55 protein-coding genes, 1 tRNA gene and 1 other RNA gene (2 of these 57 running past the window's edge) are annotated in these 56,135 nt (G+C 73.1%); 20 read left to right on the forward strand and 37 right to left on the reverse strand.

Annotated elements, in window-relative coordinates:
* The 8 genes from D7193_RS06440 to D7193_RS06475 all read right to left on the reverse strand — a co-directional run.
* Positions 1-398: the beginning of a hypothetical protein gene (locus tag D7193_RS06440; protein ID WP_120778394.1), read on the reverse strand. Its footprint begins 703 nt before the window's first position; 398 of the gene's 1,101 nt are visible here — the first part of the coding sequence; the start codon lies at positions 396-398; the stop codon falls past the left edge of the window.
* A gap of 60 nt (positions 399-458) precedes the next feature.
* Positions 459-1,853, reverse strand: coding sequence for an MFS transporter (locus tag D7193_RS06445; protein WP_120778395.1), 1,395 nt, complete (start codon positions 1,851-1,853; stop codon positions 459-461).
* Between the two features lie 271 nt (positions 1,854-2,124).
* Complete coding sequence (locus D7193_RS06450) at positions 2,125-2,358, reverse strand: zinc-ribbon domain-containing protein (protein WP_120779297.1); 234 nt, start codon at positions 2,356-2,358, stop codon at positions 2,125-2,127.
* Between the two features lie 175 nt (positions 2,359-2,533).
* The gene (locus D7193_RS06455) at positions 2,534-3,340 is read right to left on the reverse strand and encodes a CHRD domain-containing protein (protein ID WP_158674778.1); all 807 of its coding nucleotides are present in this window, start codon (positions 3,338-3,340) and stop codon (positions 2,534-2,536) included.
* A gap of 498 nt (positions 3,341-3,838) precedes the next feature.
* Complete coding sequence (locus tag D7193_RS06460; protein WP_120778397.1) at positions 3,839-4,723, reverse strand: SRPBCC family protein; 885 nt, start codon at positions 4,721-4,723, stop codon at positions 3,839-3,841.
* Positions 4,716-5,273, reverse strand: coding sequence for a winged helix-turn-helix domain-containing protein (locus tag D7193_RS06465; protein ID WP_120778398.1), 558 nt, complete (start codon positions 5,271-5,273; stop codon positions 4,716-4,718). Before D7193_RS06465 ends, D7193_RS06460 begins: the two co-directional genes overlap by 8 nt.
* A 141-nt stretch (positions 5,274-5,414) precedes the next feature.
* Positions 5,415-6,758 (reverse strand): class I SAM-dependent methyltransferase, encoded by a 1,344-nt coding sequence (locus tag D7193_RS06470; RefSeq protein ID WP_120778399.1) that lies wholly within the window; start codon positions 6,756-6,758, stop codon positions 5,415-5,417.
* Positions 6,755-8,155, reverse strand: a complete 1,401-nt coding sequence (locus tag D7193_RS06475) for an FAD-binding oxidoreductase (protein ID WP_120778400.1) — start codon at positions 8,153-8,155, stop codon at positions 6,755-6,757. Before D7193_RS06475 ends, D7193_RS06470 begins: the two co-directional genes overlap by 4 nt.
* Before the next feature lie 96 nt (positions 8,156-8,251).
* On the opposite strand from D7193_RS06475, the gene D7193_RS06480 reads away from it, so the two are divergent.
* Together D7193_RS06480 and D7193_RS06485 are read left to right on the forward strand one after the other, a co-directional pair.
* Positions 8,252-8,722, forward strand: a complete 471-nt coding sequence (locus D7193_RS06480) for an aminoacyl-tRNA deacylase (protein ID WP_120779298.1) — start codon at positions 8,252-8,254, stop codon at positions 8,720-8,722.
* 95 nt (positions 8,723-8,817) lie between these two features.
* Positions 8,818-9,102, forward strand: a complete 285-nt coding sequence (locus tag D7193_RS06485) for a DUF427 domain-containing protein (protein ID WP_120778401.1) — start codon at positions 8,818-8,820, stop codon at positions 9,100-9,102.
* Between the two features lie 25 nt (positions 9,103-9,127).
* On the opposite strand, the gene D7193_RS06490 is transcribed toward D7193_RS06485, so the two are convergent.
* Positions 9,128-10,435 carry an MFS transporter gene (locus D7193_RS06490; protein WP_120779299.1) on the reverse strand — a complete coding sequence of 436 codons (1,308 nt, stop codon included), beginning with the start codon at positions 10,433-10,435 and terminating at the stop codon, positions 9,128-9,130.
* Positions 10,436-10,487: 52 nt separating this feature from the next.
* Here D7193_RS06490 and D7193_RS06495 point away from each other — a divergent pair, with 52 nt between their 5' ends.
* Positions 10,488-11,477 carry a GlxA family transcriptional regulator gene (locus D7193_RS06495; RefSeq protein ID WP_120778402.1) on the forward strand — a complete coding sequence of 330 codons (990 nt, stop codon included), beginning with the start codon at positions 10,488-10,490 and terminating at the stop codon, positions 11,475-11,477.
* Between the two features lie 137 nt (positions 11,478-11,614).
* Here the strand turns inward: D7193_RS06495 and D7193_RS06500 are convergent, their stop codons facing one another.
* The 7 genes from D7193_RS06500 to D7193_RS06530 all read right to left on the reverse strand — a co-directional run bounded on the left by D7193_RS06500 (position 11,615) and on the right by D7193_RS06530 (position 19,332).
* Positions 11,615-12,076: a hypothetical protein gene (locus tag D7193_RS06500; protein ID WP_120778403.1), complete on the reverse strand. Its 462-nt coding sequence runs from the start codon at positions 12,074-12,076 to the stop codon at positions 11,615-11,617.
* Positions 12,077-12,182: 106 nt separating this feature from the next.
* Positions 12,183-14,132 (reverse strand): vWA domain-containing protein, encoded by a 1,950-nt coding sequence (locus D7193_RS06505; protein WP_120778404.1) that lies wholly within the window; start codon positions 14,130-14,132, stop codon positions 12,183-12,185.
* A gap of 2 nt (positions 14,133-14,134) precedes the next feature.
* Positions 14,135-15,604, reverse strand: coding sequence for a magnesium chelatase ATPase subunit I (locus tag D7193_RS06510; protein ID WP_120778405.1), 1,470 nt, complete (start codon positions 15,602-15,604; stop codon positions 14,135-14,137).
* Positions 15,605-15,664: 60 nt separating this feature from the next.
* The gene (locus tag D7193_RS06515; protein WP_120778406.1) at positions 15,665-16,738 is read right to left on the reverse strand and encodes a hypothetical protein; all 1,074 of its coding nucleotides are present in this window, start codon (positions 16,736-16,738) and stop codon (positions 15,665-15,667) included.
* A gap of 119 nt (positions 16,739-16,857) precedes the next feature.
* Positions 16,858-17,508 carry a response regulator transcription factor gene (locus D7193_RS06520; RefSeq protein WP_120778407.1) on the reverse strand — a complete coding sequence of 217 codons (651 nt, stop codon included), beginning with the start codon at positions 17,506-17,508 and terminating at the stop codon, positions 16,858-16,860.
* Positions 17,505-18,779: a sensor histidine kinase gene (locus tag D7193_RS06525; RefSeq protein ID WP_120778408.1), complete on the reverse strand. Its 1,275-nt coding sequence runs from the start codon at positions 18,777-18,779 to the stop codon at positions 17,505-17,507. Before D7193_RS06525 ends, D7193_RS06520 begins: the two co-directional genes overlap by 4 nt.
* Positions 18,780-18,834: 55 nt before the next feature.
* On the reverse strand, positions 18,835-19,332 hold the full coding sequence (locus D7193_RS06530) for a hemerythrin domain-containing protein (protein WP_120778409.1): 498 nt from the start codon (positions 19,330-19,332) through the stop codon (positions 18,835-18,837).
* A 96-nt stretch (positions 19,333-19,428) separates the two neighbouring features.
* Between D7193_RS06530 and mgrA the strand changes: the two genes are divergently transcribed.
* Positions 19,429-20,424, forward strand: a complete 996-nt coding sequence (gene mgrA / locus D7193_RS06535) for an L-glyceraldehyde 3-phosphate reductase (RefSeq protein ID WP_120779300.1) — start codon at positions 19,429-19,431, stop codon at positions 20,422-20,424.
* Between the two features lie 85 nt (positions 20,425-20,509).
* Positions 20,510-20,632 carry a 50S ribosomal protein L36 gene (locus tag D7193_RS06540; RefSeq protein ID WP_120778410.1) on the forward strand — a complete coding sequence of 41 codons (123 nt, stop codon included), beginning with the start codon at positions 20,510-20,512 and terminating at the stop codon, positions 20,630-20,632.
* Between the two features lie 159 nt (positions 20,633-20,791).
* Here D7193_RS06540 and D7193_RS06545 read toward each other — a convergent pair whose 3' ends face one another.
* On the reverse strand, positions 20,792-21,493 hold the full coding sequence (locus D7193_RS06545; protein WP_120778411.1) for an SDR family NAD(P)-dependent oxidoreductase: 702 nt from the start codon (positions 21,491-21,493) through the stop codon (positions 20,792-20,794).
* Positions 21,494-21,630: 137 nt separating this feature from the next.
* On the opposite strand from D7193_RS06545, the gene D7193_RS06550 reads away from it, so the two are divergent.
* Positions 21,631-22,509 (forward strand): helix-turn-helix domain-containing protein, encoded by an 879-nt coding sequence (locus D7193_RS06550; RefSeq protein WP_120778412.1) that lies wholly within the window; start codon positions 21,631-21,633, stop codon positions 22,507-22,509.
* A 61-nt stretch (positions 22,510-22,570) separates the two neighbouring features.
* Here D7193_RS06550 and D7193_RS06555 read toward each other — a convergent pair whose 3' ends face one another.
* Positions 22,571-23,707 (reverse strand): hypothetical protein, encoded by a 1,137-nt coding sequence (locus D7193_RS06555; protein WP_120778413.1) that lies wholly within the window; start codon positions 23,705-23,707, stop codon positions 22,571-22,573.
* A gap of 149 nt (positions 23,708-23,856) precedes the next feature.
* Complete coding sequence (locus tag D7193_RS06560) at positions 23,857-24,198, reverse strand: VOC family protein (RefSeq protein WP_120779301.1); 342 nt, start codon at positions 24,196-24,198, stop codon at positions 23,857-23,859.
* A 100-nt stretch (positions 24,199-24,298) separates the two neighbouring features.
* Here D7193_RS06560 and D7193_RS06565 point away from each other — a divergent pair, with 100 nt between their 5' ends.
* Positions 24,299-25,279, forward strand: a complete 981-nt coding sequence (locus D7193_RS06565; protein ID WP_120778414.1) for an SLAC1 family transporter — start codon at positions 24,299-24,301, stop codon at positions 25,277-25,279.
* A gap of 87 nt (positions 25,280-25,366) precedes the next feature.
* Positions 25,367-26,041, forward strand: coding sequence for a cytidylate kinase family protein (locus tag D7193_RS06570; protein ID WP_120778415.1), 675 nt, complete (start codon positions 25,367-25,369; stop codon positions 26,039-26,041).
* A 194-nt stretch (positions 26,042-26,235) separates the two neighbouring features.
* Here the strand turns inward: D7193_RS06570 and D7193_RS06575 are convergent.
* Both D7193_RS06575 and D7193_RS06580 read right to left on the reverse strand, forming a co-directional pair.
* Positions 26,236-26,308: transfer RNA gene (locus D7193_RS06575), tRNA-Ala, on the reverse strand.
* 99 nt (positions 26,309-26,407) lie between these two features.
* A complete protein-coding gene (locus D7193_RS06580) occupies positions 26,408-26,998 on the reverse strand; it encodes a YqgE/AlgH family protein (RefSeq protein ID WP_120779302.1) in 591 nt (196 codons plus the stop codon).
* A 161-nt stretch (positions 26,999-27,159) separates the two neighbouring features.
* Here D7193_RS06580 and D7193_RS06585 point away from each other — a divergent pair, with 161 nt between their 5' ends.
* Positions 27,160-27,963, forward strand: coding sequence for an S-methyl-5'-thioadenosine phosphorylase (locus D7193_RS06585; RefSeq protein ID WP_120778416.1), 804 nt, complete (start codon positions 27,160-27,162; stop codon positions 27,961-27,963).
* Between the two features lie 121 nt (positions 27,964-28,084).
* Positions 28,085-29,680: a benzoylformate decarboxylase gene (gene mdlC, locus D7193_RS06590; RefSeq protein ID WP_206611849.1), complete on the forward strand. Its 1,596-nt coding sequence runs from the start codon at positions 28,085-28,087 to the stop codon at positions 29,678-29,680.
* 51 nt (positions 29,681-29,731) lie between these two features.
* Here the strand turns inward: mdlC and D7193_RS06595 are convergent, their stop codons facing one another.
* The 9 genes from D7193_RS06595 to pruA all read right to left on the reverse strand — a co-directional run bounded on the left by D7193_RS06595 (position 29,732) and on the right by pruA (position 37,793).
* Positions 29,732-30,706, reverse strand: a complete 975-nt coding sequence (locus D7193_RS06595; protein ID WP_120778418.1) for a hypothetical protein — start codon at positions 30,704-30,706, stop codon at positions 29,732-29,734.
* A gap of 53 nt (positions 30,707-30,759) precedes the next feature.
* A complete protein-coding gene (locus D7193_RS06600) occupies positions 30,760-31,233 on the reverse strand; it encodes a hemerythrin domain-containing protein (protein WP_120778419.1) in 474 nt (157 codons plus the stop codon).
* 204 nt (positions 31,234-31,437) lie between these two features.
* Positions 31,438-31,813: a transfer-messenger RNA gene (gene ssrA / locus D7193_RS06605) on the reverse strand.
* 104 nt (positions 31,814-31,917) lie between these two features.
* Entirely contained in the window at positions 31,918-32,397 is a 480-nt protein-coding gene (gene smpB, locus D7193_RS06610) for an SsrA-binding protein SmpB (protein ID WP_120779303.1), read from the reverse strand.
* A gap of 150 nt (positions 32,398-32,547) precedes the next feature.
* Positions 32,548-33,423, reverse strand: coding sequence for a permease-like cell division protein FtsX (ftsX, locus tag D7193_RS06615; RefSeq protein WP_120778420.1), 876 nt, complete (start codon positions 33,421-33,423; stop codon positions 32,548-32,550).
* A gap of 71 nt (positions 33,424-33,494) precedes the next feature.
* Entirely contained in the window at positions 33,495-34,175 is a 681-nt protein-coding gene (gene ftsE / locus D7193_RS06620) for a cell division ATP-binding protein FtsE (RefSeq protein ID WP_091083937.1), read from the reverse strand.
* A gap of 118 nt (positions 34,176-34,293) precedes the next feature.
* Positions 34,294-35,415: a peptide chain release factor 2 gene (prfB, locus tag D7193_RS06625; protein ID WP_120778421.1), complete on the reverse strand. Its 1,122-nt coding sequence runs from the start codon at positions 35,413-35,415 to the stop codon at positions 34,294-34,296.
* Between the two features lie 76 nt (positions 35,416-35,491).
* Positions 35,492-36,007, reverse strand: a complete 516-nt coding sequence (locus D7193_RS06630; RefSeq protein ID WP_120778422.1) for a PadR family transcriptional regulator — start codon at positions 36,005-36,007, stop codon at positions 35,492-35,494.
* Positions 36,008-36,164: 157 nt separating this feature from the next.
* Positions 36,165-37,793 carry an L-glutamate gamma-semialdehyde dehydrogenase gene (gene pruA, locus D7193_RS06635; RefSeq protein ID WP_120778423.1) on the reverse strand — a complete coding sequence of 543 codons (1,629 nt, stop codon included), beginning with the start codon at positions 37,791-37,793 and terminating at the stop codon, positions 36,165-36,167.
* Positions 37,794-38,151: 358 nt separating this feature from the next.
* On the opposite strand from pruA, the gene D7193_RS06640 reads away from it, so the two are divergent.
* Positions 38,152-39,360 (forward strand): hypothetical protein, encoded by a 1,209-nt coding sequence (locus tag D7193_RS06640; RefSeq protein ID WP_120778424.1) that lies wholly within the window; start codon positions 38,152-38,154, stop codon positions 39,358-39,360.
* A gap of 47 nt (positions 39,361-39,407) precedes the next feature.
* Here D7193_RS06640 and D7193_RS06645 read toward each other — a convergent pair whose 3' ends face one another.
* Positions 39,408-39,917: a DUF6912 family protein gene (locus tag D7193_RS06645; RefSeq protein ID WP_120778425.1), complete on the reverse strand. Its 510-nt coding sequence runs from the start codon at positions 39,915-39,917 to the stop codon at positions 39,408-39,410.
* 204 nt (positions 39,918-40,121) lie between these two features.
* On the opposite strand from D7193_RS06645, the gene D7193_RS06650 reads away from it, so the two are divergent.
* On the forward strand, positions 40,122-40,349 hold the full coding sequence (locus D7193_RS06650) for a helix-turn-helix domain-containing protein (protein ID WP_120778426.1): 228 nt from the start codon (positions 40,122-40,124) through the stop codon (positions 40,347-40,349).
* A 105-nt stretch (positions 40,350-40,454) separates the two neighbouring features.
* Entirely contained in the window at positions 40,455-41,084 is a 630-nt protein-coding gene (locus D7193_RS06655; protein WP_120778427.1) for an Rv3235 family protein, read from the forward strand.
* A gap of 197 nt (positions 41,085-41,281) precedes the next feature.
* Here D7193_RS06655 and secA read toward each other — a convergent pair whose 3' ends face one another.
* A complete protein-coding gene (gene secA, locus D7193_RS06660) occupies positions 41,282-44,203 on the reverse strand; it encodes a preprotein translocase subunit SecA (RefSeq protein WP_120778428.1) in 2,922 nt (973 codons plus the stop codon).
* Between the two features lie 168 nt (positions 44,204-44,371).
* Between secA and D7193_RS06665 the strand changes: the two genes are divergently transcribed.
* Together D7193_RS06665 and D7193_RS06670 are read left to right on the forward strand one after the other, a co-directional pair.
* Positions 44,372-45,517, forward strand: coding sequence for a GNAT family N-acetyltransferase (locus tag D7193_RS06665; protein WP_120778429.1), 1,146 nt, complete (start codon positions 44,372-44,374; stop codon positions 45,515-45,517).
* Positions 45,514-46,623, forward strand: a complete 1,110-nt coding sequence (locus D7193_RS06670; RefSeq protein WP_120778430.1) for a GNAT family N-acetyltransferase — start codon at positions 45,514-45,516, stop codon at positions 46,621-46,623. Before D7193_RS06665 ends, D7193_RS06670 begins: the two co-directional genes overlap by 4 nt.
* A 48-nt stretch (positions 46,624-46,671) precedes the next feature.
* Here the strand turns inward: D7193_RS06670 and hpf are convergent, their stop codons facing one another.
* On the reverse strand, positions 46,672-47,280 hold the full coding sequence (hpf, locus tag D7193_RS06675) for a ribosome hibernation-promoting factor, HPF/YfiA family (protein WP_241562908.1): 609 nt from the start codon (positions 47,278-47,280) through the stop codon (positions 46,672-46,674).
* Here hpf and D7193_RS34065 point away from each other — a divergent pair.
* On the forward strand, positions 47,185-47,400 hold the full coding sequence (locus tag D7193_RS34065) for a hypothetical protein (protein WP_241562930.1): 216 nt from the start codon (positions 47,185-47,187) through the stop codon (positions 47,398-47,400). The genes hpf and D7193_RS34065 overlap by 96 nt on opposite strands.
* 164 nt (positions 47,401-47,564) lie before the next feature.
* Here D7193_RS34065 and D7193_RS06680 read toward each other — a convergent pair whose 3' ends face one another.
* From D7193_RS06680 to mtrA, 4 genes are read right to left on the reverse strand one after another with little or no spacing between them, the layout of a single operon-like run.
* Positions 47,565-48,236 carry a ComF family protein gene (locus D7193_RS06680; RefSeq protein ID WP_120779304.1) on the reverse strand — a complete coding sequence of 224 codons (672 nt, stop codon included), beginning with the start codon at positions 48,234-48,236 and terminating at the stop codon, positions 47,565-47,567.
* A gap of 46 nt (positions 48,237-48,282) precedes the next feature.
* Entirely contained in the window at positions 48,283-50,100 is a 1,818-nt protein-coding gene (locus D7193_RS06685) for an LpqB family beta-propeller domain-containing protein (RefSeq protein ID WP_120778432.1), read from the reverse strand.
* Entirely contained in the window at positions 50,097-51,860 is a 1,764-nt protein-coding gene (gene mtrB, locus D7193_RS06690; protein WP_120778433.1) for an MtrAB system histidine kinase MtrB, read from the reverse strand. Before mtrB ends, D7193_RS06685 begins: the two co-directional genes overlap by 4 nt.
* A gap of 13 nt (positions 51,861-51,873) precedes the next feature.
* On the reverse strand, positions 51,874-52,563 hold the full coding sequence (mtrA, locus tag D7193_RS06695) for an MtrAB system response regulator MtrA (protein WP_120330083.1): 690 nt from the start codon (positions 52,561-52,563) through the stop codon (positions 51,874-51,876).
* A 211-nt stretch (positions 52,564-52,774) separates the two neighbouring features.
* On the opposite strand from mtrA, the gene D7193_RS06700 reads away from it, so the two are divergent.
* The 4 genes in view from D7193_RS06700 to D7193_RS06715 are tightly spaced (at most 32 nt apart) and all read left to right on the forward strand, a layout consistent with a single transcriptional unit that may run on beyond the window.
* Positions 52,775-53,617, forward strand: a complete 843-nt coding sequence (locus D7193_RS06700; protein WP_120778434.1) for a hypothetical protein — start codon at positions 52,775-52,777, stop codon at positions 53,615-53,617.
* The gene (locus tag D7193_RS06705) at positions 53,614-54,342 is read left to right on the forward strand and encodes a DUF4129 domain-containing protein (protein WP_241562831.1); all 729 of its coding nucleotides are present in this window, start codon (positions 53,614-53,616) and stop codon (positions 54,340-54,342) included. Before D7193_RS06700 ends, D7193_RS06705 begins: the two co-directional genes overlap by 4 nt.
* Positions 54,339-55,775, forward strand: a complete 1,437-nt coding sequence (locus tag D7193_RS06710; RefSeq protein ID WP_187356244.1) for a DUF4350 domain-containing protein — start codon at positions 54,339-54,341, stop codon at positions 55,773-55,775. Before D7193_RS06705 ends, D7193_RS06710 begins: the two co-directional genes overlap by 4 nt.
* A gap of 32 nt (positions 55,776-55,807) precedes the next feature.
* Positions 55,808-56,135: the 5' portion of an AAA family ATPase gene (locus D7193_RS06715; RefSeq protein ID WP_120779305.1), read on the forward strand. Its footprint extends 629 nt past the window's final position; only the first 328 of its 957 coding nucleotides appear in the window; it begins with the start codon at positions 55,808-55,810; its stop codon lies beyond the right edge, outside the window.

Consider the following 56,135-nt stretch of genomic DNA (forward strand, 5'->3'; position numbering starts at 1 on the left):
TGCTCCACGCCGGTCGGCGCGGCGGCGGTCAGCAGTTCCCGCGACCGGGCGTGTCGCTCGGGCAGGTCGTCGTCGGCGCCCAGGTCGGTCCAGTCGGCCCGGTCACCGGGCTCGACCCCGAGGCGCTCGGCGACCAGCCGGAGCAGCGCGACGCCGCCGTCGGCCTTGACCTGCGCCTCGAACGCGTTGCCCCGGCTGATGGCGAAACGGGACTGGCCGAACCGGGCGGGGAAGCCGATCCGCTCGGCCAGCTTCGGCTTGTCGACCCCGGCGCCGTCGAGCACCGCCCGCCGGGCGCAGCCGGGGTTTCCTGTCAACGCGGCGATCGTCCGGGCGTTGTGCCGCCGGGCCGGGACACCGCCACGGATGGCCGCCAGTCGCTCCTCGCTGCTCGTCATGATCCGCCAGGATATGCGCGTCGCGCCCGTCGGCGCGCGGACGACACCGCGGCGGCGCTGTCAGCCGACCGCCACCTCCTCGGCCCGCTGGCGGTCCGCGCCGCGACGGACGAGCAACGCCACCGTCGCCGCGGCCACCAGCGCCACCCCGGCCATCGTCCAGAGCACGGTGTGCAGACCGCCGGTGAACCCGGGGTCGGCGAGCCGGCCGCGGGTGGTGCTGGCCAGGACCGCGCCGACCACCGCGATGGCGACGGTCTCGCTGGCCAGCCGGGCCGTGTTGATCATCCCGGCGCCGGTCGCCGCCCGGCTCGCGGCCACGCTGCCGATCGCCATCTGGTCGAGCAGGCCGATGGAGAGCCCGACCCCGACACCGATGGTGAGCAGCGGCCCGGCCAGCACGCCGGTGCCGCTGGTCGGACCGAGCAGGGTGGCCCAGGCCGCGCCGACGGCGACCACGGCGACCGACACGACGACCACCAGCGTGGCCGGCACCAGCCGCGTGAGCGCCCCGCTCAGCAGCGGCAGGACCAGGGTGGGCGCGGTGAGCAGGATGAGCGTCGCCCCGGCCGCGCCGGGGCTCAACCCGACCACCGTGGTGAGGTACGAGGGCAGGTAGACCAGCAGCGGCACGAGCACCGCCACGATGGTGGCCGCCGCGAGGCAGATGCCGAGGAACCGGTGGCTGGCCAGCAACGCGAGGTCGAACATCGGGTCGGCGCGCCGGCGCTCGGCCCGGACGAAGAGCACCAGCAGCGCGAGCGTGGCGGCGAACGCGGCCACGATCCGCGGGTCGGTCCAGCCGAACTCCGGACCCTGCACGAACCCGAAGATCAGCAACAGCAGCGCCGAGGTGAACGTGACGGTGCCGGGCCAGTCGACGCGCCCCGCCTCGACGGCCCGGGACTCGGGCAGCAGCGGTACCAGGGCGAGCACCACGACCCCGGCCAGCGCCGGCACCGCGAACACCGCCCGCCAGCCCAGCGTGCCGATGAGCAGCCCGGCGATGGAGGGGCCGAAGGCGAGACCGACGCCGATCGTCGTACCGAAGAGGCCGAACACGCGGGCGCGCGCCGCCCCGTGGAACGCACCGGCGAGCAGCCCCGACCCGCTGGTCGCGGCGGCGGCCGCCCCCACACCGGCCAGCGCCCGGGCCGCGTCGAGCAGCACGATGTCGCCGGCCACGGCGGCCAGCAGCCCGGCACCCGCGAAGATCGACACGCCGGTGGCGAAGACGCGGCGTCGACCGAGCAGGTCGGCCAGCGCCCCGGTGGCCAGCATGAAGCTCGCGAAGGTGGCGTTGTAGCCGTTGACCACCCACTGCACGGCGGCGAGCCCGGCGTCGAGGTCCCGGCCGATGTCCGGCAGGGCTACCGAGGCGCCGGTGAGGGACACCGGCAGCGAGAGGGTGGACAGCAGGACGGCGACCAGCACGACGGCCGGGTGGTTGCGCACGATTCTCCCCGTTCGGACGGCCGCCCCAGCGTAGTTGCGGCCGGGGGGACCGACGCCCGATCGGGGTGGAAGATCACAGCGGGTAGCGAGCTACCGTCCGGCGGACCGGTTCCACGGCGAGCGGGGCACGCCGGTGCCCGCCAGGGGCCGGCGGCGCCGGCGCGGCCGGCGGCGGCCCGGTGTGCAGGGCGGCCGGGCGATCCGTGGCGCGGACGCGGCGGTGAGCGGTTGCCGGCCGGTCAGCCAGCGGAGGAAACGGGTCATCGCCGGCTCAGCCGACCGGAAGGCGCTGGGCCTCGGCCCTGGTGATCTGGTACTGCGCCCCGCAGTATGTGCACTGCTGCACGTAGCGGGTGCGGACCGGGATCAGCGGGATGAAGAACAGGGTGAATCTCGTGGACCGACGGCTGATCACCTGTGCGGCCCGGTTGCCGCAGTTGCGGCAGACCAGGTGCGCCACCCCGGTGCGGTCGACCCTGGTGCGGAGCCCGAAGATGAGGAACATCGCCCGGCAGTACCCCGCGCGCGCCTGTTCGTCACCCACGGGATCGGCGCGCGGGGTCGGGCTGACCCCGACCTGCCGGCCGAGGCCGGCGCACGGCGGGTGACCGTCGAGGCACGACCGAACGCCCGACCCGTCGTGCGGGTCGGGCGTTCGGCCGTCGGTGTGCGCGCGGGGATCACTCCTCGCCGTTCACCCACCCGTCCCAGTGGTCGTCACCCTTGTCGGACTTCCGGTCCTTGTCCGAGTGCTCGCCCTTGTCGGAGCCCCGGTCCTCGCCCTCGTCGGAGTTCCAGCCCTCGCTGTCGCTCGCGTCCCAGTTCCGGTCCTTGTCCTTGCCGTCGCGGTCCTTGTCGTCGCGGTCCTTGTCGACCTTGACCTGGCCGCGGATCTCACCGTCCGGGTACTTCTTGGTGTGCACGTTGACGTACGTGACACCGGCCTCGATCGCGTCGACCACCTCGTCGAACTCGCCGGGCTCGATGCCCTGGTCGGCAGGGCCGACGATGTCGTCCGGCTTGATGGTTCCCGTGACGGTGCCCTCCTCCTTGGGGCACTCGGGGACGTCCTTCGAGGGGCCGCCCTTGCCGTCCTTGATGTTCGAGCAGAGGAAGGCGATGATCCCGCCGCTCTGGTGCCGCCCACCGAAGTGGATGTGCGCCTGCTGGACGTCCTTCAGGTCCTCGTAGCTCAGCCGGTACCGGATCTCCTTGTTGCGCTCGTCGATCTGCGCCTCGAACCGGCCGCTGCCCGGCGTGGAGATCGTCTTCGGGTCCTCCTGGTAGCCGCTGAGGGTGGCTCGCGCCGTCTCCTTGCGCTCCTTCCTGTCCCACGAGTCCCGCCAGTCGCCGGAACCGCCGGATTCGCTCCACTCATCCGAGCGCTGGTCGTGCGACCGCTTGTCGCCCGAGTCGTCGCGGCCGTCGCCCATCGCGGCGGTGCCGACGGCGCCCACCGCCACCACGGCGCCCGCCGCGATCGTCACTGCCCAGAGTCGAGTACGTCCCATCATCGGTGCTGCTCCCTTCTCAGACGGAGCCCGAGCCGTACCAACGGCCGGCAGAGCCGGCGCTGAACCCGGGCACGCAGGCGCGCCGCGCGCCGGAGCGATCTCCTGCCGGGGACCTTCGGTACGCGGTTCGATTAGCGCCCTATGGTGAAATTGTCCCATGTTCATCTGATACGTGAGCCGTCTTCCCTGATCCGGCCGTCAGGATCTGGCCGCACCGCCCTGCGCCCTCTGGGGCGATGCGGGTCGGCTGGCCCAGCTCGGCCGCGATCGGCCCGGTTTCGGCGATCTCGGGAGGCGCAGCCGATGATCGATTCGGGATCCTGGAAGTCGCGGCATCAATCGCCCCCGGACACCGCGACATGCACGCAACCCGTGTCGATCAAGCCTCGGGATCCGGCCGGACGCAGACAGCGAGGCGCCCGACCACTGGGAGCAGCGGTCGGGCGCCTCGTGCAGAGGATCCCGGGCCGGTCAGCCGGCCGTGGTGGCCGCCTCGGGCTGCTCGGCACCGGGCATGTCCACGCCGAGCCAGATGGGCTGCCAGTCCTTCATCTCGTGGTAGCGGCGCAGCTCCGCCAGACCGGCCACCGAACCGGCCCACGCGGCGTACGGGGGGTTGGCCTCGTCGAAGCCGCTCTGCACGAAGGTGAGCTTGGTCTTCCCGTTGGACTCGGCCAGCTCCCACGTGGTCACGCCGGTCGGGCCCCAGTCGACCGACACCTTCCGGCCCGGGTCCAGGTCGACGACCTTCGCGGCGTAGCCGGCGTCGAAGCCGCCCATGGCGTAGCGGCCACCCACCCAGGGCTCGATGCCGATCGGGAAACCGAACCAGGCGCTGGCCTGCTCGGAGTCGGTCAGCGACTCGTACACCTTCGCCGCGGGCGCGTCGATGAGCATCTCGCCGCGGAGGTCGGCGGACGTGAAGTCGACCTTGGGCAGGAGCTCGCGGCCCTCCAGGTGCGCGGCCAGGTTGGCGATCGACAGGCTCCAGAACGTCTGGAGGACGCCGCGGATGCCGCCGGTGCCGGAGACCGCCTCCTCGAAGCTGAAGTGGCTCTGGCTGAGCGTGAGGACCGTGCTCTCGGGGCTCTCGGCCCGCAGCTGGAACTCGGTGGTGGTCTCCACTCCGTCGAGGACCCACGCGAAGCGCAGCGTGTCGTCGTCGACGTGCAGCGGACGCTGGTGCGGCACGTCCCCGTCGGGCGTGTGACGGCCCCAGAACTCGTACCGCCCGGGCAGCTCGACCTCGGCGTGCTCGGCCAGCCAGACGCGCAGCTCGGCCGCGTCGGTGAGGGCCCGGCGGACGGCGTCGACCGGCGCGGCGAGGCGGGCGTGCAGCTTCATGGGTTCACTCACGGTCTTTCCCCTTCGGGTAGCAGGCCACGGCGAGCTTGAAGGCGTCTCCCTCGGCGCCGCCGTAGCGGGTGAACAGGTCCTGCAGAGCGGTCTGCAGGTCGTGCAGGAACTGCTGGCGTTGCTCCGCCGGCACCCGGATCTCGCCGGACACCCCGATCGAGGGCAGCTCCGGCTGTGCGCGGTCGAGCGCGGCGATGTCGGCCTGGACCTCCTCCATGAGGTCGAGCAGGTAGCCCAGGCTGAGCTCGTCGCGGGCCCGACGCAGCCCGATCCGACCAACCAGGCCGGGGGACAGCCAGTAGGACCGGGCGGCGGCCTGGTAGATGCCCTCGGTGATGCCACGGACCTTGCGCTCGGCGACCAGGTCGACGAGGCCGGCCGCGACCAACTGCTTGACGTGGTAGTAGACGCGCTGCGGCGTCTGCTCCAGCCGGGCCGCCACCTCGCTGCAGGTGCGTGGCTCGGCGAGCTGCCGCAACACCTCCACGCGCTGCGGCTTGAGCAGGGCCTCGGCCTGCTCGATCTGCTCCAGGTACAGGACGTCTCTCATGGCAAAAATCAGTTTGTACGTACAAAACTTCTTTGTCAATGGGTTCGACGAAAGGCCGCGCGGACGGCGCGGCCTTTCGTCAGCGGGTCGGACGACGAACGGCCGCGCGGATCGCGCGGCCGTTCGTGGGATCGGTGCGGGTCAGGCCAGCCAGTCCGGACGCAGCGGGTAGCCGTTGCTGCCGTCCGGGTTGTTGCGCGTGGCCAACACCTGGTGCAGCTGGATGTCGTTGCGTTCGAACGCCAGCCGCGACCCGGCCATGTAGAGGCCCCACACCCGGGCCGTGCCCACGCCCACCTCGGAGACGCAGAAGTCCCAGTTCTCCACCAGGTTGCGGCACCAACCCGCCAGCGTCAGCGCGTAGTGCTGGCGGAGGTTCTCCTCGTGGTGCACCTCGAACCCGGCGTCGTGCACCTCGCTGATGAGCCGGCCCGGCCCGGCCAGCTCGCCGTCGGGGAAGACGTACCGGTCGATGAACGCGCCGGAGCGGTGCGGCGCCCGGTTGTCCGCCCGGGTGATGCAGTGGTTGAGCAGCCGGCCGCCCGGGCGCAGCCGCTCCCGCAGCGCCCCGAAGTAGGCCGGGTAGTTGCGCACCCCGATGTGCTCGGTCAGCCCGATCGACGAGATCGCGTCGAACTGCTCGCGCGGCGCGTCCCGGTAGTCCATGTGCCGCACCTCGGCGAGCTCGCTCAGCCCTTCCCGCTCGATCGCCGCCTGCGCCCACTCGGCCTGCGCCTTCGACAGGGTCACACCGAGCGCCTTCACGCCGTACTCCCGGGCCGCGTGCCGGACCATGCCGCCCCAGCCGCACCCCACGTCGAGCAGCCGCATCCCGGGCTTGAGCGCCAACTTGCCGGCCACCAGGTCGTACTTCGACGCCTGGGCCTGCTCGAGCGTGTCATCCGGCGAGCGGAACACCGCACAGGTGTACGTCATCGACGGGCCGAGCACCTTCTCGTAGAAGGCGTTCGAGACGTCGTAGTGGTGCGAGATCGCGGAGCTGTCCCGGGAACGGGAGTGCCGCAGCCCGCCCATCACACGCTTCCAGCGCGGTTGGGACTCCTGCGGCGGCGCCGGCGGCGGCCGCAGCCGCTCCCAGCCCAGCCCGCGCACCAGGGCCAGCGCCTCGCCCAGCGACGGCAGGCGCAGCTTCAGGTCGTCCTTGAGCACGCGGAACGCCTCGTACGGGTCGCCCGGGTGCACGCCCTCCAACGCCAGGTCGCCGCTCACGTAGGCGCGGGCCATGCCCAGGTCGCCCGGAGCGGTGAGCAGGTAGGACAGTCCCCGCTCGGAACGGACGGACAGGGTGATCCCCGCGTCGGCCGGGCCGACGGCGCTGCCGTCGTAGGCGGTGATCCGCACCGGCGGCTCACCGGTGGTCACCGCGCGGACCACGTCCGCCACGGTCGTACGCGGGTGCCGGCCCCCCGCCGGCGGTGTGCCGGGGACGCTCGACGCCCCCTGGTCTCGGTCGGTCAGGCTCATGCTCGTGCTACCGCCTTCTCGTACAGTCCGGTGAGCCGGTGCTCCGGGTCGTAGCGGTCCCGTACGACGCGCCACGTCGGCCCGCCGTACAGGCGCTCGAAAGAGTCCCGGTCGTAGTACGCGTCGGAGTAGAGCGACTTGTGCCCGCCCATCTCCGACACCACGCGTTCGATCAACCGGTTGACGTCACCGTCGGCGGCGCCCTCGGCGATCGGCACGCTCCCCCAAAAACCGATGTTGACGTAGTCCTGCCCCGGCCGCAGCGGATACAGCGGCCAGGACCGGGCAGAGCCGGGACCCGCCGGCTCGCGCAGTCGCAACGGACAGAGCCAGACCGGGGTCATCCCGACGTTGCCCGCGAACCAGCGCAGGAAGTCGGCCGTCCGCTCCAGTGGGATCTCCACGTCCTGCACCACCCGTTCCCGGGCGGGCCGGCCGCGCAGCCGCTCGATCCGGGCGGCGACGCCGTGCCGGTGCTCCAGCCGGACCAGCCGGTGGTAGACGTCGCTGCGCCGCAGGTGCGCCGGCCAGAGCCGGCGCACCACGGGGTGCTGCACCCCGAACGCCGACGAACACCAGAACCAGTCGGTGTCCCAGCGCCAGAGATAGTCGTACGTGGTGAGGGTGTCGCGGGTACGCCGGCGCAGGGACCGGTAGTAGATGTCCTGCCCGGTGTAGTCGCTGGGCCGCTCGCCGTCGTCGGTGAACGTGCCCAGCACCAGGTACGCCTCACCGGGGCTGAACATCACCCCGTCCATCGCGTCGACGTCGACGCCCGCCCAGGACCTGGTGGCGGTCACCTCCGCGACCGCCTCGGTGAGCGCCTCCAGCCCGGTGAACCGCACGTTGCGCGTCGCCACGTACCGCCGGATCGGCTGCAACTCGATACGCAGCCGCGTCGCGTAGCCGAGGCTGCCCATCGAGTTCGGGAAGGCCGCGTAGAGGTCGGCGTGCTCGCCGTCGGGCCGGGCGGTGACGATCTCGCCGGAGCCGGTGAGCACGTCCATCTCGGTCACCGACTCGTGCGGCAGCCCGTTGCGGAACGACGTCGACTCGATGCCCAGCCCGGTGACCGCGCCGCCCAGCGTGATGGTGCGCAGCTGCGGCACCACCAGCGGCATCAGCCCGTGCGGCAGGGTCGCGTCGACCAGGTCCTCATAGGTGCACATCCCCTGCACGTCGGCGGTCCGCGCCTCCGGGTCCACACCGATGACGCCGTTCAGGCCGCTGACGTCGAGACCCGGGCTGTGCACGGCGGTGCGGGGCCGGAACAGGTTGGAGGTGCGCTTCGCGAGCCGGACCGGCTCGCCCGGGGGAACCGCCGCGTACGAGCGTCGCAGCTGCTCCACCGCACTGTCGTGATCGACCGATTGATGATCCACACGGACGGCGCGCATGTGATCACTGTACGCCGCTCGTTGCCTGCGGCACCCGTTGTCCACGTTGGCCTTTTCACACTTCCGGCCTGCTCATGACGGGTTACGGTGCACGACATGCCATCGCCCGCACTCGCCGCCCTGGACGCCGCCGGACTCGCCTACCGGGTGATCCGTCACGGGCCGGTGACCAGCCTCGGCGAGGCCGCGGCGGTGCGCGGCGTCGAGGTGCCCGACGTGGTGAAGACGATCGTGGTGCGACGGGGCCCGGACGACCACCTCTTCGTCCTGACCCCGGGCGGCCGGGTCATCGCCTGGCCGAAGCTGCGCGCCCTGCTCGGCGTCAACCGGCTCTCCATGCCGGACGCCGCCACCGCGAAGGCCGTCACGGGTTACGAGCGCGGCACCATCACGCCGTTCGGGGCGACCACCGCCTGGCCGGTCATCGCCGACGAGCGCGTACGCGGCCGAACCATCACGCTCGGCGCGGGCGAGCACGGGGTGGCCGTGGCCGTGGAGGCCGACGCGGCGTTGGCCGCGCTCGGGGCCACGGTGGCCGACGTGACCGAGCCGGAACCGACGCGCTGACCCGTACGCGGGCGTTCGTGATCCAGCGCACGCGGCGGACCGCCCGACCCGGTCGTCGGTGGTCGCGGCCGGCCGCGCGGCATAGCGTGGGACGCATGCCGAAGGCCCTCTGGAACGACCTGATCCTCGCCGAGAGCGACGACACCGTCCTGGTCGAGGGGAACCACTACTTCCCCCGGTCCACCCTCCGCGACGATCTGATCCGCGAGTCCGACACCCACACGGTCTGCCCCTGGAAGGGCACGGCCTCGTACTACAGCCTGGAGCACGAGGGCCGGACCAGCGCCGACGCCGTCTGGTACTACCCGGACCCGAAGCCCGAGGCGGAGATGGTCCGCGACCGGGTCGCCTTCTGGAAGGACGTCCGGGTCGTCGACTGACCCCGGTGACCAGCCGCCGTCCCGGTCAGCCGCGGTAGCGCCAACCGCGTGACGCGGCCGGGGCGGCGGTGACCAGCACCGGCGCGGGCACGATCGCGGGGCCGCGGCGACGCAGCAGCAGCGACAGCCCGGCCGCGCCGATCGCGAGCGCCCCCGCCACGTACCAGGCCAGCGCGTAGTCGCCGAGCCGGTCCCGGACGAGCCCGGCCCCGGTGGCCGCGAGGGCTGCGCCGAGCTGGTGGGACGCGAACACCCAGCCGAACACGACCGCGCCGGCGCTGCCGAAGTACTCCCGGCAGAGCGCCACGGTCGGCGGCACGGTGGCCACCCAGTCCAGCCCGTAGAAGATGATGAAGACCAGCATGCTCGGCCCGGTGGCGCCGTCGAAGAGGCTGGGCAGCACCAGCAGCGACCCGCCCCGCAGCGCGTAGTACGCCCCGAGCAGCAGCCGGCTGTCCACCCGGTCGGTGAGCCAGCCGGAGGCGACGGTCCCCACGATGTCGAAGAGCCCGACGAGCGCCAGCAGGCCCGCCGCGGTGGTCTCCGGCATGCCGTGGTCGTGTGCGGCCGGCACGAAGTGCGTACCGACCAGGCCGTTGGTGGTGGCGCCGCAGATCGCGAAGCCGCCGGCGAGCAGCCAGAACGCCCGCGTACGGGCGGCCTGGGCGAGCGCGCCGAGCGCCCGGGCGGCGGCCCCGCCGGTGGCCGGCGGCGCCGGGGTCACCTCGGTCGCGCCGTAGGCGGGCAGGCCGAGATCCGCCGGGTGCTCACGCAGCAGCCAGACGACCAGGGGTACGACCGCGAGCGCGGCGCCCGCGACCACGAGCGCCGCCGTACGCCAGCCGTGGTCCTGGACCAGCACGGCGAGCAGCGGCAGGAAGACCAGCTGCCCGGCCGCCCCACCGGCCGTGAGCACCCCCGTAACGAGGCCGCGCCTCCGCACGAACCAGCGCCCGGTCACCGTGGCCACGAAGGCCAGCGCCATCGATCCGGTACCGAGCCCGACCAGGACGCCCCAGCACAGGACGAGCTGCCAGCTCGCGGTCATGAACACGGTGAGCCCGCTGCCGGCGGCCACGAGCAGCAGCGCCACGGCGACCACCCGGCGGATGCCGAAGCGGTCCATCAGCGCGGCGGCGAAGGGGGCGGTCAGCCCGTACAGCAGGAGGTTGACCGAGACGGCGGCGGAGATCGTGGCCAGCGGCCACCGGAACTCGGCGTGCAGCGGGTGCAGCAGCACCGACGGGGTGGCGCGAAAGCCGGCGGCGCCCACCAGCGCCACGAAGGCGACGGCGGCGACGATCCAGGCGGGATGCAGGCGGCGTGTGCTCACGGTACGAGTCTCGGAAGCCGGGCCGGCGACGGCGAGTGGCCGGAAAGCCATCATGCGCAATAATCGGGCCATGTCCGCTTCGCCGCACCGGATCGCGGTGCTCGCCCTCGACGGGGTCGTCGGGCTGGACCTCGGCACCCCGGCCCAGGTCTTCAGCACCGCCCGCGACGCCGCCGGGGTGTCCCGCTACACCGTCGAGGTCTGCACACCGGGCGGCCGGCCGGTCCGCAGCACCGCCGGCTACCAGGTGCTCCCCGAGCACGGCCTCGACCTGGTCGAGCGCGCCGACACGGTGGTCGTCCCCGGCGTCCACGAGAATCCCGCGCTCACCGACGGCACGCTCGACCCGCTGGTGTACGACGCGCTGCGCGGGGCGTACGACCGGGGCGCCCGGATCATGTCGATCTGCACGGGCGCCTTCGTGCTGGCGGCCGCCGGGCTGCTCGACGGCCGTCGGGCCACCACCCACTGGGCGTACGCCGCACGGTTCCGCCGCCTGCACCCGGACGTCGACCTCGACCCCGACGTGCTCTTCATCGACGACGGCCGGGTTCTCACCTCGGCCGGGGTGGCCGCCGGGATCGACCTCTGCCTGCACGTCATCCGCACCGACCACGGCACGGAGGTGGCCAACCGGGCGGCCCGGCGCTGCGTGGTGCCGCCGTGGCGGGAGGGCGGTCAGGCGCAGTACATCGAACGGCCGGTGCCCAAGGTGACCGACACGAGCACCGCGACGGCGCGGGAGTGGGCCCGGCAGCGGCTGCACGAGCCGGTGAGCCTGCGCGACATGGCCGAGCAGTCGCGGATGAGCGTGCGGACGTTCACCCGCCGGTTCCGCTCGGAGACCGGGCTCAGCCCCGCGCAGTGGCTGCTCCAGCAGCGCACCGACCACGCCCGGCTGCTGCTGGAGACCACCGACCTGAGCGTCGACCAGGTGGCCCGCCGCGCCGGCTTCGGCACCGCGGCAGCCCTACGCCAGCAACTCCACCAACGCCTGGGGGTGGCCCCGAGCACGTACCGCCGCACGTTCCGCCACCCGTAACACCGCGCCGTTATCCCCGCTCCCTTATCCCCCGCGATCTTGCACTTTCGGCCCTTGTTTTGTCCCGTTACGGGGGTTTCGCCGGGGCGGAAGGTGCAAGATCGCGGGGGTTTCACGGGCCCCGCGCGGCGCGGGGGTTAGGGGCGGAGGAGGCGGAGCTGGGACAGGTGTTTCGGGAGGTGGACCGTGGCGTGCAGGTCCAGGGTGCGGCCCCAGGGCAGCGGCTCGTCCACGTTCAGGTCGTAGCCCTCGCGCAGGTGCGTGTCGACCGGGGTCTCCGCGGCCAGGCCCAGCCGGTCGGTGAGAGTGCAGAGCTTCTGGCTGGTGGCCCGCAGCAGCGTGGCCAGCCCGTCGAGGCCGCCGCACTCGGCCACCAGCGCGTCCACCTGCGGGCGGTGGATGGTCTCCAGGTCGTAGTACGCGAACGGCGACCCGGCCAGCACGGCCTCGGTAGCCTCCACCATCAACTCGTCGTTGGCCGCCAGGTGGGCCACGATCTGCTCGGCGCTCAGCTGCCCGTCCGGCGGCGGCCCGAAGCCCCCCGCGTCGACCTCCGCGAGCACCTCCTCGTACGCGCGCCGCAGCTTCCCGCTCTCCATCACCCCAGTCAACCCCGCCCCGCCCCGCCGATCATGCAGGTGTGGTGCCCGGTTCACCCGGATGGGCGGCTTTCGTCCACCACCACAACTGCATGATCGACGGGGGTCAGCGGGACTGGCGCGAGCGCAGGTAGTCGGAGACGACGTACTCGCCCAGGTCGTCCGGGTCGGGCGTGAACATCCGGCCCTTCGAGCGGCGGGCCACCGCGTCGACGAACCGCCGCAGGCCCGGGTCGTCACCGAGCATGAACAGGTTCAGCGTGGCCCCGTACCGGGACAGCCGGTCGACCTCGCGGATGGTCGCCTCGATCGTCTCCGGCAGCGGCGGCCAGTGGAACAGCGCCTCCCCGTCGTCCGGGTCGAGGTGGGCGGTCGGCTCCCCGTCGGTGACCACCAGCACCACGGGCTCGGCGTCCGGGTGCCGGCGCAGGTGCCGGCCCGCCAGCCGCAGCGCGTGCTGGAGGTTGGTGCCCTGCTCCAGGTCCGGGTCGATCCCCGCCAGCTCCTGCTGGGTCAGCGGCATGGCCTGCCGGCCGAACCCGACGATCTGCAGCGCGTCCTGGGGGAACCGGGTCGCCATGAGATGCGACAGGGCCAGGGCCGTCTGCTTCATCGGCCCCCACCGCCCCTGCGAGATCATCGAGTACGACAGGTCGACGCAGAGCGCCACCGCGGCGGACGCCCGCCGCTCGGTCTCCAACACCTCGAAGTCCTCGACCGCGAGCTGCACCGGCACCCGCGGGCCGGCCCGGCGCACCGCCCGGGTGAGTGTACGGACCACGTCCAGCGGCTGCTCGTCGCCGTACTCCCAGGGCCGGGACGCCCCGCTCACCTCGCCGGCGGCACCCGCCGAACGCAGGTCGTGCTGGCCGCGCGGGCCGGCGGTCAGGTCGGCGAAGACCCGCCGCAGCGCGGTGCCGCCGAGCCGGCGCAGCGCCTTCGGGCTCAGCGTCAGCCCGTCGGCGTCCCGGCTCACCCACCCCTGCCGGCGCAGCTCCCGCTCCAGCTCCCGCAGCCGGCGTACGTCGTCGGCCGCGTCCCGCCCGAGGGTGCGGGCCACGGCGTCCACGTCGACGTCGTCCAGCGTCGCCCCGGCATGCTCCTGATCGAGCTGGTCGAGGAGGTCGTCCAGTTCGGCGATCTCGTCGAGGGCGCCGGTCGCCTCGCCGTAGCCGAGCGGCTGCTCGCCGCGTACCCGCTCCCCCCGGCCCCACCGCAGGTCGGGCCGGAGTGCCCGCAGGTGCTCGTCCAGCGTGGAGAGTTCCCCGGCCAGGCGGTCGCCCAGCGACTGCCGCATGAGCCCGGCCAGCTCCTCGCGCTGCCGGTCGGACAGGGAGCGCATCAGCCGCTCGCCGGCCGCGGCCCGGCGGGCCAGGACATCGACCAGCTCGTCGACGTCCTTCGGCTGCTCGGGGAAGAACTCGCCGTGCCGGCGCATGAACTCGGCGAACGCGTCGGTGGTGTCCTCCGACCTGGCGTGCCGGGCCAGCAGGTCGTTCAGGTCGTGCATCATCTCGGCCATGCGCTGCTGCGCCGCCGGGTCGGCCGAGGCACGCACCGCGTCGCGCAGCCCGGCGAAACGCTGGCCCAGCACGTCGTCGCGGAGCCCGTCGAGGATCTGCTGGTACGACCGGCGGGCCTCCTCGCTGGCCCAGTCGTAGCCGGACAGCTCCTGCACCGCCTTCGCCGTGGAACGGGGCAGGTTGTCGAGCACCGCCTCGGCGAACCGCGCGCCGTCGTCATCCCGCCCGCGCAGCTCGTCGCGCTCGGCGGCGAGGGCCTGGTCGAGCAGGGCCCGCGCACGGGTCACCGCGCCGTCCAGGTCGCCCCGGCGCAGCGCCTCCCGGCGCAGGCGGCGCGCCCGGGCGGCCAGCTCGTCCAGCCCGCCGCGCCCGTTCGGGCCACGGCGCAGCAGGTCGCGCAGCGACTCCCGCAGGCTGCCGCCGGCCAGCACCTCGGCGCCGACCGCGTCGACCGCCTCGCGCACGTCGTACGGGGGTGCGAGCGGGTCCGGCCCGCCGCGCCACTGCCCGTACCGGAACCGGTTGCCGGCCATGCTCAGCCCCGGCCGCCGTAGACGGTGCGGCCGGTGTCGGTCACGTCCTTGCCGAGCCGGCGGGTGAGGTGCAGCCCCTCCAGCACGAACTCGACGCCGGCGGCGGCCTCCTCGGGCGTGGGGGCGTCGCCCATCCCGAGCCGGTCGAGCACCTTCGCGAGCCCGGGCACCGTGCCCACCTGCCGCAGCAGGTCGGCGGAGCCGACCAGCTCACCGGTCTCGATCACGGTGCCCTCGGCGACCAGATCGGTGAAGCCGGAGAGGTCCAGCCCGGCCAGCCGGGCGCGGAACGTCTCGGCGGTGGCGGTACGCAGCAGGTGGGCCAGGATCTCGATCTCGCGCCCCTCCTCGCCGCTCTCGAACTCCACCTTCCCGCGCAGCGTCGAGGTCACCGACACCGCGTCGCCCACCCGGGCCACCGGGACCTCGGGGCGTACGGCCTCGTCACCGGAACCGGACGCGGCGCCGATCAGCGCGGCCCGGCGCAGCGCGGCGGCCGCGACGGTCTCGGCGGCGGCGATGGCGAACCGGGCGGAGACGCCGGAGCGCGGGTCGACCGACGGCGACTCGCGCACGGCCCGGGCGAACCGGGCGAGCACCTCCAGGACGTGCTCCGGCACCTCGGCCACCAGGTCGGACTCCTGCCGGATCAGGGCCAGCTCCAGCTCCAGGTCGACCGGGTAGTGGGTACGGATCTCCGCGCCGAACCGGTCCTTGAGCGGGGTGATGATCCGGCCGCGGTTCGTGTAGTCCTCCGGGTTCGCGCTGGCCACCAGGAGCAGGTCCAGCGGCAGGCGCAGCTGGTAGCCGCGGACCTGGATGTCGCGCTCCTCCAGCACGTTGAGCAGCGCCACCTGGATCCGCTCGGCCAGGTCGGGCAGCTCGTTGACGGCGAAGATGCCCCGGTTGGTACGCGGCACCAGGCCGAAGTGGATCGTCTCGGGGTCCCCGAGGGTCCGCCCCTCGGCGATGCGGATCGGGTCGACGTCGCCGATGAGGTCGCCCACGCTGGTGTCCGGCGTGGCGAGCTTCTCGCCGTAGCGCATCGAGCGGTGCAGCCACCCGACCGGCAGGTCGTCGCCGGCCTCGGCCACCTGGGCGCGGGAGGCGGGGGTGAGCGGGTGCAGGGGGTGCTCGTTGAGCACCGAGCCGGGGATGACCGGGGTCCACTCGTCCAGCAGCGCGGCCAGGGAGCGGATCAGCCGGGTCTTGCCCTGGCCCCGCTCGCCGAGCAGCACCACGTCGTGCCCGGCGAGCAGCGCCCGCTCGACCTCGGGCAGCACGGTGTCCTCGTAGCCGACGATCCCGGGGAACCGGTCGGCGCCGGCCCGCATCCGGGCGATCAGGTTGTCACGGAGTTCCTGCTTGACGGTGCGGTAGCGATGGCCGGCCGCCCGCAGCGCCCCGAGCGTGCGGGGCAGGTCGGCCGGTGGGACCGGGGTTACCGGGTTGGGCGCAGTCACCCGACCCACGCTAGCGCGGTGGGAGCGGGGGTGCCCGTACGTTGACGGGTACCGCCGCTCCCACCCACATCAGCCGCGACCGCAGCGCCGGCAGGCGCCGCGCCGGCGCAGGTGGTACGCGTACGTGGCCAGACCCAGCGCCGGCCCCCACGCCGGCCAGAGCAGCATCGGCCCGCTGGCCAGGTTGAACCCCTCGCCACCCAGCGTCCAGAACTGGGGATCCCCCATAAGTCCGAGCGTGGCGGCGGTGACCGCTACCGCGACCAGGGTGGCCGGGATCACGGCGAGCTTCACCGGCACCCGCCGGCCGGCCAGACCGACCATCCACCGGGGGAACCGCTCGCCCCAGCGCTGGACCAGGCCGAGGGTGAGCACCGCGCCGACGGTGGCGAACGCGCCCAGCCCGAGCCCGGCCCAGACCGCGCCGTTGTCCTGCATCTCGGTGAGGAACTCGCGGGAGATGCCGAGCGGGACGCCGACGGCCCAGGCGAAGCGGGTCACCGCGTACGCGAGCGGGATGGCCGCCGCGACCCCCACGGCCCACCGGCCCCAGCGTGCGGCGGCCGCCGGGGTCGTCCAGCCTCGTTCGCCGTCGCCCCGGCCGCACGCCACGCACGCCTCGGCGGTGCGCCGCTGCCAGACCAGCACGGCGCCGGCGAGCAGCAGGCCACCGATCACGGCGGCGAAGCGGGCGAAGAGCGCCCAGGTGAAGATCTCGGAGTAGTCGACCGGCGGCCAGCCGAACGGCGCCCCGATGATCAGCATCGGCGCGTAGCCGAGCATGACCAGCACCCGGCCGTCCGGGACGACCAGGGCCAGGAAGGCCGCGACCGCCCAGCCGTAGCCGGCGAGCAGCGTCCGCGACGGGCGGGACTGCCGGTTGGCCGGGCGGCTCATGGCCAGCGCGGCGACCGCGGCGGTGAGGAGGAGGGCGGCGAACAGCGGCGGTCCGAACCGGACAGGAACCAGCCGGAGCAGGTTCACGTCGCCGTACGGGTCGTTCGCGCCGAACGGGTAGCCGGCGCCGGTGATCGTGGCGAGCAGGGCGAGGACACCCCAGAGGCCGAGCCAGCCGGCCGCGAGCGGGGCGAGCCGGTCGGGCCAGCGGGTGGCCGGGCGAGGCGGTGCATCGGTGATCGTCATGCTCTCAGCCTCGGCCGGCGGGACTTGGAAACCCTCCCGGACGCCGGTGAACCCCCTCCCCCGCCGGGGGGAACCCGTTCGGCCCGCCGGGGGAGCCGTCGGCCTGCCGGGTGGAGCCGTCAGCCCGCCGGGGTGACGAAGCCCGACTCGTACGCGGCGATCACCGCCTGGGTACGGTCGCGCACACCCAGCTTCGCGAGCACGTTGCCCACATGGGTCTTCACCGTCTCCACACCGACCACCAGGTGCGCGGCGATCTCCGGGTTGGACAGTCCGGTGGCCATGAGCCGCAGCACCTCCGCCTCCCGCTCGGTGAGCCGGGCCGCGCGCAGCCGGTCCCCGCCCCGCCCGCCGTACGCACCGACGAGCCGGCGGATAGCCGCCGGGAAGAGCAGCGACTCGCCTGCCGCGACGACCCGTACCGCCTCCACCACCTCGGCCGGGCGGGCCCGCTTGAGCAGGAAACCGCTGGCGCCGGCGCGCAGCGCGTCGTACACGTACTCGTCGTTGGCGAAGGTGGTGACCACCAGCACCCGTGGCGGGTCGGCGGACGCGGCCAGCAGGCTCCGGGTGGCCTGGATGCCGTCGACGCCGGGCATGCGGACGTCCATGAGCACCACGGCGGGCCGGTGCCGGGCCACCAGCGGCAGCACCTCGGCGCCGTCGGCGGCCTCGGCGAGCACCCGCAGGTCGGGCTGGGCGTCGATGATCGCCCGCAGCCCGACCCGGATCAGCTCGTCGTCGTCGACGATCAGCACACCGATGGTCATGGCGCCTCCCGGTACGGCAGCCGCGCCCGGATGCGCCACCGGTCGCCGTCCGCCCCGGCAGTCAGCCGCCCGCCGAGCAGCAGCACCCGTTCCCGCATCCCGTCCAGACCCCGGCCGCCCCCGGTGTGGTGGGGCCGGCGCGGCGCGGGCACCAGCTCGTTGACCAGCTCCAGCTCCAGCGCCTCCGGCCCGACGTCGAGGCGTAGGAGGACCGGCCCCCGCCCGTAGCGGGCCGCGTTGGTCAGCCCCTCCTGGACGATCCGGTAACCCTCCCGGGAGACCGCCGCGGGCAGCGTCGCCGGGTCGCCCGCGCGGCGCGCGTCCACGGTGAGGCCCGCGGCGCGGGTGTCGGCCACGAGCCGGTCGAGGTCGGCGAGCGTACGCTGCGGCGCCCGCCCGGTGCGGTCGCCGTCGCGCTCCCGGAGCAGCCCGAGCACGTGGTCCAGCTCGTCCATGGCGGTACGGCCGGCCTCCTCGATGGCGCCCAGCGCCCGGCGGACGAACTCCGGGTCGCTGTCGAGCACCGCGCGGGCCGCCCCGGCCTGGAGGGTGGCCACCGTGAGCGCGTGACCGACGGAGTCGTGCAGCTCCCGGGCCAGCTGGTTGCGCTCGGCCAGGCGGGCGGCCCGGGCCTCCAGCGCGGCGATCCGCTCGGCCTGGGCCGGGCCGAGCAGCACGGGCGCCATCGACACGGCCAGCGCCCCGAGCCCGGCCACGGCGTACCCGAGCCCCGCCAGCAGCACCACGCCGGTCAGGGTGAGCCAGCCCGTGTCCTCCGCGTCGAGTGGCCCGAAACGTTCCTCACCCAGCGCCTCGACACCGATGCCGAACTGCTGGGCGATGAAGGCCAGGGCCATCGGCACGGCGCTGAGCAGCGCGAAGACCAGCAGCCCGCCCACGGCCAGGTGGGTGACGATCCATAAGGCGGCGCGGAGGCGGGTCTCCCGGTCGGCACGGTGCCCGGGCGTCGGGTCGGGCAGGTCGACGCCGAGCAGGGCCCGGGCCGCGGCGATCTCCAGCGCCCGGCTGCCGTCGAGCAACGGCGGCACCCCGGCGATCAGGACGGCGACGGCGAGCAGCACGAGCGCCAGCGGCCAGGGCACGCCCGGGGCCGTGAAGACCTGCGCGAACGCCACCGCGAGCAGCACGTACGGCAGCACCAGCACCCCGCCCAGCAGCAGGAACACGCCACGTCGCCAGGTGCTGACGGCGACCAGCGGGGCGAGGGCGCGCCGCCAGGCGACGCGGCCCGCCAGTGCGCGGGGGGTCATCGGCACATTCTCGCGCCGGCGTGGGGGTGGGCGACTCCCCCGCGCCGGGGAGATGTCAGCGGTGCTCGCGCACGTACCGCTGCGGGTCCTTGTCGTGGAACGTCAGGTTGCGGCCGTTCTTGTGCTCTCCGTAGAAGGTCAGCCAGCGGTGGCCCAGCTCGGCGCGCAGGTCGGCGCTCGCGTGGCGGCGGAAGTCCGGCAGCGCCTCGTCCTCCTCCTCGGCGAGGTGCTCGCTGTTCTCCCGGCGGGCCCGCCACACCGCGGCCCACCACTGGTCGGAGCCCACCGGGTGCTGCTTGGACTCCGCGATGGCATCGCGGATCTTGTTGTGGTCGCCGACCGCGTCGGTGGTCTCCGCCTCGCCGTCGTCACCGTGCCGCACCAGGTGCGGGTAGAGGATGGCCTCCTCGGCCTCCGCGTGGATGTCCAGGTGCAGGGCGAGCGCCTCCCAGACGGCGAGCAGCTCCTGCTCGTCCCTGGCGTCGTCGAGCCGGGCGAAGCCACGCCGGAACGCGGCGTGGTCGTCCATGATCATTGCGGTGATGTCGTCCATCGGTCCCCCGTTCGGATGCCGGCCGTGGTGGTCAACTCCCGGCCGACCGCCCGGGTGACGCGGGGCACGGCGACCGGACGGGCCGCGCGTACGCTCATGATCGTGACCTACCTCGCCGCGGAAGACCGCTACGACACCATGACCTACCGGCGCAGCGGGCGCAGTGGCCTACGGCTGCCCGCCATCTCCCTCGGCCTGTGGCACAACTTCGGGCCGGACCGTCCGTTCGAGCGGCAGCGGGCCATCGTCCGCCGCGCGTTCGACCTCGGTGTCACGCACTTCGACCTGGCCAACAACTACGGCCCGCCGCCGGGAGCGGCCGAGGAGAACTTCGGCCGGATGCTCGCCACCGACCTGAAGCCGTACCGGGACGAGCTGGTCATCTCCAGCAAGGCCGGCTACCTCATGTGGCCCGGCCCGTACGGCGAATGGGGCTCCCGCAAGTACCTGATCTCCTCGCTCGACCAGTCGCTGTCCCGCATGGGCCTGGACTACGTCGACATCTTCTACTCGCACCGGTTCGACCCGGACACCCCGCTGGAGGAGACGATGGGCGCGCTGGACGCCATCGTCCGCTCCGGCAAGGCGCTCTACGTGGGCGTCTCGAACTACAACTCCGAGCAGACCGCTCGGGCCGCGGCGATCCTGCGCGACCTGGGTACGCCGCTGCTCATCAACCAGCCCGCCTACTCGATGTTCAACCGGTGGACCGAGGCCGACGGCCTGCTGGCCACGCTGGAGCAGGCCGGCGCCGGCTGCATCGCGTACAGCCCGCTGGCCCAGGGGCTGCTCACCGACCGCTACCTCGGCGGCATCCCGGCCGACTCCCGCGTACGCACCAGCGTGTTCCTCAACGAGAGCGACCTCAGCCCGGAGCGGCTGGACACCATCCGCGGGCTGGCCGCGATCGCCGAGCGGCGCGGCCAGTCGCTGGCGCAGCTCGCCCTCGCCTGGGCGCTGCGTGACCCCCGGATGACCAGCCTGATCATCGGGGCGAGCAGCGTGGAGCAGTTGGAGGGGAACGTCGGGGCGCTGGACAATCTCGACTTCACGGGCGAGGAGCTGGCCGAGATCGACAGCCTGCTCGGCTGACGTCGGCGCGGGAATCCCGGGGCCCGGGCGGGCGTTGACCATGCCGTACGGCACGAGGCAGGTCCCGAGCCGAGGAGAGGCAGACATGAAGGTACGCAGCTCCCTGCGGTCGCTGAAGCAGAAGCCGGGTTCGGTGGTGGTACGCCGCCACGGCCGGGTGGTCGTGGTGAACCGCGCGAACCCGCACTGGAAGGGCCGCCAGGGCTGACACTGGCATGAAACGGCGCCGTCGCTACCGCGACGGCGCCGTTTCGCGTTCCCGCGCGTCCCCGCCCCCTATCCCCCGCGATCTTGCAGTTTCGGCCCTTGTTATGCCCCGGTCTGACCGTTATGTCGGGGCAGAAAGTGCAAGATCGCGGGGGAGGGGCTACCACGGCAGGGGGCCCTTGGCGTCGGTGAAGGTTCCGGTCGGGGTCTCGGGGGCTGCTGTGGCCGCCTGGACGATGGTTTTTGCTCCCTGCTCGACGGGCTGGATGCCGGGCCCGCTGAGGCCGTGCAGATCCGTCGCCGTGAGACCCGGCTCGACCGCGTTGACGCGGATGCCGGGCAGACCCTTCGCGTACTGCACGGTCAGCATGTTGAGCGCGGCCTTCGCCGAGCCGTACACGGGGAGCACGAAGGCAGACTCGTGACGTCCGGCGTCGGTGACCACGCCGAACGAGCCGAGCGTCGAGCTGACGTTGACGATCACCGGCGCCGCCGAGGCCCGCAGCAGCGGCAGGAACGCACGGGTGACCCGCACCGCGCCGAACACGTTCACCTCGAACACCCGCCGCAGCGTGGCCACGTCGGCCTCCTCCGCCCCGACCATGCCCTCGAAGATCCCCGCGTTGTTGATCAGTACGTCGAGCCGTCCCTCCGCCCGCCGCACCGCGTCCACGGCAGCGGCGACCGAGTCGTCGTCGGTGACGTCCAGCGGTACGAACCGCGCGCCGAGTTCGGCGGCAGCCTCCCGGCCGAGCGCCACGTCGCGGGCGCCCAGGTAGACGGTGTGGCCGAGGCCGGCGAGTTGCCGTACCGTCTCGCGGCCGAGACCCCGGTTACCGCCCGTGACCAGCGTGATGGTCATGCCGGACCTTCCTTCGTTTCGTCGTCCAGTCGTCGTCGTCGAGTCTTCGACGCCACCCGCCGATGTGACCGAGCCCCGGTCTTCCTGGGATCACGAGGACCAGTCACTCGCACGCGAGCGGAACTACCGTGGGTGACATGGACGGCAGCAACGCGCTCGGCGACTTCCTTCGCGCCCGGCGGGAACTGGTCCGACCGGAGGACGTCGGCCTGGGCTCCGGCGGCCTGCGGCGCGTCCCCGGGCTGCGCCGGGAGGAGGTGGCCCTTCTCGCCGGCATCAGCTCGGACTACTACCTGCGTCTGGAGCAGGGCCGCGACCGCAGCCCGTCGCTGCAGGTCCTGGAGGCGTTGGCCCGGGTCCTGCGCCTGGACGCCGACGCGACCGCGTACCTGATCGGCCTCGGCCGGGCCGCGGCGGGCGGCCGGGCGCGCGCGGCGCGGGCCCGCCGGCCGGCACCTGCGCGCGTGCCCGCGAGCATCCTCCAGCTCATCAACGGGTGGACGGACAACCCGGCGTACGTGCAGAACCGGTTCTTCGACGTTCTGGCCGTCAACCCGCTGGCGACGGCCCTGTCCCCGAACTACGCGGTCGGCGTGAACCTGCTGGAGACGACCTTCCTCGACCCCGCCGAGCGGGAGCTGCGGCGTGACTGGGAGGCGACCACCGAGGACGGCGTCGCCATCCTGCGCGGGCTCGCGGGACCCGACGTCAACGACCCGCGGTTGACCGAACTGGTCGGCGAGCTGTCCGTGCGCAGCGAGCGGTTCCGGCAGCTGTGGGCGCGCCACGACGTACGGCCACAGCGCGGTCACACCCTGCGGTTGACCCACCCGCAGGTGGGCGACATCGAACTCCAGTCGAACAAGCTCGCCGTCGGTGGCACGGACGGCCTCGTCCTCGTGGTGTTCCACGCCGAGCCGGGCAGCCGGAACGCGGAGCTGCTGCGGCTCCTCGGCAGCCTCAGCGCCCCCGCCCGACCCGCGGCCCGGGACGAGCACCGGTCGACGCCACCGTGAGCGGTGGGTCGGCTCCGACCCGCCGCGCGGCCACCGCGCGGCCTCCTCGTTGCCGGTGGCGTCACCGCGCCGCGGTGAGCAGCACCGGCCACCGCCGCCAGACGGCGACGTGCACGACCACCCCGAGCGACAGGTAGTTCAGCGCGGCGAGGGCCACCCAGCCGTCGGCGGTGGTGCGGGCCCAGTCGATCCCCTCGGCGTAGGCGGACAAGGCGAGGTACAGCACCACGGCCACGGCCGCGACCAGCGGCAGGACGCCGAGGCGCCCGGCCCGCCCGTGCAGCCGGGTCGCCGGCCAGTTGTCGAACAGCATCGACACCAGCAGCGCGGCCGCGATCAGCACGCCGCAGACGGCGTTGACGCGGTCGACGTCCCCACCGGTCGCCCACCACAGCAGCGGGAAGCTCGCCACGGTGCCGGCCAGGACCACCGCGTTGCGGGCGGCCAGCCGGACGCCGGGCCGGCGGATCAGCGTGAGGGGCCAGCCCCGCAGGGACACGAAGAGGAGCACCTGCCACACGCCGAGGAGGAGCAGCACGGCGCTGTACGTGGCGATGGGGACCGGCCCGCCCGGGTTGCGCAGCCGCTGGGCCGCGCGCAGCGCCGCCGGCACGTCGTCCAGGTTGACCAGGAGGAGGTACGCGACGACCGCGACGGCCACCGAGAAGGCCAGCGCCACGACGCCACCGCGGAACCACCCGAGCCGACGGACCGGCCAGCCCTCACAGACGAGGGTCAGCTGCAGGATGATCGTGAACGCCGCCGCGCCCAGGGCGAGCGTCACGGGGAAGGTCGGCGGATGTCCCGGCCCGGGGTCGGGGTCGAACATGCCGCGCAGGTCCACACGACTGGTCACCGCCTGACCGAGGATAGTCAGCACCACGGCGCCGACGCCGATGACGACCGTGTCGGTGAGGCCCGACCAGCCGGGCCGCAGGCGGCTGCCGGGCCAGTCCTGCCACCAGAACGCGACGGTGGCGATCATCGGCAGCGCGAACGTGGTCAGCGGGCCGAGCACGAGCAAGGACGGCTCCGCACCGCCGAGCGCGGACGCGAGCAGGAAGAAGAACGGTACGACGAACGTCAGCCCGGCCAGGCCGAGGAGCGGCTGGCTCCCCGCCGGCTGCGCGGGCAGGTGCGGGCCGGGGTGGCGCTGTCCGCCTCCGCCCGGATCGTCCGGCCGAGCCGATCGGTTCACCGCCGATCACCACCAGATCCTCGACTGCGCGCGACCGCACTGGCCGGCGAACGCCGTCGCGAGACCGACGGGCGGCGCCTCCGAAGCCACCTTATCCAGGCGAAACGGCGCGGGAGAGCGGATCCGGGGCGGGCGGGCCCCGTGCCGGGTCAGGCCGGCCCGCCGCCGAACCCGATCTCGTTGCCGTCCGGGTCGCGGTAGATGGCCTTGCGGACGCCGTTGGCGTACGTCTCCCGCTCGGCCGGCTCCAAGCCGCGCTCGGCGATCCCGGCGAGGCGGGCGTCGAAGTCGTCCACGAAGACGGTGTGCAGGGCGTGTCCGGCGTGCTCGGGGCGCACCTCGATGTACACGAACCGGTGGTCGGCCAGCTCCCACACCGCCTCGACGTCGTTCGGCAGGAACGCCGGTGGGGTGCCGAGAAGTTGCTCGTACCAGGCCGCCGCGGCGTGGTAGTCGCGCACGGGGATGCCCGCGAACAGATCTACGGTCATGGTGCCCATGCTAGTGAGCCGCCACGGCGATTGACCGAATCGATCGTGCGGCGGTCCGGGCACCGGTCAGGATGGAATCCCGAGCGCCGAGCCTCGGAGAATGAGGTGCCAGGTGGCCGCCGTCCGGATTCCGCCGAACTTCTTCGGCATCCCCTTCGGCCTCGCCGGCCTGGGCAACACCTGGATCGTGAGCGGACGCAACGGCACCGTGCCGACCTGGGTCGGCAACGGCCTGCTCGCGCTCGCGGCACTGACCTGGCTCGCCGTGCTGGTGGCCTACGCGGCGTACACCCTGCCGAAACCGAGAGCCCTCGTCGGCGACATGGTGGACCCGATCGCCGGCCCGTTCGTCTCACTCGCCGTGATCACCCCGACGCTGCTCGCCGCGCAGGGCGTCGTGCCGTACGCCCTCGGCGTCGGGCGGGTCCTCGTCGACGTGTTCCTGGTCCTCACCGTCGTCTACGGCGGTTGGATCACCGGGCAGTGGATCTACGGCCGGATCGACATCGACCAGATCAACCCCGGCTACTTCCTGCCCACGGTCGCCGGCGGGTTCATCGCCTCGATCGCCGCCTCCGCCGTCGGGCAGCGCACCCTGGCGGACATCATGCTCGGGCTCGGCCTCATCTGCTGGCTCGTCCTCGGCTCGCTGATCCTGAACCGCCTGTTCACCCGGCCGACGCTGCCGGCGACGCTCGTCCCGACCCTCGCGATCGAGGTGGCTCCCCCCGCCCTGGCCGGGCTCGCGCTCCTCGCCCGCAGCGGCGAGAGCATCGACGTCTGGGTGATGCTGGTCTTCGGGTACGGGCTGCTGCTGGTGCTCGCGCAGATCCGGCTGCTGCCGCTCTACCTGCGCCTCGGCTTCGGTCCGAGTTTCTGGTCGTTCACGTTCGCCTGGTCGGCGGTGGCCACGAGCGCGCTGCACTGGATCAGCGGCACCCAACCGCCCGGCCACCGCGTCTACACGTTCCTGGTGCTGGCGGCCATCTCGGCGCTGATCGGCGGCATCGCCGTACGGTCGGTCGTGGCCGTGACGCGCGGACGGTTCCTGCCACCGCCCGCCCCGCCAGCGGCGCCCTGACCCGAAGCCGGGGCGCGCGCGAAGAGCCCGGTGCGCATAAGGTCGGCTCGACATGGCGGCCTTCCGCGCAACGAGAACGGGTAGGACATGGACCACGGCACCCGCGACGAGCTGGTCGGCCGCCTGGCTGAGGCAGTCGGGTCCGTCACCGTGGCACATCCGACGCGGGTCGCCATCGACGGACCGCCGGCCGCAGGCAAGACGACGCTCGCCGACGAACTGGCCGTCGCCCTGCGCACCCGGGGCCGCGACGTCATCCGCGCGACGATCGACGACTTCCTGTTCCCACGGGCGCGGCGCTATCCGCGCGGCGAGTACTCGGCCGAAGGCTGCTACTTCGACGCCCACGACTACGACGCGCCGAACCGGGTCCTGCTCGATCCGCTCGGCCCGCGCGGAGATCGACGCTTCCAACACGCGGTGTACGACCGCACCGCGGATACGGTCCTGTCCCCGCCGGTCATCACCGCCCCCGCCGACGCCGTGCTGATCTTCGACGGCGTCTTCCTCATGCGCCCGGAACTGATTGAACGGTGGGATCTGCGCATCTTCGTGTCGACCGCGCTCGAGAAGACCGTGAATCGTGCCGTGATCCGGGAGCACCGGGTGTCATGTCGGGCCGACGTCGAGCGGCGCTGGCGGGAGCGTTACATCCCCTCCCAACAGCTCTACTTCACGACGGTCCGCCCGACCGATCACGCCGACATCGTCGTGCACAACGACGAGCCCCGGCAGCCGATCTGGGAGAGCCGGACACCCTGACCGCGTTCAGGTCGGCCGGGTTGATCGACTTCGGTTGCGTGTATGTCGCGGTGTCCGGGTGCGGTGGAGGCCGCGACTTCCAGGATGTCGAGTCGATCACCGGTCTCCCTGCGCCCGAGGGCTGCGGCCGGCGGGCGTGGCCGGGTATGACGAAGGGCGTCCGTCGTGTCCGACGAACGCCCTGATCGCAAAGGTGGAGCCGAGGGGACTCGAACCCCTGACCCCCACACTGCCAGTGTGGTGCGCTACCAGCTGCGCCACGGCCCCTTGCGGTTGTCCCGGTCGCCCGGGCACTGGCGAAACTATACACATGCCGGCCGGCGTGGTCACCTCGCGGGGTACCCCCGCGCCGCCCCCGAGCCGGCCTCAGTTGAGCGCCACGTCCGGCGGGAAGTGGGCCACGGCGGCCATCATGCCGCCCTGCCGGCGCAGCACCATCGGCCACAGGTCGTCGGGCCGGTCGACGAAGGCGTCACCGGGCAGCGCGTCGAGCACGAACCAGGACCCCTCCTCGATCTCCTGCTCCAGCTGCCCCGAGCCCCAGCCGGAGTAGCCGGCGAAGACCCGGATGCCGCCGATGCTCTCCCGCAGGCGCTCCGGGTCGACCGAGAGGTCGATGGTGCCGACGGCGCCGGACACCTGGTGGAAGCCCTTGAGCCGCTTCACGGGGTGGCGCATCCGGGCCAGGCAGATGGCCGAGTCGGGCTGCACCGGGCCGCCCTCGAAGAGCACGGCGGGGTGGCGGGCCAGGTCACTCCAGTCGCCGAGCACGTCGGCCACCGGCACCTCGGTGGCGCGGTTCAGCACCACGCCCAGCGCCCCGCCGGGCTCGTGCGCCACCAGCAGCACCACCGTACGGTCGAAGTTCGGGTCCTTCAGCGCCGGAGTCGCGACCAGCAACCGCCCCGTCATCGACTCCATGGCCCGCCCGCCGATCGCCTGGCCCTCTCCTTGCATCTCACCACCCGTCACCCGTGCACCGCGGTACCGGGACAGTCGCCCTCGGGATCGTCCGGTACCCGCGCCGTCAACGCCATGCCTGGCACCATAGCCTGCGGCTGCGGTCGTGGTTAAGGTCTGACCGGCGGTGATCGGGTGCGGAAGAGGGGGCGGCGGCGATGGGTCCGACGGCTGAACTCGCGGTGATCGGCGGCTCCGGTCTCTACGCCCTCCTCGACGGCGCCACCGAGCACGAGGTGGAGACCCCGTACGGGCCACCGTCGGACGTGGTGACGATCGCCGAGGTCGGCGGCCGGCGGGTGGCGTTCCTGCCCCGCCACGGTAGGGACCACCGGTACCCGCCGCACCTGATCCCGTACCGGGCCAACCTCTGGGCGCTGCGGTCGCTGGGCGTACGCCAGGTGCTGGCGCCGTGCGCCGTCGGCGGGCTGCGTCCGGACCTCGGCCCGGGCAGCGTCGTCGTGCCCGACCAGCTGATCGACCGCACGAGCGGCCGCGTGCAGACCTACTACGACCGGGGCGCGGTGCACGTGCCGTTCGCGGATCCCTACTGCCCTGACGGCCGCCGTACGCTGCTGGCCGCCGCGGCCGGTCGGGGGGTGCCGGCGGTCGACGGCGGCACGGTGGTGGTGGTCGAGGGTCCACGCTTCTCGACCCGCGCCGAGTCCCGCTGGTACGCCGCGGTCGGCGGCACTGTCGTCAACATGACCGGGCACCCGGAGGCCGTCCTCGCCCGCGAGTTGGCGCTCTGCTATTCCGCCGTGGCGCTCGTCACCGACCTGGACGCCGGCCTGACCGTCGGCGAGTCGGTCACCCAGGAGGAGGTGTTCCGGGTCTTCGCCGAGAACACCGACCGGCTGCGCGGCGTGCTGCTGGACGCGCTCGCCGCCCTGCCCACCGAACGGGACTGCGCCTGCGGTCACGCGCTGGACGGCATCCGGTTGCCGTTCACGCTGCCCTGAGGCGCTCGGCACACAGCAGCGAAACGCCCTAACTGCCCGGCCTGTCCCGATAGATTCGGGAGGTCGGGGGCCGCCACCTCCGGCGAGCCGCAGCACGCGCCGGACACGGAGGCAGGTGGCGATGGCAACGGTCCGGGACACGACGTACGACCTGCTGCGGGACCTCGGCATGACCACCGTCTTCGGCAACCCTGGCTCGACGGAGGAGCCGTTCCTCCAGGAGTTCCCGGCCGACTTCCACTACGTGCTGGCCCTGCACGAGGCGTCCGCGGTGGGGATCGCCGACGGGTACGCCCAGGCCACCGGCCGGCCCGCGCACGTGAACCTGCACACGGCCCCCGGCACCGGCAACGGCATGGGCAACCTGGTGACCGCCTGGCACAACAAGACCCCGCTCATCCTCACCGCCGGCCAGCAGAGCCGGGAGATGCTGCTGCTCGAACCCCGCCTGACCAGCCGCCGCGCCGCCGAACTCACCCAGCCGTACGTGAAGTGGGCGTACGAGCCGGTGCGCGCCCAGGACATCCCGGCCGCGCTGCTGCGGGCGTACGCCACCGCCGTGCAGCCGCCCTCCGGCCCGGTCTTCCTCTCGTTGCCGCTGGACGACTGGGCGCAGCCCGCCGACCCGCCACCACCCCTGCGCTCGGTGGCCACCCGGTACGCCCCCGACCCGGAGCAACTGGGCCACTTCGCGGCCGTACTGGCCGCCAGCCGCTCCCCCGCTCTGGTCTTCGGTGCGGCGGTGGACCGCGCCGACGGCTGGCCGCTCGCCGCGTCGCTGGCCGAGCGGTTGGCCGCACCCGCCTGGTCGGCCCCCGCACCGGAGCGCGCCGGGTTCCCCGAGGACCACCCGCACTTCCGTGGGGTGCTGCCGTTCGCCATCGGCCCGCTCGCCGAGGCCCTGCACGGGCACGACACGGTGCTCGTCGTCGGCGCTCCGGTCTTCCGCTACTACCCGTACGTCCCGGGCGCCTACCTGCCCGACGGCGCCCGGCTGCTGCACGTCACCGACGACCCGGACGAGGCCGCCCGGGCGCCCGTCGGCGACAGCCTGCTCGCCGACCCCGGGCTGGCCCTGGCGGCCCTCATCGACCTGCTGCCCGCCACGGACCGGACGCCGCCCGAGCCCCGCCCGGCGCCCACACCGCCGGAGATCACCCGGCCGCTCAGCGCCGACGCGCTCTTCGCCTCCCTGGCCCACCACTGGCCCGACGGCGGGGTGCTGGTCCAGGAAACCCCGTCCAATCTGCCCGCGCTGCGCCGCCAGCTGCGGATCACCCGGCCCTCGTCGTACTTCACGATGGCGAGCGGCGGCCTGGGGTACGGGCTGCCGGCCGCGGTGGGTGTCGCGCTGGCCGAGCGGGACACGGGGCGCGGCCGGCCGGTCGTCGCGGTGATCGGTGACGGCTCCTTCCACTACTCGGTGCAGGCACTCTGGACCGCCGCGCGGTTGCGGCTGCCGCTGGCCGTCGTGGTGCCCGTGAACCAGCAGTACGCGATCCTCAAGGCGTTCGCCGAGCTCAAGGAGACGCCCGGCGTGCCCGGGCTGGACCTGCCCGGCCTCGACATCACGGCGGTCGCCGCCGGGTACGGGTGCGCGACCGCCGTGGTGGAGACCCCGGAGGAACTCGGCGACGCGCTCGCCACCGCGCTGCGCCGGGACGGGCCGACCGTCCTACCGGTACCGATCACCACCGACCTGCCACGGATCATCTGACGCCGCGGATGCCACCCGGCGCACGCCCTCCGGCTCGCCGGCGCGCCGATTTCAGCGCGGAGCGATCCGCAGCGGCGTGCCGGTGAGCACGTCCAGCACCGGCCGGGCACCCAGTGGCGCCTTCAGCGTGACGGTGACCGGTTCGAGCTTCAGTTGCTCGGTGCAGACGTCCGCGCTCGTCGTGACCAGGCCGCCCACCACGACCGCGCCGTCGTGCTCCTGCACGATCGGCGTGATCTCCGTGTCGCAGGCGCCAACCCCCAGGCGGTACGTGAGGCGTACGCCGTCGACCGACTCGATGTCCTGCGCGCCGACGAACCCGGTGGGGGCCGGTCGGGAGGGCGCGCTGGGCTCGGGCACGGCGCCGACCGCCTCGGGGGCGACCGCCAGTCGGGCAACCGGGCTCCGCAGCTCGTCCACCGTGAACAGCCACGCGGGCACCTGCGCCTCGCCCCGGCTCGTGAGCACGGACGCGGTGCCGAGCCGCACGCCGGTGACCGTGAGCGGCGTACAGGTGGACTGCGGCGCGCTGGTCGCCCACCCGTCCGGTCCCGGCTCGATGGTGGGCCCGTCCTTCGGCAGCGGCGGCACCTGCGGCCGCCCCTCGCACACCGGCGGGTCGCCCTGGTCCAGTTGCCGGTACGCCTCGGCGGCGCTGACCAGCGGGACCGTCAGCGTGCCGTCCGGGAAGCGGATGGCGCCGTCGGCCGGCCGCTCGCCGGGAAGGGCGATCTGGTCCCGGTACCAGCCGGCCCGGAAGGCGGTCTCGGTGTCCGGGGTGAAACCCGGGTCGCCGGTGAGCAGGGTCGGCCCCTCCAGCGGCACGTACCCGCCGGTCCACGCGGGCCCCGGCCGCCACGCCTCGGCCACCTCCGCGGCCCGCTGGTGGAACGCCTCCGAACGGTGGTCCACGCTGGTGCTGCCCACGGGGCCGGTCGGGGCGACGGCGGGCTCGGAGCCGGCGGGTGCGCACCCGGCGGCCAGCATCAGCAGGGGCAGACCCAGCAGGACGGCTGATCGACGCATGCCCGGTTCGACGGGCCGCCCGGCCGGCCGGTTCCCGGTGCGGCCCGTCCTCGTCAGGTCTCGCCGCCGAGGTCCGTCTGGTACGCCTGCCAGAGCAGGTCGGCGCCGCGCTGCCGGTGCCGGGAGAACGTCCGCAGCAGATGCTCGGCCAGGCCGCGCAGTTCGTCCGCCGACACGCCGGGCACCTCCGCGGCGTGCTGGAGGGCGGTGAGCACCCCGGCGATCGCCGCGTGTTCCCGGGTGAGCAGGCGCACCCCGCGGTCCAGCCGGGGTGCCTGCGCGAGGAGTTCGGCGTAGAGGCCGCCGGGTCCCTCGGTGACCCGCACATGGTCGGCGAAGTCCTCGCGGACCGGCACCAGGCGGGTCAGCACCTGCTCCCGCCAGCGCGGCGCGCCGGGCGGTACGGCCAGTGCCCGGGCGAGGCCGTGCAGGTCGCCGAGGAGGGTGGCGTGGTGCGGCCGGCGACCGGCGGGCGGCCGGGGCGCCCAGGTGACGGCTGACGGTTGCCGGATCGGTTGGGTGACCATCGGGCACCTCCCGCGCTGCGTCTGAGGCGTACGCCGATGGTGAACCTGTCGTGGCCGCCTGTCCAGAGGCCCGGGTCGCCTCATCCGTCCCGTGGGCACCATCGTTCTCGCAGGTCACATCGGTTACAGGGTACGGCCGGGGCCCGCGGGGCCCCGGAGACGACCGTGCGCCCCGGTCCGGGTGGACCGGGGCGCACAGCCTGGTGGTGGAGGTGCCGGGAATCGAACCCGGGTCCTTCGCCGCCTTGTCAGGGCTTCTCCGAGCGCAGCTCGCTGTGCCTCTACTCGGCCCCTCCGATCACGCGAGCGAGTCGGTGTGACGGGCCCAGTCGCTGATTGATCTCGCCGCACGGACCCCGCGACCGGGTCCGATTGGCCAGCCTCCTAGCTGATGCCGGCTAGCTGGGTCGAAGGCACTCCCAGGCCGACAGACTTGCTACTCGCCTCAGGCGGCGAGAGCGAAGTCAGCGCGATTGTTCTTGGCGCTTATTGGTTTCCGACGACCGATTCACGAGACGACGTCGGCTTCCTCGGCTCGCTTCCCCTGCCGCAACGCACGAAGTCGAAACCAGTCACCCCCTCGACAGGCTGCCGGTTCGGCAGCACCGTCTAGCCTAACGCCTGCCGCAACGGGTTTCATCCCGAGCCCCGGCCCGGCACGCCGACCCGGACGAAGCAGACAGATCAGTCATCCATGCCCTTGCCGCGCCGACCCGAGACCCGGGCGATCTCCCGGTCCGCGTCCCGCTTGGCGAGGTCCTGCCGCTTGTCGTACGACTTCTTACCCTTGGCCAGGCCGATCTCCACCTTGGCCCAGCCGTCGGAGAAGTAGACCTGCAACGGCACCAGGGTCAGACCGGCCTCGCGGGTCTTGCCGATCAGCCGGTCGATCTCCAGCCGCTTGAGCAGCAGCTTGCGCGTACGCCGCGGCTCGTGGTTGGTCCACGTGCCCTGCACGTACTCCGGGATGTGCATGCCGTGCAGGTAGAGCTCGCCGTTGCGCTCCTGCGCGAACGCGTCGACCAGTGAGGCACGCCCGGCCCGCAGCGACTTGACCTCGGTGCCGGTCAGCGCCATGCCCGCCTCGTACGTGTCGAGGATGGCGTAGTCGTGCCGCGCCTTGCGGTTGGAGGCGACGACCTTACGTCCCTTTTCCCGTGGCATCGGCGCCACCTCCCTTCGGTTCGTGCCGGCGGCCGGGCGACCCGGCCGGACGGCGGAGATCATGCTACCGGAATCACAAGGGCCCTCCCGCGCCGTTTATTCCGGCGCGGGAGGGCCCTGGCGACGATGCCCGGACGACCCGTACGGCGACTAGACCCGCAGGTAGAAGCGGAGCGTCACCCAGGCGGTGACGGCGCTGACCAGCCCGCCGACGACAGCCATGAACGGGAAGACGAAGAGGATGTCACCCCAGCTGACCGGCGAGAGCAGACCCTGCAGCGCCTCCAGTGATCCGTCGAAGAGCAGATACTTCGCCAGGATCAGGGCGACCAGGCCCAGCAACGCGCCGATCAGACCGGCGACCACCGCCTCCAGCACGAACGGCGCCTGGATGAACCAGTTGGACGCGCCGACCAGCTTCATGACCGCGACCTCACGCCGCTTGCTGTACGCGGCCACCTGGATGGTGTTCGCGACCAGCAACAGGGCGGCGATGGCCATCACGATCGCGGCCGCGAGCGCGATGTTCTGGATCGCCGTGAGGATGTCGAAGATCTTGTCGAGCAGACGACTCTGGTCAACGATCTCGTCGACCCCCTCGGTGTCCTTGTACTGGTCGTAGATGTCCTTGTACTGCTCCGGGTTGTTCAGCTTGATCCGGAACGACTCGGGCAGCTGGTCCGGCTTCACGGCGTTCACCAGGTCCGGCGCGTCCTGGTACATCTCCTTGAAGCGCTTGTACGCCTCGTCCTTGTTGACGTACAGGACCTCCTTCACCAGGGGGTCGCTCTTCAACTTGGCGTCCAGGTCGGTGCGCTGCTGCTCGGACACCTCCTGGGTCAGGAAGATCGACACCTGGATGTTCTTGTAGTAGAGGTCCTTCATGTCGTCGACCTGGCGGTACATGAGACCGCTGGCGCCGAGCATGGTCAGGGAGACCGCCATCGTGATGATCATCGCGATGGTCATGGTCACATTGCGCCACAGTCCGACCAGTACCTCGGACAGGACGTACTTCATCCGCATCGGGAATTCCTCCGGGTCTCCGGCATGAGGTGTTCGTCGTCAGGTCGTACGGCAGGGGTGGGAGGGTCGGCTCACCCGTAGACGCCGCGGGCCTGGTCACGCACGATGCGGCCGCTCTCGATCTCGATGACCCGGCGGCGCATCTGGTTCACGATGTTGGAGTCGTGCGTGACCATCACGACGGTCGTGCCGGTGCGGTTGATCCGGTCCAGCAGACGCATGATCTCGATCGAGGTGTCCGGGTCGAGGTTTCCGGTCGGCTCGTCGGCGAGCAGGATGAGCGGACGGTTCACGAACGCCCGCGCGACCGCGACCCGCTGCTGCTCACCACCGGAGAGCTCGTGCGGGTAACGGTGCTCCTTGCCGCCGAGGCCGACCAACTCGAGCACCTCGGGCACGACGCGGCGGGCGACCGCCTTCGTCTTGCCGATGACCTCGAGGGCGAACGCGACGTTCTCGTACGCGGTGCGGTTCGGCAGCAGCCGGAAGTCCTGGAACACGCAGCCGATGGAGCGCCGGAAGTGTGGTCGCTTCCAGGACCGCATCGACGTGACGTCCTTGCCGTTCACCACGACGCGGCCCTTGTTGGGGCTGACCTCGTGCAGCAGCATCTTGATGATGGTGGACTTGCCGGAGCCAGATGGACCGATGAAGAAGACGAACTCGCCCTTCTCGATCGAGACGGACACGTTGTCGAGCGAAGGCCGGGACGCCTTCGGGTACGTCTTCGTCACTTGCTCAAGCTGAATCACGGGTGGTGAGTCTACGCGGTGTAACCGGAGAGCCAAGCCCCACGCCCCGCCGATGCGGAGCGCGTCATCGATTTAGCCGGTTGTGCGGAGATCGACGACGCGCAGCGCCCACGGGCCGTCACGCATTGTCGCCGGCAAGCTCCCGCTGCTTACGCCAACGGATTCCGGCCTCGATGAAGTCGTCCAGATCGCCGTCGAAGACCGCGCTCGGATTGCCGGTCTCCTGCTCGGTTCGGAGATCCTTCACCATCTGATACGGGTGCAGGACGTACGAGCGCATCTGGTCGCCCCACGAGCCGGCCGCCTCGGTCTTGAGGCCCTGCAGCTTCGCCTGCTCCTCCTGGCGCTTGCGCTCCAGCAGCCGGGCCTGGAGCACCCGCAGCGCGGACGCCTTGTTCTGCAGCTGGGACTTCTCGTTCTGGCAGGTCACCACGATCCCGGTGGGAATGTGCGTGATCCGCACGGCCGAGTCGGTGGTGTTGACGCTCTGCCCACCGGGGCCCGAGGAGCGGTAGACGTCGATCCGCATCTCGTTCTCGGGGATGTCGATGTGGTCGGTCTGCTCCACGACCGGCAGCACCTCGACGCCCGCGAAGCTGGTCTGCCGACGACCCTGGTTGTCGAACGGGCTGATCCGGACCAGCCGGTGGGTGCCCGACTCGACACTGAGCGTGCCGTAGGCGTAGGGGACCTTGACCGTGAAGGTCGCCGACTTGAGGCCCGCCTCCTCGGCGTACGAGGTCTCGTAGACCTCGGTCGGGTAGCCGTGCCGCTCCGCCCAGCGCAGGTACATCCGCAGCAGCATCTCGGCGAAGTCCGCGGCGTCCACACCGCCGGCGCCGGCGCGGATCGCGACCAGGGCCTCCCGGGAGTCGTACTCGCCGGAGAGGAGGGTGCGCACCTCCATCTCCTGGATGGCCTTGGTCAGCCCGGTGATCTCGCCCTCCACCTCGGCGAGCACGCCGGGGTCGGACTCCGCCTCGGCCAGCTCCAGCAGCACCTGCGCGTCGTCGAGACGGGAGCGCAGGCTGGAGAGCTTGCTGATCTCGCCGTTGACGTACGACAGCCGGGAGGTCACCTCCTGCGCCTTGGCCTGGTCGTCCCAGAGATCCGGTGCGGAGGCCTCCTGCTCCAGCCGGGCCTTGTCCTCCCGCAGCCGGTCGAGATCGAGGACAGCCTCGATGTTGCGCAGGGTGGCGTCGAGTTCCTTGAGCTGTTCGGCGATGTCGGCAGCGGTCACGACAGACAAGCGTACTGCGACGGCGGACCCGTGGGCCTGCGAGCCCCGCGGTCCGGCGAAAAGATCCGGCCGGGGGTCACCCGACGGGGGCGGTCTTCAGCCAGGACAGCGCCGCCTTGTGGTAGGCGACGGCGAACTCCAGGGCGCTCGCGTCGTACGTCTCGCCGTCCCGCTTCGCGTTCTTGACCTGCTCGCGGACCTGGGCCAGCGCCTCGGTGTGGTACTCGTTGGCCTGGGCGTAGAGGTTCTTGAGCTGGCTCGCCGAGTGCAGGTTGCCGAAGGCCATCCGCAGGGCGATCGGGTTGCGGATCGTGTCGCGCCCGGGGTTTTCGGCCAACCACCTCGAGAATGTCCGTTTCCCGGCGGCAGTGATCGCGTACGGCTGACTCAACCGCGGCCCCGGCTTGCCGAGCCGCACCAGACCCCGTTCGGCCAGCACCGGCAACTCGCGGTAGACCTGGCTGCGGGTCATCGACCAGTACGGCGCCAGACGGCGCTCAGCGGCGGCCATCAGCTGACCGCCTGTCATCGGCCCCTCGTGCAGCAGCCCGAGGAGGGCCGCCGCAGTGGGGTTGACTCCGGAATCCGCCATGGGCATTACGCTGCCACTTTGCCGACGCGACGTCCAGGATTTGGCGGTTTGCCACCCGACAGGACTTCCAATGTGCACTGTCGGCGGACGACAGTCCGTTGAGGCGCCGACGTCGAGGGGCCTCCTGCCCGGCAGGAGGCCCCTCGACGGACGGCGGTCAGGCCATGTGCGGGTAGGTGTGGTCGGTCGGCGGGACGAACGTCTCCTTGATCGTCCGCGGCGACATCCAGCGGACCAGGTTGTGCCAGGAGCCCGCCTTGTCGTTCGTGCCGCTGGCCCGGGCGCCGCCGAACGGCTGCTGCCCGACCACGGCACCGGTCGGCTTGTCGTTGATGTAGAAGTTGCCGGCCGCGTACCGCATCGTCTCCGCCACCCGGTCGACCACCTGGCGGTCGGTCGCGAAGATCGACCCGGTGAGCGCGTACGGCGCGATCGCCTCGGCCTGCGCCACCACCTCGTCGAAGCGGGCGTCGTCGAAGACGTGCACGCCGAGGATCGGGCCGAAGTACTCGGTGGTGAACGTCTCGTGTGCGGCGTCCGTGCACTCGAAGAGGGTCGGCCGCACGAAGTAGCCGACCGAGTCGTCGGCGGTGCCGCCGGCGAGGATCCGGCAGGTGTCGTCGCCGGAGATCAGCTCCAGCGCGGCGGTGTGCCGGGCGAACGCCTTGTCGTCGATCACGGCGCCGCCGAAGTTGGCGAAGTCGGTGACGTCCCCGTACGCCAGGGAGTCGGCGGTGGCGGCCAGCCGGTCGCGCAGCCCGCCCTCCCAGATCGACCGCGGGATGTACGCCCGGGAGGCCGCCGAGCACTTCTGGCCCTGGTACTCGTACGCGCCCCGGATCAGCGCCGTGTGCAGCGCGTCCACGTCGGCGCTGGTGTGCGCCACCACGAAGTCCTTGCCGCCGGTCTCCCCGACCAGTCGCGGGTAGCCGCGGTAGCGGGCGATGTTCTCGCCCACCGTGCGCCACAGGTGCTGGAACACCTTCGTGGACCCGGTGAAGTGGATGCCGGCCAGGTCCGGGTCGCTCAGGGCCACGTCGGAGACCTCCTCGCCGCGCCCGGTGACCATGTTGATCACGCCGGGCGGGAGGCCGGCCGCCTCGAAGAGCCGCATGGTGAAGTGCGCGGCGAACTGCTGGGTCGGGCCCGGCTTCCAGACCACGGTGTTGCCGAGCAGGGCCGGCGCCGAGGGCAGGTTGCCGGCGATCGCCGTGAAGTTGAACGGGGTGACCGCGTAGACGAAGCCCTCCAGCGGCCGGTGGTCGAACCGGTTCCAGGTGCCGGCCGACGAGAGCGGCTGCTCGGCGAGGAGCTTGCGCGCGAAGTAGACGTTGTAGCGGAGGAAGTCGATGAACTCGCACGCCGCGTCGATCTCCGCCTGCACCACGGTCTTCGACTGGCCGAGCATGGTGGCCGCGTTCAGCGTGTCCCGCCACGGGCCGGAGAGCAGCTCGGCGGCACGCAGGAAGATCGCGGCCCGCTCCTCGAACGGCAGCGCCCGCCACATCGGGGCGGCGTCCTTCGCGGCCTTGACCGCCGCGCGGGCGTCGTCGTGGGTGGCGTGGCCCGTGACACCGAGCACGTGGGCGTGCTTGTGCGGCTGCACCACGTTGATCGGCTCGCCGCCGGCCATCCGCTGTTCGCCGGCGATGGTCATCGGCAGGTCGATCCGCTCGGCGGCCAGCTCGGTGAGCCGCCGCTGGAGCCGCTCCCGGTCGGCGCTACCCGGCTCGTAGGTGCGTACCGGCTCGTTGCGCGGCTCGGGTACGGAGAACACGGCGTCCATGAAGGCTCCTGGCGATCTCGACAGCGGTGGCGGAACCGGACCCGCGGGCACCGACCGGACGGCCGGACGCCGCACGCCACCCGGGATGACCGGCCACGGCGGCGGGACCTGGCGCGATTCTCCCACGCGCCGGTGATCGGCCGGCTCCCCCGTCGGTGCCCTGTGACGCGCGTCCGGTGCGCGTGCTCCCGGTGATCGACTCGCTCCCCGTAGCCGCGGCCGGCGACCGGCGCGTCGGCGTGGTGGGCGGGGTCCGCGACCGGCCCCTTCGACGCGCGCCCCGGCGGCGCGGAGCACCGGGAACGGTGGCGGCTACCCTGGGTGGTCGGTGACCTGCCGACCCCGCGAAGGGAAGACGATGACCAAGCAGCCCGGCGGCCCCGACGCCGCGGAGCCGGACCAGCCCGCGGGCGGCGACACCGCTACGACCACCGCCACCGAGCCCGCCGCAGCGGACGGCGTGGCCCCGGCCAGCGCTGGCGTGGCGGCCGGCTCGAAGGCCGAGGGCGTGATGGCCGAGGGTTCGGCGGCCTCCGGCTCGGCTGCCGGCGGTCCGGTCGTCGACGACACGGCGGGAGACGCCGACGCGGGCGACGACGACGCGGACGGGCCCGACCCGTCCGACGTGCCGGCGGGTACGTCCGTGCCCGGCGTCACCGTGCTCGCACTGCTGTCCCTGGCCTGGCTCGCCGCGATGCTCTGGTCCACCCGGGAGGCGATCCACTCGGCCGAGGTGGGCATCACCGCGATCAGCCTCTCCGCCTTCGCGCTGCCCGGCGTGATCTCGGCGGCGCTGGTGGCCGGCACCGCGTTCGCGCTCTTCGGCGTCGACCTGCTGGGGTCCCGGGTCAGAGACCGCGCGACCCTGCGCTTCCTCGCAGCCACCGGCACCGGCCTGCTGATCGGGCTCGCCGCCGCCGTGGCCGTCAACCTCACCTACGCCGACACCGCCACCACCAACGTCATCGCCGGCACCACGGTCGCCGCCGCGATCATCGGAGGCGCGGTGGCCGGGGCACGCTCCGCGCCGGTGGTCGGTGCCGTGGTCGCCTCGGCGCTGGGCGTACTGATCTTCGTGGTCGCCTTCAGCCGGGCCCGCGACCCGCTCTTCGACCTCTTCGGCGCCGGCGACACGCAGGAGTCCCTGGTGAACGCCGCCAAGTGGGTGTCCCGCACCGAGTCGCTGCTCGCCGGGCTGGTGGCCGGCCTGCTGGCCTTCGCCTACCTGACCTGGGCCCGCCGCCGCGCCGCCCGCCGGAACCCGGCCGCGCCCGCGCTCCGGTGGCCCGCGTACCTGCTCGCCGGCGCCGGTCCCGGCCTGTTCCTGCTGCTCACCGAAGTGATCATCCGGGTCGGCGGGCACTCGCTGCTCGACCTGGCCGGCGCGCTCAGCGAGGCGGACTCGGTGGCCCAGACGATGCTCGGCACCTCGCGGGTGGACAACGGCATCTGGGTGCTCTTCGTGGGGGCGCTGAGCACGCTCATCGCGTTCGGCCGCACCCTCGGGCCGAGCGCCCAGGACGACGAGCCGGCCGACGAGGAGGTCTCGGCGGGCGTCGCCCGCTGAGCTGCCTCGGTGCGGGCGTTACCCGCTGAGCCGCCTCCGTGCGGGCGTCAGGAGACCGTGCGCAGCAGCACGTCCAGCTCGGTGACGTCGTACCACTCCAGTTCGTGGTCCTCGGCGCCGTCGACCGTGAACTGGGCGTCCGGGTCCCCGGCGAGGGCCTCGGCCACCACCTCGGCGGCGGCGGCCACGTCCTCGACCGCCTCGGCACCGTCCACGTGGATCGCCGCGACGGCGCTCATCGGCACCGGACCGGCCAGCGCGAGCACGCTGGACCCGAGTTCGCTGTCGGAGCGGCCGACGGCACGGGCGGGCAGGTCGGCGGAGACCACCACCCGGCGGCGGGGAGCGGCGGGATCCGCCCGGAGCAGCTGCAACGCGTCCTGGGCGGCGCGCGTGAAGGCGACGTACTCCAGTTCCTCCTCGTCGCCCTCGGCGTACCACTCGCGCAGCGCGGGAGTGACCGCGTGCGCCTGGGCGGCGGTGAGCCCGTGCTCGCGCAGCCGGGCCAGCATGGGAACGGTCGCCGGGACGTACACCCGGACAAGCTCGTCGGTCACCGGTCGTCTCCCCGCTCAGGTCCTCCACCGGCGGTCGCCGGCCCGGGCGCCGATCATGCCGTACGCCGTGACCGTCATACACCTCGCGTCCGGCCGGTGGAAGTTCCCTGCCGGTGTGTCCGGTCCGCCGGCCCGGCCGGGTGCTGGGGTCTGGCGGCCGCCGGTGGCAAACTGAGGCAACCGCACCCGACCGAGGGAGTTCCCGTGGAGCCGAGGTTCCTGCTCCTCTCCGACGTGGCCACCGAGCTGAACGTGTCGGATTCGCAGGTCTACCACATGGTCCGCAGCGGTGAACTGCCCGCGATCAAGATCGGTGGGCGCGGGCAGTGGCGCGTGGAGCGCGCCCGGCTGGAGGAGTACATCCAGCGCAAGTACGAGGAGACAGCCGACTGGGTGCGGGGCAACCCGTTGACGGATCGGGACGCGGAGTAGCCCGCCCCTTGCCGTGAGCCATTGACCGGCGGCTCTGTCATGCTCGAAAATCGGAGGTGGTCGAAGGCAAACGAAAGCAAACGCAGGGGTTCGGGGAGGAATCCGATGACCGATGTCCGCCGCCCGGGGCCGTCCCGGCCCCCCATCCGTCTCCGGCCCGCCCCGCCGCTCGACCCTCCGTACGCCGACGAGGGCGCCGACTGGCCGCCGCCGACGCACGGTCAACTGGCCCTCGACCTCTTCGGATCATCCCGCCCGGACGCGGGGCGCCCGCCCGACCGGCGAGCCGGGTTGCGGCCGGCGCCCACCCGCCCGGGGCGCGACCGGGGCGCACCGCTGCCAGCCGCCGCGCTGGTGACCGCCACCCCGGAGGCCGTGCGCGCCGCCCACCGGTTCGTCGGCACCTGCGTGGAGGTGCTCAACGGCTACCGCCCGCCGGGGCAGCTCCGGCCCCTGCTCGACCCCGGCCGGGCACACGAACTGCTGCCCGAACTGGCCCGGGCGCGCCTGCACCAGCAGCGCGACGACGGCCGGGGCGGGCCCCCGCGCCGCCGACCGGGGCGCACGGCCCGGGCGACCGTACGACTGCGGCGGTTGCGGGCCGGGGAGCCGCGGGCCGGCGCGGTCGAGGTGGCGGCGGTTCTCACCGGGGCGTCCGGGCGCAGCTGGGCGCTGGCCCTCCGCCTGGAACACCGCCGCGGGCGCTGGCTCTGCACCGCCCTGCACGTCCTCTGACGCAGGCCGCCGCTTGATCCACTCGACTTCCGGGAAGTCGCGGTGTTCCCGCCGGCCGAGCCCGCGAATCGGGCTGCACCCCCGCCAGAACGCCGATGTGGCGGTGTCCCGGGTCTCAGGACACCGCCACATCGGCGAAACGGAGTCGATCAGGCCAGGCCCGAGAGCGGGCCGGGTCGGATCGGGTCGGCGGACGGTCAGGCGCCGCCGTTGGGGGCGCCGTGGCACCGCTTGTACTTGCGGCCGGAGCCGCACGGGCAGGGCGCGTTGCGGGACGGGCCGTTGCTGCTCTCGGTCTGGCCGGTCGGCGCACGCCGGGCCGAGCTGCCCGCGACGGCCGGGCCGGTCATCCCGCTGGCCGGGCGCTGCGGCGCCGTGGGCGCGTGCGTGCCCGGCGCGGCCGGGGTGGCCTTCTGGGCCCGCCCGACGCCGAGTGCCGGAGCCTGCTGCTCGGCCTGCTCGACGGCGATCCCACCGGCGCCGGCCTCACCGTCGATGGTGGGCGCTGAGTACTGGAAGCCCTGCTGCTGCGGGGTCCGGTTGAGGCCCTTGGCACGCAGCTCGACCGGCTTGTCCAGCAGCTTGACCTCTTCGGCCTCCTCGGGCTCCGGCTCGGCGACCTGGACCTCCAGGTTGTAGAGGAAGCCGACCGTCTCCTCCTTGATGCCGTCCATCATGGTGGCGAACATGTCGAAGCCCTCGCGCTGGTACTCGACCACCGGGTCGCGCTGGGCGTACGCCCGGAGGCTGATGCCCTCCTGGAGGTAGTCCATCTCGTAGAGGTGCTCGCGCCACTTCCGGTCGATCACCTGGAGCAGGACCATCCGCTCGAGCTGCCGCACGGCCTCCTCGCCGAGCTGCTCCTCGCGCCGGTCGTACGCGGCGTGCGCGTCCTCCTTGAGGCGGGCGACCAGGAAGTCGGCGTCCATGCTGGCGCGCGAGCCGGTCTCCTCCTCCAGCTCCTCGATCGTGATCCCGACCGGGTAGAGCTGCTTGAGGCTGGACCACAGCTGCTCGAGGTCCCACTCCTCGCCGTAGCCCTCGGAGGTGGCGCCCCGCACGTACGCCTCGACCACGTCGTCGATCATGTTGCGGACCTGCTCGGAGAGGTCCTCGCCGTTGAGCACCCGCAGCCGCTCGGCGTAGATCACCTGGCGCTGCTTGTTGAGCACCTCGTCGTACTTGAGCACGTTCTTGCGGATCTCGGCGTTCTGGCCCTCGATCTGGGCCTGCGCGCTCTTGATCTGGCGGGTGACCATCTTCGACTCGATGGGCACGTCCTCCGGGATGTTGAACCGCTCCATGACCGCCTCGACGGCGCCCGCCCGGAAGCGGCGCATCAGCTCGTCCTGGAGGGAGAGGTAGAAGCGGGACTCGCCCGGGTCACCCTGCCGGCCGGCGCGACCGCGCAGCTGGTTGTCGATCCGGCGCGACTCGTGCCGCTCGGTGCCGAGCACGTACAGACCGCCGGCGGCGGCCACCTCCTCCGCCTCGGCGTCGCAGGCCTGCTTCCACTTGGGCAGGACCTCCTCCATCGCCTTGGCGTACTCCTCCTCGTTCTCCATCGGGTCGAGACCGCGCTGGCGCAGCTCGTTCGCGGCGAGGAACTCGGGGTTGCCGCCGAGCAGGATGTCCGTACCACGGCCGGCCATGTTGGTGGCCACGGTGACCGCGCCCTTGCGCCCGGCCTGGGCGACGATCTCCGCCTCACGGGCGTGGAACTTCGCGTTCAGCACCGAGTGCGGGATGCCGCGGCGGCGCAGCAGCTGGGACAGGATCTCCGAGTTCTCCACGGAGACGGTGCCGACCAGCACCGGCTGGCCCTGCTCGTGCCGCTCGGCGATGTCCTCCACCACGGCGTTGAACTTGGCCTTCTCGGTCTTGTAGATCACGTCGGGCCGGTCTTCCCGGACCATCGGCCGGTGGGTCGGGATGGTGACGACGCCGACCTTGTAGACCTTGTTGAACTCGCCCGCCTCGGTCTGGGCGGTACCGGTCATGCCCGCCAGCTTCTCGTAGAGGCGGAAGTAGTTCTGGAGGGTGATGGTGGCAAGCGTCTGGTTCTCCTGCTTGATCTCCACCCCCTCCTTGGCCTCGATCGCCTGGTGCATGCCCTCGTTGTAGCGGCGCCCGTGCAGGATGCGGCCCGTGAACTCGTCGACGATCAGGACCTCGCCCTCGTTGACGATGTAGTCCTTGTCGCGCTTGTAGAGCTCCTTGGCCTTGATCGCGTTGTTCAGGTAGCCGACCAGCGGAGTGTTCACCGACTCGTAGAGGTTGTCGATGCCGAGCCGGTCCTCGACCTTGGCCACGCCCCGCTCGGTGACGGCGATCGTCCGCTTGGCGTAGTCGACCTCGTAGTCACCCTCGCCGTCCTTGCCGGCCTGGAGCCGGGCGACCACGGCGGCGAACTCCTGGTACCAGCGGGCCGAGTGCTCGGCCGGGCCGGAGATGATCAGCGGCGTCCGGGCCTCGTCGATGAGGATCGAGTCGACCTCGTCGACCACCGCGAAGAAGTGACCGCGCTGGACCAGCTCCTCCTTCGACCACGCCATGTTGTCGCGCAGGTAGTCGAAGCCGAACTCGTTGTTGGTGCCGTAGGTGATGTCGCACTCGTACGCGGCCCGGTGCTCGTCGGCCGGCCGGTTGGGCAGCACCACGCCGACGGTGAGGCCGAGGAACTCGTGCACCCGGCCCATCCAGGCGGCGTCGCGCTGGGCCAGGTAGTCGTTGACCGTGACCACGTGCACGCCCTTGCCGGCGAGCGCGTTCAGGTAGACGGGCATGACCGAGGTCAGGGTCTTGCCCTCACCGGTCTTCATCTCGGCGATGTTGCCGAAGTGCAGCGCCGCGCCGCCCATCACCTGGACGTCGTACGGGCGCTGGCCGAGCACCCGGGCGGCCGCCTCACGGCACACCGCGAACGCCTCCGGCAGCAGGTCGTCGAGGGTCTCGCCGTCCTCCAGCCGTTCCCTGAACTGCTCGGTCATCGCGCGCAGTTCGGCGTCGGTGAGGTTGACGTAGTCGTCCTCGATCGAGTTGACGGCAGCCGCGATGGCCTTGAGCCGACGCACCATACGGCCCTCGCCTGCGCGGAGGACCCTTTCCAGAATCGACACGGATCTACGCTCCCCTAGACGGTCTCGAACCATCGTAGGCGCTCCATCGGGGCGATGGTCAGTGGTGGCGATGGACCGGACCGACAATTGCGACATAACGCGCAGGCGGTGCGAGGGACGCCGGATATCCGGTTACGCCGTGGGCGAACGATCCGGCACCATGCTCGGATGGAGCCAGTGGAGATCACCGAGGACGGCCTGCTGCTGCGCCCCTGGCGGGCCGACGACGCCGAAGCGGTCTACCGCGCCTGCCAGGATCCGGACATCCAGCGCTGGACCACCATACCCCGCCCGTACCTACCGGAACACGCCAGCGGGTTCGTCACCGGGTTCTCGGCCGGCGCGTGGGCGGAGGGCACCGGAGCGCCGTTCGCCGTCTGCGACGCCGCCACCGGGGACCTGCTCGGCTCCTGCGGGCTGGTGTCGATCAGCGCCGAGCGTGGCGCCGGCGAGATCGGCTACTGGACCGCCCCCTGGGCGCGGGGTCGTGGCGTCACCGTCCGGGCCGCGCGGGCCGTGGCCCGGTGGGCCTTCGAGGACCGGAAGCTGCGCCGGCTGACCTGGCGGGCCGGGGTGGGCAACCACGCCTCCCGGCTGGTCGCGCTCCGGACCGGGTTCCGGATGGAGGGGCGGCTGCGCGCCGTGGCCCCCGACGGGGGCGACGACTGGATCGGCTCGCTCCTGCCCGGCGAGGTACCCGCCCCGGGCACGCCCGGTCCCGCCGGCCCGGGCACCGTGGACGCGCGCCGGGCCGCCGTGTTCGGCCGGCCGCAGCCCGTCCTGTTCGCCACCGCGGGCGCCACCGAACTCCGGCTGCGCCCCATGGAGGAGGGCGATCTCGACGCGATCGTGGAGACCTGCCGCGACCCGGAAACCATCCGCTGGACCACCGTCCCCGACCCGTACGAGCGGGCGGACGCCGAATCCTTCCTCGCCTTCGTCCGCGACACCTGGGCGGCCGGCACGAGCGCCAACTTCGTGTTCGCCGGCCCCGACGACCGCTACGCGGGCTCGATCGACCTGCGGCTGCACCCGACCGACCCGCTGCTGGCCGACGTGGGCTTCATGACCGCCCCGGCCGCGCGGGGTCGCGGGCTCATGCCGGCCGCGCTGACCGCGCTGTGCACCTGGGGCTTCACCACCCTGGGTCTGGCCCGCATCGAGTGGCGCGCCAACGTCGGCAACACCGCCTCCCGCCGGGCCGCCGAGAAGGCCGGCTTCGTCGTCGAGGGCACCGCCCGCGGCGCGCTGGCCCACCGGGGCGAGCGGGTGGACACCTGGGTCGGCGCGCTGCTCGCCGGGGACCTGGCATGACGCCGGAGGTCGTGGAGGCGTACGGGGTGCGGCTGCGCCCGTTCCGCATCGACGACGCCGCCGACGTCGTCGAGGGCTGCGCCGACCCGATGACCGGCCGCTTCATCTCCGGACTGCCCTCGCCGTACACCGAGGCCGACGCCCGGGCGTGGATCACCCAGGGCGCCCCGGCCGCCTGGGCCGCCGGCGGTGCGGCGTACGCCGTGGCCGACCCGGCCACCGACCGGTTGCTCGGGGCCGTGGGGCTCGGCCAGGCCGTGGCCTACCGCGGCCAGGCGGAGATCGGCTACTGGGTGACGCCGGGGGCGCGTGGACGCGGGGTGGCCCGGGCGGCCACCCGGGCGCTCACCGAGCGCGCCTTCGCGACCGGCACCGCCCGGCTGGACCTGCTCACCCACGCGGAGAACGCGGCCAGCCAGCGGGTGGCGCTCGCCGTCGGCTTCCGGTTCGAGGGCGTACGCCGTGCCGCGAACCCGACGCGCGGCGGTGGGCGGCACGACCTGCTGGCCTGGGTACGCCTCGCCGACGACCCGTCCGGCCCGACCCCGCGGCAACTGCCCGACCTGCCCGAGGGTGGCCTCGGCGACGGGACCGTGACCCTGCGCCGGCTCGCCCCGGACGACGTGGACCTGATGTACGGATTGCACACCCGGCCGGAGGTGGTGGCCAACCAGGCGCCGCCCGTGCCTCCGGAGCGGGCCGCCGTCGAGCGGCGGTGCCGGCTCGCGGAGAGCCAGTGGCTGACCGGTGAGATCGCCCGGATGCTGATCCTGGACACGGCGAGCGGGGTACCGGCCGGCAGTTGCGGGCTGTCCGTGAGCGACCCGTACGCCGGCGAGGGCAGCCTCGGGTACGCCCTGCTCCCGGCGTGGCGGGGCCGCGGGTACGCGACCCGTGCCGTCCGGCTCCTCGCCGCCTGGGCCTTCGGGCCGGCCGGCCTCGCCCGGCTCGCGGCCGCCACCATGCCCGACAACGTCGGGTCGCAGCGGGTGCTGGAGAAGGTCGGCTTCCGCCGGGAGGGCCTGCTCCGGGGCCGGCTGCCCGGGCTGGCCGGCAGCCGGATCGACGACCTCGTCTTCGGCCTGCTTCCGGAGGAGTTCCGCTGACGATCGGGGAGCCGGTTGTCCGGCTCCCCGATCGGGGCGGACGGACGGTCAGGTGGCCAGCGAGATGATGCCGTAGTCGTAGGCGCGACGCCGGTAGACGACGCTGGGCCGGCCGGACTCCTTGTCCAGGAACAGGTAGAAGTCGTGCCCGACCAGCTCCATCTGGAACAGGGCGTCGTCGATGGTCATCGGCTCGGCGGCGTGCACCTTCTCCCGCGCGATGTGCCAGGGCTGGTCGTCGTACTCCTCCTCGACGTCGACCCGTTCCGCGACTGCGGTGGCGGTGCGGCCGTTGTCACTGAGCGCGCCCAGCGGGTCGGCGCCCAGGTCCGCGACTGGCAGCTCCGCGGTGGCGGCGGCGACGGAGAGCGGCGCGTGCCGGCCGCGGTGCACCCGGCGCCGGTCGGCCGCCCGGCGCAGCCGGGTGTCGAGCTTGGCGATGGCGGCGTCGAGTGCGCTGTAGAAGTCGTTCGTGCAGGCCTCGGCACGGATCACCGGGCCCCGTGAGACGCAGGTGATCTCCACCCGCTGGCAGTGGTCCGCCTGGCGCGGATTGCGCTCGTGGAACAGTTCGACGTCCACCCGAATGAGCTTGTGATCGTAGCGTTCGATCTTGGCGAGTTTCTCGGCTACGTGCACCCGGTAATGGTCCGGCACTTCGACGTTTCGGCCCTTGACCACGATGTCCACGTGACCTCCCTGGCTCGGACGGTCTTCGATCGGTATGACCGGTCGCTCGCCCCTAGGGATGAGGCCCCGCTCGGCGTCGACCGGTGAGTGCGGCTACGCCTCCTTTCACCGCCGGGGGCGGGTGGGAAGACCTCCTACCCCCGACACGATGACGCTAACTCCTGTTCTCCAGGCAGTCACCCCAGGTTCCCAAGACCCGCCGGTATTTTTCACAGCTCGTACACCATCGGGTGAAACGGAAACACGAAGGGTTACGACTGGTGCCGTTTCTCGGTCGCGGCGAGCACCGCGGCGACCGACGGTGCACGGCCCGTGGCGGTGAGCGCTCGGCTCACCGCGGCGAGGGTCGAGCCGGTCGTGAGGATGTCGTCGAGCACCACGACCGCGCCCGCACGGGCCTCGTCCCGGCCCGCCCGTCCGGCCCGCCGCAGCCGGAACGCCGCCTGCGCCGCCGCCGCACGCCCGGCGCTGTCCAGGGTCACCGAGTCCGGTCGCGGCAGCGCCCGCAGCGGCCGCAGGACCCGCACCGCCCACCCGGCGCGACGCAGGCGGTCGGCGCAGTGCCGGGCGAGCCGGTCCAGGTGGTCGCCGTAGCGGGCACGGGCGGCCGCCGCGGTGTCCGGCACCGGGACCAGCGTCACCGGGCGGGCCTGGCCCACGCCGGCAGCGACCACGCCGGCGAGCAGGGCACCGAGCGGCCGGGCCAGCCCGTGCCGCCCGTGTTCCTTGTACGCGAGCAGCGTCTCCCGCAGCGGTCCGGCGTACGGGCCGAGAGCGACGCAGGGCGGCAGCCCCTCCGGGGCCGGGCTGGGCCGCACCGGACGCGGGCGCAGCGCCTCGAGCGCGGTCACGCACTCCGGGCAGACCCCGTGCCGCAGCCCGGGGCGGCGCTGCCGGCAGCCCGCGCAGTCGGCGGGCAGCACCAGGTCGCCGAGGTCCGCCCAGAGCCCGCCGAGGCCGCGCACGGCGTCAGAAGAGGAAGAACGGAGCGGACGGGTTGCCGGGGCGGACGCCCGTCGGCGGCGGCGTCACGTCGAGCACCTGGTCCCGGGAGATCCGGTCGACCGGACCGCTGCGGTAGGACACCCCGTTGGCCTCGTACATGAAGGCGCCGGAGGGCAGCTTCGTGGTCGGGTTGGTGGGGTACGCGGCCAGGTGCGTCACCTTGGCGCCCGTGTCGTCCTCCAGCGGGGTCTGCAGCGCGCCGTCCACGCTGACCTCGTAGATCGCCGGCCGGCCGGCGGACCCGGCCACGATCAGCCGCTCCTCGTCGCCCCAGTCGACGGCCGTGGGGTTGGTCAGCGAGGTGGTCACCCGCCGGGGCGGCCCGATGGACACCGCGCCGCCGTCCAGGTTCACGGCGGCCACGTAGAGCACCCCGCCCGCGATCAGCGCGACCCGCTGCCCGTCCAGCGAGGCGGCGACCGCGGTCACCGCGCCGGAGGGCAGGTTGGGCACGATCTGGGACATGCGGGCGCTCTGGTCGAAGCGGTAGAGCCGCCCGTCGGCCACCACGAGGCCCTGCGGCTGGTGCGGATCGGTGGCCCGCAGCCATACCGGGCGGCCGATCGTCGTGTGCTCCGGCCCGTCGGCGAAGACGGTCACCGGGTCCTGCCCGGTGCCCACGGTCAGCCGCTGCCGCCCCTCGCCCGAGGTCACCACCAGCGCGGCGAGGATCTGGTTGCCGTCACCGGCCCGGGTCAGGCCCGCGGACACCACCTTCCGGTTCGCGTCGGCGGTCAGCGGCACGGTGCCGCTGGGCTCACCGGCGAAGTCGAGCGGGTGGATGCTGTCCTCGTACACGCAGTACCGGCGTGGCCCCTCCCGCAGGCGGTAGAGCGGCCATTCCGACCGCCGCTCGCCCAGGTCCTTCACCACTGCCGAGTTGTTGCGCACCTTCAGCTCGAGCTGCCCCTCCAGCTCCGGCAACGACCAGGCGATCTGCGTGACGAGCTGGTCGGCCCGGGCCCGGTCGTCGCCGGACATGTCGAGGTTGACCTCCCAGTGACCGCTGCCACCGGTGGCGTTGTTGATCAGCTCGGTGCGGTCGGGCAGGCCCACCACACCCGGCCGCAGCCAGTCGGACGGGCCGGCGACCAGCCACTTCACGACCTCGTTGAGGCGCCGCTCGTCGGGCACGGTGAGCGGGAGGTAGCGCTGGTCGGGCACCAGCCGCGTCCGGTCCGAGTTCCAGAAGTAGATCGACTGGCTCTCGTAGTAGTCCCGCAGCGCGGTGTCGGTGAGCAGCAGCGCGTTCGGCGGGTCGATCACGAAGAACCCCGCCCCGTCGTCCGTCGAGCCGGCCGGGGACGCGCTGCGCAGGCCGAACTCGTACTGCTTCTCCGTGGAGACCGGCGGGACGAGCTTCCCGTCGGCGCGGAGGACGCCGACCTGCTCGACCTTGATGGTGACCTTGGTGCTGTCGATGTCGGGAGTGATCACCGGCTTGTCGGTCAACCGGACGACGGTGAGTTCGACCTCGCTGCCCTGCTTCTCCTGGAGGCGGTGCTTGTCCTCCTGGGCGATGAACTGCTTCACGCGGTAGTACGCCCGGTCCGGTTCGCCGGCCGCCGCGGAGAGGAAGTTGCGGACGAACTCCGCCGGGTCCGCGCCGCTCATCGTGCGGGTGGGCGGCTCCTTCCGCCACGCGTTGACCGCGCCGGACTCGGTCGCCGGCTCCCGGCGTCCGTCGACGCGCACCTCCGAGCGCTCCGGGATGCCACATCCGGAGAAGCCGCCGACCGCGAGGGCGCCGCAGAGCGCGCCGGCCACGAGACGGGACCTCACGACCGCACCTCCGCCCGTGTCGTCTCCGGATCCCCGACCGGCGCCGGCCTGATCGCCAACGCCCCGTCGGTGCCCGGGCCGATCGCCAGTTGGCTGCCGCCGCGGGGGCCGCCGAAGGGCAGCCGCGCGTCCTCGGGCACCAGGCGCAGCGGTGAGGTGGTCAGCCGGTCACCGGCCCGGGCCGGCAGCGTGAGCCGGAACTGGGCGCCCTGCCCCGGCGCGCCCCACGCCTCCAGCCAGCCGCCGTGCAGGCGCGCGTCCTCCAGGCTGATCGACAGGCCGAGCCCGGTGCCGCCGGTCTGCCGGGCCCGCGACGGGTCCGCCCGCCAGAACCGGTTGAACACCAGCTTCTCCTCGCCCGGCTTCAACCCCACCCCGTGGTCCCGTACGGTGATCGCCACGGCGGTCTCGTCGAGGCCGAGCCGGATCAGCACCGGCCGGCCCTCGCCGTGCTCGACGGCGTTGCCGACCAGGTTGCGCAGCACGCGCTCCACCCGGCGGGGATCCACCTCGGCGATCACCTCGGTCTCCGGCAGCTCCAGCTCGATCGGCACGCCGACCCGCTCGGCCAGGCCGGCCAGGCGCTCCACCACGCGGTGCACGATCGGCACCAGGTCGGTGGGCTCGGCGTCCAGCATCGCGAAGCCGGCGTCGAAGCGGCTGATCTCCAGCAGGTCGGTGAGGAGCTCCTCGAACCGGTCCAACTCGGCCTGGAGCAGCTCGGCGCTGCGGGCCACCGCCGGGTCGAACTCGTCGCGCTCGGCGAAGATCAGGTCGGCCGCCATCCGGACCGTGGTGAGCGGCGTGCGCAGCTCGTGCGAGACGTCCGAGGTGAACCGGCGTTGCAGCCGCGACATCTCCTCGAGCCGCAGGATCTGCCGTTGCAGGTTGGTGGCCATCTGGTTGAACGAGGCGGCGAGCAGCGCCAGGTCGTCCTCCCCGTTGACCACCATCCGCTGGTCGAGCAGGCCCGCGGAGAGCCGTTGGGCGGTGCGGGCCGCCACCCGTACCGGGTTGACGACCAGGCGGGTGACGAGCGCCGCGAGCAGCCCGAGCAGCACCACCAGCGCGGCCCCGGTGGCCACCACGGTGGCCCGGGCGTCGGCGGCGGTGGCGTCCTGGCGGGCCAACGGCACGAGGTAGTACAGCTCGATCTGGCCGAACCGGGTCGGCACCGGCGAGCCGTACACCAGGTACTTGGTCCGGTCGCCGGTGAGCACCCCGGTGCCGATCTGGCTGGCCACGTTGCCGTCGGCGACGGCGGCCCGCAGCTCCTTGCTGATGAGCGGCTGGACGTTGACGGCCGGTGCCGTACGCGTCTGGATCACGTCCGGGTAGCCGTCCGCGGTGATCGACACCACGACACCGCTGGTCTGCTGCGGGTCGCCGCCGGCCAGGTAGTTGACCGTGCCCTCGATGGTCTCCTGGAGCTGGGCCTCCTGCGGCTGGCCGTACAGGTAGACCTGCTTGGCCGCGTAGTCGGCGCCGCTGTCCAACCGCTGCCGGACGTCCGTCATGGCGTTCTCGAGCAGGATGTTGGTGATCTTGTCGGCGATCAGATAGGCGAACCCGCCCACCAGCAGGCTGGAGGCGACCAGCGTGATGGTGACCACCCGGACGTGCAGCGACCGCCGCCACGTCCGGTGCGCCCCGGCGACCACGCGGGCGGCCCGCCCGACCAGCCCACGCCACAGCTCCCCACCGGCGCCGGAACGGCGGGTGGTCGCTGGCTCGGGGGGAGGGAGCGCGGAGGAGGCCACAGTGCGCCCCAGGCTATCCGGTGCCCGCCTTGTAGCCCACGCCCCGAACCGTGAGGATGATTTCCGGCCGCTCCGGATCCGGCTCGATCTTGGCGCGCAGCCGCTGCACGTGCACGTTCACCAGCCGGGTGTCGGCCGCGTGCCGGTAGCCCCAGACCTGCTCCAGCAGCACCTCCCGGGTGAAGACCTGACGCGGCTTGCGGGCGAGCGCGACCAGCAGGTCGAACTCCAGCGGCGTCAGCTTCACCTCCTCGCCGTTGCGGCTGACGGTGTGCGCCGGCACGTCGATGCTGATCTGGTTGCCGGGCGGGCCGATGGTGAGCATCTCCGGCGCCACGTCCTCGCCCCGGCGCAGCCGGGCCCGCATCCGGGCGACGAGTTCCTTCGGCTTGAACGGCTTCACCACGTAGTCGTCGGCGCCGGACTCCAGACCGAGCACCACGTCGACCGTGTCGCTCTTGGCGGTCAGCATGACGATCGGCACGCCGGATTCCGCCCGGATCGCCCTGGCCACGTCGATGCCGCTCATTCCGGGCAGCATGAGGTCGAGCAGGACGATGTCGGGCCGGTTGTCGCGGAACGCGGCGAGCGCGCGTTCCCCGTCGGCGACGAAGGAAGGCAGGAAGCCTTCGCTGCGCAGCACGATGCCGAGCATCTCGGCGAGCGCGGGGTCGTCGTCGACCACCAGTACCCGGGCTCTCATGGGATTAATTTTCCATCCCCGTTCCAATGTCGGTGGGACCGGCGTCACCCGGCACGGTACCGCCGCCGGCAAGCTTGCCACAGGGGTGCGCGCAGCCGGGCGACCGCGCGCCGGCAGCGACCTGCGGGTCCACCCGTTCGGGCCGGGCGTGTCACCATGATCCCTGCGTGCGCCGTCGCGCGCCACCGTCGTCCGTCCCCCAGGAGTACGCGTGCCCGAGGCCGGCCCGACCGTCGTGCTCCCGCGCCGCCCCCTCACCGTGGGCGAGCTGCTGGATTCGGCGGTCCTGCTGCTGCGCGAGCAGGCCGTGGTGCTCGTGCCGTTCGGCGCCGTACTCGCCGTGGCCGAACAGCTCCTCCTGGCGCCACTGCGGGTCGCGGCCCACGTCGAGCCCCCGGTCTGGTGGTACGCAGAGGGGCATCTGGCCGCGTACTGGCTGCTGCTGGCCGTCGGGGCGGCGACCGAGGGGCTGATCATCGCGCTGCTCGGCAACCCGGCCGCCCGCGCCGCCCGGGCCGCGCTGCTCGGCCGCTCCGCCCGGGCCGGCGAGCTGCTCCGCCCCGCCGGCGCCCGGTGGCCGGCCACCCTGCTGCTGGCGCTCGTCGCGGGCGCCGTGATGTTCACGGCGGCCCTCTGCGGGCCGGCCTGGTTCGTGGGCTTCGCGCTGCTCGGCGCCGCCATACCGGCACTCGTCGTCGACGGGACGTCTCTGCCGCGCGTGCTGCCGCGCGCCGCGGCACTGGCCGCCCGGGGCGGGCTCCGGGCCGGCCTCGTCCGGCTGCTCGGCTACGTCGGCTGGTGGATCCTCCGGGTCGGCCTGGCCACCGGGCTGATCTTCGGGCTGTCGGGGCTCGATCTCGTCCCCGCCGGGTGGGCCGTACCGGTCGCGATGGTGTCGTGGGCCGCCGTGAACATGGTCGCGTACCCGGCCCTGGCCTGCCTGGACGCCGTATTGCACCTGGAGACCCGGATGCGCGGCGAGGGGCTGGACATCCTGCTCGCCCGGGCTCGGCCGAGCACGCCCGACGGAGTCCTGCTGGCGGCGGACCGATGAGCGTCAGCCGGTGGTGGACCGAGACGGTGGCCGCGCTCGGCGACCACGTCCCGCTGTCGCTGGTCGCGCTGCTGCTCGTCGCCGCCGCTCTGGTCGCCGGGCTGGCCTGGTACACGTTCCCGGCCTGGGTGCCCCGCCGCCTGCCCCGACTGCGGCTGACCCGACGGCGGCCGTTCCGGTGGCGACCGCTCCGCCTCCGCTGGCCCCGACTGCGGCTGCGCCTGCCCCGGCTGCGCCGCCGCCGGCGGTCCGACGACGGCGCTCCCGCGGCGGATCCGACGCCCGCGCCGGACGCGCCCGACCTGCCGGTCGCGCCGCTCGCCGGGCCGCTCACGCTCGCCGACCGGCTCGCGGCCGAGGGGCGCTACGCCGAGGCGATCCGGGAGCGGCTGCGCGACATGGTCGGTGAGCTGGTGGTTCGTCAGGTGGTCCCCCCGCAGCCGGGGCTGACCGTGCTCGAGGTCGGCGCGACGGTGGCCCGGAACCGGCCACCCGCCGGCCCGGCGATGGAGGCGGCCGGCGCGATCTTCTCCGAGGTCTGGTACGCGCAGCGACCCGCCTCGGCCGAGCAGGACCGGCGGATGCGGGACCTCGCCGGTGAGCTGCACCGTGTCCTCACCGCGCCGCCCGCCGTCGTGCCGCCCGCCGCCCTGCCGCCCGCCGCCCTGCCGGCGCCGGCCGGGCCGGGCGACCGGCCCGCCGCCGTACCGGAGGAGCGAGCGTGACCGCCGCCCCGCCCACCGCGCCCCCGACCACCGCGCGCCCGACCACGGTCCGGCCGGCCGCGTCCGTGCCCCGGCGGCGGCGACGCTGGCACCGCCTCGCCATCCCGCTCGGGCTGGCCGCCGCGCTCATCGCCACCACCCTGGTAGCCCGGGCCGTGGACCGGCCCGACCCCGCCGACGCCGGCTACCTCTCCCCCGTCGAGACCGACGCCCACGGCGGCAGCCGGCTCGCCGAGGCCCTGCGCGGCCGCGGCGTCACCGTGCAACGGGAGAGCGACCCGGCGGCCGCCCTGCGGGCCGCCCGCACCGGTTCCGCCGTCCTCTTCGTGCCGGCACCCGACCTGCTCCAGCCGGGCACTCTGGCCAGGTCGACCCGGCTGCCCACCGGGACCCGGCTGGTGCTGGTCGACCCGTCCCGGCGGGCGCTCGCCGGCGCCGGCCTGCCCCTGACCCGCGCCGACCGGCGGTGGGCCACGAAGGTGACAGCCCCCGGGTCCGACGGCCGTCCCTGCCCGTTGCCCGAACTCGGCGCGGTGCGCCAGGCCGCCGCGCGGCAGCAGCGGTACGAGTCGGATGTCCCGTCCGTCGACCTCTGCTTCGCGGCGGGGCTGGCCCGGCTGCCCGGCATGACCGAGACCGTGGTCCTGGGCGCGGACGACGCGTTCCGCAACGACCGGATCGACGAGTGGGACAACGAGGCGCTGGCCGTCGGCCTGCTGGGGGTGCACGGGCGGGTCGTCTGGCTCGACCTGGACCGCCCCGAACCACCCCCGCCGTCCCGCGAGAGCCGGCCGTCCGTGACGGGGCCCGGGTCCGACGAGCCTGGCGACGAATCGGGTGACCAGGGTGGCACCGGCGACGGCCGACCCGGCCGGCCCGGCGGCGACACGTCCGGCGGCGGGCGTCCGCAGGGCTCGGCCGACAACGGTGGCTCCGACACTCCCAACCCGCTGTGGGGCGCCTTCCCGGTCTGGTTCTGGGCCCTGCTCGTGCAGCTCGCGTTGGCGCTGCTGCTCGCCGCGCTGTGGCGGGCCCGCCGCCTCGGGCCGCCGGCGCCGGAGCCCCTGCCGGTGACCGTACGCTCCGCCGAGACCGCCCTCGGGCGGGCCCGGCTCTACCAGCGCGCCGGCGCCCGGGGCCCGGCCGGCCGGACCCTGCGGGCCGCCGCCCTCTCCCGCCTGCAGCCCTGGCTGAACCTGCCGTCCGACGCGCCGCCCGAGCGGGTGGCCGAGGCCGTCGCCGCCCGCACCGGCGACGACCCGGAGCAGGTGGAGGAGCTGCTGTACGGCGACGACCCGCCCACGGACGCGGCCCTGCTGGACCTCGCCCGGTCGCTGGACGCCGTCACGCGTACCGTCGCGGCGGCACCGCCCGAGCGCGCACGTCCCGACGGCGCACCCCGACCCGACCCCACCGAAGGAGGACCCCGGTGACCCGACCCGCCGGAACCGCCGAGCCGTCGACCATCGGCCCCGACGACGCCCGCGCCGCCCTGCACCGGCTGCGGGCCGAGGTCGCCAAGGCGGTCGTGGGCCAGGACTCGGTGGTCAGCGGCCTGGTGATCGCCCTGCTGTGCCGGGGCCACGTGCTGCTCGAGGGCGTACCGGGCGTCGCCAAGACGCTGCTGATCCGCACCGTGGCGACGGCGCTCGACCTCGACTCGAAGCGGGTGCAGTTCACGCCCGACCTGATGCCCGGCGACGTCACGGGCTCGCTGATCTTCGACCCGCACACCGCCGCGTTCACCTTCCGCGAGGGCCCGGTCTTCACCAACCTACTGCTCGCCGACGAGA

Source organism: Micromonospora costi (assembly GCF_003626655.1).
Taxonomy (GTDB): domain Bacteria; phylum Actinomycetota; class Actinomycetes; order Mycobacteriales; family Micromonosporaceae; genus Micromonospora; species Micromonospora costi.

Coding starts and splice junctions, on each gene's coding strand:
- D7193_RS06450 (WP_120779297.1), bottom strand. CDS start 2,358: ATGTTCCTCATCTTCGGGCTCCGCACCAGGGTCGACCGCACCGGGGTG.
- D7193_RS06465 (WP_120778398.1), bottom strand. CDS start 5,273: ATGAGAGACGTCCTGTACCTGGAGCAGATCGAGCAGGCCGAGGCCCTG.
- D7193_RS06470 (WP_120778399.1), bottom strand. CDS start 6,758: ATGAGCCTGACCGACCGAGACCAGGGGGCGTCGAGCGTCCCCGGCACA.
- D7193_RS06475 (WP_120778400.1), bottom strand. CDS start 8,155: ATGCGCGCCGTCCGTGTGGATCATCAATCGGTCGATCACGACAGTGCG.
- D7193_RS06480 (WP_120779298.1), top strand. CDS start 8,252: ATGCCATCGCCCGCACTCGCCGCCCTGGACGCCGCCGGACTCGCCTAC.
- D7193_RS06485 (WP_120778401.1), top strand. CDS start 8,818: ATGCCGAAGGCCCTCTGGAACGACCTGATCCTCGCCGAGAGCGACGAC.
- D7193_RS06495 (WP_120778402.1), top strand. CDS start 10,488: ATGCGCAATAATCGGGCCATGTCCGCTTCGCCGCACCGGATCGCGGTG.
- D7193_RS06500 (WP_120778403.1), bottom strand. CDS start 12,076: ATGGAGAGCGGGAAGCTGCGGCGCGCGTACGAGGAGGTGCTCGCGGAG.
- D7193_RS06505 (WP_120778404.1), bottom strand. CDS start 14,132: ATGGCCGGCAACCGGTTCCGGTACGGGCAGTGGCGCGGCGGGCCGGAC.
- D7193_RS06515 (WP_120778406.1), bottom strand. CDS start 16,738: ATGACGATCACCGATGCACCGCCTCGCCCGGCCACCCGCTGGCCCGAC.
- D7193_RS06520 (WP_120778407.1), bottom strand. CDS start 17,508: ATGACCATCGGTGTGCTGATCGTCGACGACGACGAGCTGATCCGGGTC.
- D7193_RS06525 (WP_120778408.1), bottom strand. CDS start 18,779: ATGACCCCCCGCGCACTGGCGGGCCGCGTCGCCTGGCGGCGCGCCCTC.
- D7193_RS06530 (WP_120778409.1), bottom strand. CDS start 19,332: ATGGACGACATCACCGCAATGATCATGGACGACCACGCCGCGTTCCGG.
- mgrA (WP_120779300.1), top strand. CDS start 19,429: ATGATCGTGACCTACCTCGCCGCGGAAGACCGCTACGACACCATGACC.
- D7193_RS06540 (WP_120778410.1), top strand. CDS start 20,510: ATGAAGGTACGCAGCTCCCTGCGGTCGCTGAAGCAGAAGCCGGGTTCG.
- D7193_RS06545 (WP_120778411.1), bottom strand. CDS start 21,493: ATGACCATCACGCTGGTCACGGGCGGTAACCGGGGTCTCGGCCGCGAG.
- D7193_RS06550 (WP_120778412.1), top strand. CDS start 21,631: ATGGACGGCAGCAACGCGCTCGGCGACTTCCTTCGCGCCCGGCGGGAA.
- D7193_RS06560 (WP_120779301.1), bottom strand. CDS start 24,198: ATGACCGTAGATCTGTTCGCGGGCATCCCCGTGCGCGACTACCACGCC.
- D7193_RS06565 (WP_120778414.1), top strand. CDS start 24,299: ATGAGGTGCCAGGTGGCCGCCGTCCGGATTCCGCCGAACTTCTTCGGC.
- D7193_RS06570 (WP_120778415.1), top strand. CDS start 25,367: ATGGACCACGGCACCCGCGACGAGCTGGTCGGCCGCCTGGCTGAGGCA.
- D7193_RS06580 (WP_120779302.1), bottom strand. CDS start 26,998: ATGCAAGGAGAGGGCCAGGCGATCGGCGGGCGGGCCATGGAGTCGATG.
- D7193_RS06585 (WP_120778416.1), top strand. CDS start 27,160: ATGGGTCCGACGGCTGAACTCGCGGTGATCGGCGGCTCCGGTCTCTAC.
- mdlC (WP_206611849.1), top strand. CDS start 28,085: ATGGCAACGGTCCGGGACACGACGTACGACCTGCTGCGGGACCTCGGC.
- D7193_RS06595 (WP_120778418.1), bottom strand. CDS start 30,706: ATGCGTCGATCAGCCGTCCTGCTGGGTCTGCCCCTGCTGATGCTGGCC.
- D7193_RS06600 (WP_120778419.1), bottom strand. CDS start 31,233: ATGGTCACCCAACCGATCCGGCAACCGTCAGCCGTCACCTGGGCGCCC.
- smpB (WP_120779303.1), bottom strand. CDS start 32,397: ATGCCACGGGAAAAGGGACGTAAGGTCGTCGCCTCCAACCGCAAGGCG.
- ftsX (WP_120778420.1), bottom strand. CDS start 33,423: ATGCGGATGAAGTACGTCCTGTCCGAGGTACTGGTCGGACTGTGGCGC.
- D7193_RS06630 (WP_120778422.1), bottom strand. CDS start 36,007: ATGGCGGATTCCGGAGTCAACCCCACTGCGGCGGCCCTCCTCGGGCTG.
- pruA (WP_120778423.1), bottom strand. CDS start 37,793: ATGGACGCCGTGTTCTCCGTACCCGAGCCGCGCAACGAGCCGGTACGC.
- D7193_RS06640 (WP_120778424.1), top strand. CDS start 38,152: ATGACCAAGCAGCCCGGCGGCCCCGACGCCGCGGAGCCGGACCAGCCC.
- D7193_RS06655 (WP_120778427.1), top strand. CDS start 40,455: ATGACCGATGTCCGCCGCCCGGGGCCGTCCCGGCCCCCCATCCGTCTC.
- D7193_RS06665 (WP_120778429.1), top strand. CDS start 44,372: ATGGAGCCAGTGGAGATCACCGAGGACGGCCTGCTGCTGCGCCCCTGG.
- D7193_RS06670 (WP_120778430.1), top strand. CDS start 45,514: ATGACGCCGGAGGTCGTGGAGGCGTACGGGGTGCGGCTGCGCCCGTTC.
- mtrA (WP_120330083.1), bottom strand. CDS start 52,563: ATGAGAGCCCGGGTACTGGTGGTCGACGACGACCCCGCGCTCGCCGAG.
- D7193_RS06705 (WP_241562831.1), top strand. CDS start 53,614: ATGAGCGTCAGCCGGTGGTGGACCGAGACGGTGGCCGCGCTCGGCGAC.